Source organism: Streptomyces sp. NPDC004838 (assembly GCF_053600955.1).
On sequence record NZ_JBSGAW010000029.1, the window covers coordinates 1 to 57,108 of the forward strand.

Below are 57,108 nucleotides of genomic sequence, written 5' to 3' on the forward strand. Positions count from 1 at the left end.
CTCTTCAACACCCCCGTCGCCCAGAAGCTCTACCTCAAGCCCGGCATGTTCCACGACATCACCATCACCGCCACACCCGGCACACCCGACACCGCAATCCTCGCCGCCGTCAAACCCCTGCTGCCCGAAGACGCCACCGCGCAGACCGGCAAGGAATCGGCGGGTGAACAGGCCGAGCAGATCGAATCCGGCATGGAGGGCCTGAACACGGTGCTGCTCGCCTTCGCGGCCATCGCACTGTTCGTGGGCGTCTTCCTGATCGCCAACACCTTCACCATGCTGGTCGCCCAGCGCACCAAGGAACTGGCCCTGCTGCGCGCGGTCGGCGCGTCCCGCCGCCAGGTCAAGCGCTCGGTGATCCTGGAAGCCATGGTGGTCGGCGCGATCGCCTCCGTCATCGGCTTCACGGTCGGCCTCGGACTCGCCGCTGTGCTGCGCTCCGCGATGGACACCTTCGGCGTCAGGATCCCTGCCGGTCCACTGGTCGTCTCGCCGACCACGGTGCTCACCGCGGTCGCTGTCGGGGGCGCGGTCACCGTGCTCGCCGCGTGGCTGCCCGCCCGCCGTGCCTCGAAGATCCCGCCGGTCGCGGCGATGAGTAGCGTCCACACGCCGGCGACCTCGCAGTCCTTGCTGGTCCGCAACGCCGTCGGCACCGTCCTCGCCGCGGTCGGCGCCGTGGCGGTCACCGCCGGCGCCGCATCCGAGGACGGGAGCGAAGGCCGTACGATCATCGCCGTCGGCGCCTTTCTGACGCTGATCGGCATCATCGTGCTCATCCCGCTGCTGTCCCGCCCGATGATCGCGCTGGTGCGACCGCTGCTGCACAAGGTGTTCGGGGTCTCCGGCAAGCTCGCCGCGCAGAACGCGGTCCGTAACCCCCGCCGTACCGGAGCCACCGCCTCCGCGCTGGCGATCGGCCTCACCCTGGTCACCGGACTCACCGTGATCGGCATCACTCTCGGCCAGGCCATCGAACGGGCGACCACGGACAACATCCGCGCCCACTACTCCGTGACCATGAGCAGTGGCCACCCGCTCGACGAGTCCGTGCTCACCGCGCTCCAGAAGGCCGAGGGCATCACGGCGATCTCACCGCAGCAAGCGGCGGACCTCGAGATCGAGGGTGAGCACCGCGCCGTGTCCGGCGTCGCCGCCGAGGATCTGCCCAGGGTTCTCAACGTGCCGGTCGTCTCCGGCTCCTTGGACACCCTCGCCCGCGGAGAGATCGCCCTCGCGGAGTCGACCGCCGAAGAGAACGGCTGGAAGACCGGCGACTCGCTCTCCGCCGTCTTCGAGAGCAAGGGCAGAAAGGACACCAAGGACCTGAGGGTCGGAGCGGTCGTCAAGGACAACGAATTCCTCTCCGGGTTCATCCTGCCCCGCGAGATGCTCGCAGCGCAGGAGGGGAAGCCGGACATCCGCGAGATCTGGGTCACGGTGGAAGGCGGTGAGTCCAAGGCCGGCGAACAGACCCTGATCGACGCGCTCGGCAACAACCCGGGCATGACCGTCATGGACAAGCAGGACATCCGCAACAAGCTCGGCGGCATGATCAACACGATGCTGAACATCATGTACGGCCTGCTGGCGATGGCCCTGATCATCGCCGTCCTCGGAGTCGTCAACACCCTCGCGATGTCCGTCTTCGAACGCCGGCGGGAGATCGGCATGCTGCGGGCGATCGGACTCGACCGAGTCCGGGTCAAGCGGATGATCCACCTGGAGGCCGTCGTGATCTCCCTCTTCGGCGCGGTCCTCGGGATCGCGCTGGGCGTCTTCCTCGGCTGGGCCATCGGCGAGACGTTCAGGGGCAATATCCCCGACTACCGACTGATCCTCCCGTGGGACCGGGTGGCACTCCTCCTGCTGCTCGCCGGGGCAGTGGGCATCCTGGCGGCCCTGTGGCCCGCGCGCAGTGCCGCCAGACTGAACCTGCTGTCGGCCATCAAGACCGAATAGCCGCGTCACCGGAGGCCCACACGGCCACCCGCGTGGCCTGTACGTCCTCACCTGTGAGGTCGCACGGGCCACGCACCGACGCGGCGATCACCGGGTCGTGCGGCACCGGTGGCTGCCCGTGTCGAAGGTGCCGTTCAGCGCGGTGCCATCCGGATGGCGCCGTCCAGCCGGATCGTCTCGCCGTTGAGCATGGGGTTCTCCACGATGTGTGCGGCCAGCGCGGCGTACTCGGCGGGGTCGCCCAGCCGGGACGGGTGCGGGACCTGCTGCCCCAGCGATACCTGGGCCGCTTCGGGGAGTCCCGACAGCAGCGGTGTGCTGAACAGCCCCGGCGCGATGGTGACGACGCGGATCTTCAGCGACGCCAGGTCCCGTGCCAGGGGAAGCGTCATCCCCACGACGCCGCCCTTGGAGGCGGAGTAAGCGGCCTGCCCGATCTGCCCGTCGAAGGCCGCCACGGACGCGGTGTTGATGATGACGCCCCGTTCGCCGGCCGTCTCCTCGGTGCGCGCGATGCGCTCGGCGGCCAGCCTGGCGACGTTGAAGGTGCCGATCAGATTGACGTTCACGACCCGCGTGAAGTGATCGAGCGGGAAGGCCCCGTTCTTTCCGACCGTCTTCACAGCGCTGGCGATCCCCGCGCAGTTGACCGCCACCCGCAGGGGGGCGAGGCTCTCGGCGATGTCCAGTGCCGCGGTCACGTCCTGCTCGCTGGTGACGTCCGCGGGGGCGAACACGGCCCGCCCGCCGAGGTCCGCTGCGGCCTTCTCACCGGGGGCCGTGGGCAGGTCGACGAGCACGACGTGCGCGCCGGAGGCGGCCAGCCGCCTGGCTGTGGCGAGCCCCAGCCCCGAGGCGCCACCCGTGATCACGGCGGAACTGCCGGCGATGTCCATATGCTGATTCCTCACTCTGTAGACACGAAGGAAGCGGGCGCGTCGGGGCGACCGCCGGATCGCTGACTCGGTGGGCGGTCAGAAGGTGATGACGACCTTGCCGCCGACAGCACCCTCGTCGAGCAGCCGGAACGCCTTCTCCGCCGATGTGTAGGGCAGTACCGCGCCCACCCTCGGGCGAATCCTGTGGCGTTCGAGGAAGTTCAGGAGCCGTCCGAACTCCGCGGGGGTGCCCATGCGAGAACCGATGACCCTGAGCTGACGGAAGAAGACATGGCGGAGGTCGAGCGTGGGGAGGTGACCTCCGGTGGCTCCTGCGACGACGACGACGCCGCCGGTCTTCAGCGACATGACCGAATGACGCCATGTCGGCTCACCGACCGTCTCCATGACGGCGTCGACGCGCTCGGGAAGCCGCTCGTTGGAAGCGAAGACCGCGTCGGCCCCCAGCTCCTTGGCGATGGCCCGACGTTCCTCCGTCCGTCCTGTCACCCACACCCGCAGCCCCGCCGCGGCACCGAGCGCCACAAGGGCCGTCGACACCCCGCCGGCGGCTCCCTGCACGAGCACGGTGTCCCCCGGGCGCAGACGGGTGGACGTGAACAGCATCCGGTAGGCGGTCAACCACGCGGTGGGCAGGCTCGCCGCTTCTTCGAACGTCATCGAGTCGGGTATCTCGAAGAGGTTGGACGTCGGCACCGTGACCTTTTCGGCGAGCGTTCCGTCGTGGCGCTCGGACAGCAACGGCTCCGCGACCGCGTCGATGGCGAACTCCCGATCCGCACCAACGGCCGGGATCAGGGGGTAGATGACGACCCGCCTGCCTTGGTCGTCGACTCCCGCCCCGTCGGAACCGAGGATCCGCGGCAGATCCGACGGGGTCAGGCCGACACCCTTCAGCGACCAGAGGTCGTGACCGTTGAGCGCCGCCGCACGCACCTGGACGATGGACCAGCCTGCTTGCGGGGTGGGCTCCGGTCGTTCACCGATCCTCAACGCGGCGAGCGGGTCGTCGGGGCTGAAGGTGTCGCAATAGATGGCGCGCATGTCTCGACTCCTTGGACCGTCATGCTCCGGTGAACGCGGCTCGACCTGGACCGTTCTCAAGGAACGACCGCATGCCGATGTGCTGATCGTCAGTTTCGAACAAGGCCGTGAAGAGCCTGGTTTCGTTCGCCAGCCCGCTCTCGGTGATTACGGTCCCGCCACCATCGACCGCGTTCTTGGCCGCGGCAATGGCACGTGTAGGACCTGAGGCGAGTGCGGCCGCGTAGGTTCGTCCCCGCTCGTCGAGTGCCTCGGCGTCGGGCACGAGTTCGTCCAGGACTCCGAGTCCGTGCGCCTCAGCGGCTTCGAGGATTCGGCCGGTCCAGATCAGGTCCTTCGCAGCCGACCGCCCGACGATCTCGGCGAGCCGCTGTGTTCCACCTCCGCCCGGGATCACGCCGAGCAGTATCTCCGGCAGGCCCACACGGGCGGACTCCGTGGCGATCCGCCGGTCCGCGGCGAGGGCGATCTCCAGTCCGCCTCCCAGCGCGAAGCCGTCGATGAGGGCGATGGTCGGCTTGCCGACACTCGCGAGAGCACCGAGGCAGCGGGAAATACGATCGGCGGCCTGAGCGACCTCCGAGACCGACAGCGCCACCATCTCTTCGACGTCCGCACCGGCCGCGAAGTGTTCTCCGGCGCCGCGCACCAGGACGACCCGTGTCGAGGGCGACCCGTCCAGCTCTTCACAAGCGGACAAGAACTCCTCCTGCATGGCCCGGTTCAGGACGTTCAGTCGCCCATTTCGAAGGGTGATCGTGCTGACATGTCCCATCGATGCCACATCTATGTACTCACCGGTTCTCATCACTCGCTCTTGTTCTTCCCGCTCTCAGGGATTGTCAGGTCGAGGGAGGACCGTCGGGGGCGAGCGCGCCGAGCCCGCGTCGGTCGGGGGCTCGGCGCGCTGACTTCCGACCATCTCGGTCCTCGGAAGACGTCCACGTAGTCGATGACGGCGGGACCTTGTCGCGACTGCCTCCTGCGCCGTCTCGCCAGCAGTGCTGTCACGGCAGCCGCGGGCCACGCTATATTAATAGACCGATCGGTACAACCCGTGTGCGCTTTCCGGATCGGCGGGCGATCGTGATGATGGACCGATCGGTCTATTTCTCATGAGTGTGCCGGATCTTCCTTGCGGAAGTCCGGCATGGAACCCTGAGCGAGCACGAGGCGACGCGGGCCGCGTCTCCGGCGGTATCGAGCCGACGTTGCCGGTCATCAACGTGAGCACGGGTTGTTCACGTGAGGGTTGTTCCGTGTCGGGGCGCGCTACGTCGGACCGCGGACCGGAAGACGTTCACGGCGCCGCGAATGCGCCGCAGATCGAGGACTGCACTGGGCGACGCCCGGTCGTGACGTCACCGGACGTCGCGGCCAGGCGCGTCGACGGTCGTCCTGCGTCAGCCGGCCGAATCCGGCCTCAGAGGCCGTCGTTCCAGGGCTTCCCGAGGTAGTTCGTGTCGTAGCGCCAGGGCGTCGGGAGCACATGGATCTTGGAGTAGACGTAGGTCCGCACGGTGTCGACGTAGTCGATCGCGAGCACCGTCTCGATCAGTCTGGCCAGGCTCACGTTGTCCGCGCACGCGACCTCTCCGCTCAGATGAGTGGGGGTGCCCGTCGTCATCACCAGGAGCCGGATGTCCGGGAGCTCGGTGATCGCACGGAGCTCGTCGTCGATGCGTCCGCGCAGTCCGATGCGGATGAGCGCCTGGACATCCGGGACTGTCAAGACACGGTCGATCGCCGCCGTCGCTCGGACATGTCCCTCCGCGAAGAGCTTACGGACGCGCGATCGCACGACCCAGTAGGGCTCGGAGACCATCTCCTCTAGCTCTCGGAAGGTTGCGCGGGGGTTGTCGACGAGTGCTGTGAGCAGTGTGACGTCGAGGTCGTCCAGACCGCCGCGCGACGAGGAAGGGGGACTGTCCGCGCCTGCTCCACTGTCGCTCAAGTAGCTGAACCACTTCGCGACGCCCAACTGCCGCGCCACCTCGACATGGTGGATTCCGTCGTTCTCGACCAGCAAGCTGTTGACCACGTCGCCCAACTCGCGGTCGTCGCGCGCGACGACACTGCAGAGGACGTTTATGTCGCCGATGAGCTGGGCCACGAAGACCACGTTGGGGTGGCTCTTGAGCTCGTCCAGGAACTGGTCCATCGGACCGCGGTACTGCAGCGCGACCGAACCGAGCGCGTGGTAGCCGAGGGCCTCTGGTGCGACGAGCCCCATGACGCGCAGGACGCCGTCGGAGGTCATCCGCGCCACACGGCCGCGGACGGCGTCGGTGGAGAGCCCGATACTCTTGCCGATCTTGGTGAGCGCCATCCGCCCGTCTTGGCGGAGGAGGTCGACGATCTTGCGGTCGAACTCGTCCATCTGGTACCGCTGCATCGCACTCCTGTCTTGACACCCACGAACCTCCGCCGGGCTCGACGCATGCTAGCCGACGAGCGCCCGAGCAAGCGGGGTTGCGGTGGTCCTGACCCGCGCGAACGCCGGGTGATCGATGAACGCCACCCCCAGGCAGCCGTGACGTGCTCGGCCGCCATGACGAGGTCGCCATCGCCCCCGCGGTCCTGGTCGTGGGTGACGAGGACGGGGCGCCCCCGGCGGAGTTCCTCGATCCCGCGATCGACCGACCCGGAGCCGGTCGGGGGGCGGGAGTCGATTGAGGTCCGGAGTGTCGGATGGGCACACCCCCGTTCAGGAAGTCGGGCTGTCAACGCTCCGAGTGTCAATCAATCTGGCCGGATCCACAATAGTTATGAATTTTGCTGGACATTTTCAGCCACCTGAGTAATCTCTGTGGCACGCAAGTCGCATCAGCGTGAGTTGCACCACAGTGGAGGTTGCAGTGGAGACCACTGTCCTGGTCGGGAACCCGAAACCGCGGTCGCGCACCCTTGAAGCCGCGGTCAACCTGGCAACCCTGATCTCAGGCGCTCCGCCGACGGCCGTCATCGATGTGATCGAGCTGGGCCCGGACCTGCTGGAGTGGGGAAAGCCGTCGGTCCAAGCCGCCGTGGAAACGGTGAGCACCGCTTCACTTCTCGTCGTGGCGAGCCCGACCTTCAAAGCCACCTACACAGGGGTCCTGAAGCTCTTCCTCGACCAGATTCCCTCCAACGGGCTGGACGGAGTTGTCGCGGTCCCGCTCATGCTCGGCGCCGGTCCCGCCCACGCCATGGCTCCTGACCTCCTTCTCAAACCAGTGCTCGTCGAGCTCGGTGCCACCTGTCCGACGGCCGGGATCTACCTGCCGGACCGGGACTTCACCAACCCCGACCTCATTGCTCCCTGGCTGGTGCGGGCCACGCGCCAGCTCGGACTGACCGGAAAGCAGGAAGCATGAATTCCATCAACGTCCATGAGTCCTTCGATGCGCAAGAGCTGCGCCGGGTTTTCGCGAGCTTTCCCAGCGGGGTCGCCGCGGTCGCCGCCGTCATAGACGGCCGGCCTGTCGGTATGGCGGCCAGTTCGTTCGTGTCGGTGTCGCTGGAGCCCCCGCTCGTCTCGGTCTCCTTCTCACTCACCTCACGGACCTGGACGACCCTTCGCCGCGCTCGCCGCATCGGTATCAGCGTCCTCGCGGCCGAGCAGGAGGCGACCTGTCGGCAGATGGCAGGGCCCGAAGACCGCCGCTTCCAGGGGGTGCACCACAGTGCCTCACCGCACGGAGCCGTCCGGCTCGACGGCGCATCGGCCTGGTTCGACTGCAGCGTCCACACCGAGTTCAAGGCGGGCGACCACACCGTCGTGATCTTCAGGATCCACGCGAAGGACGCCGCCCCCGGCGTGGACCCGCTGGTCTTCCACGCGAGCGACTACAAGCGGCTGGTAGCGAAATGACGCCTCACGGCGCGCCTCTCATGAGAGGTAGGTGAGGACGTGAGCGTCGACACCGAAACGATTCCGTCTCCGAACACCACGGACCCTCAAGGACGTGGGTCGGTACCGGGACAACGCCGCCGTCGTTGGCCCCTCCCCCGGCTGAATCTCGCCTCGGGCATCGGCCTGCCCGGCATGCTGTTCCTGCTGCTGGCCTTCGGCTCGACGCTGGTCGCACTCGTCCGGATCAGTCTGACCGACCCGTCGCCGGACAACTTCATGACCGCGTTCGAGAGCGGGATGTTCCGTCAGGCGCTCTTCAACACCGTCGAGATGTCAGTGGTCGTGACCGGGCTCTGTCTGCTGGTCAGCTATCCCTACGCGTACTGCCTGGTCCACTCGGGGCGCCTGGTGAAGATCCTCCTGTTCACCGCTCTGATGCTGTCGTTCTGGACCAGTCTGCTCGTGCGCACCTACTCCTGGCAGATCATCCTCAACGACACCGGCCTGATCAACGAGACACTCACCTCGATGGGCCTCATCGACGAGCCACTACGCCTCGCACGGACGAAGTTCGCGGTGTACCTCGGCATGATCCACATCCTCGCTCCGTTGAGCGTGCTCGCGATCTACGCGAACATGCGCGGACTCGGCAGCGGGCTCGTACTGGCGGCGCGCGGCATGGGTGCGCGACCGTGGGTCGCCTTCCTCAGAGTGACGCTGCCCCTCACACTGCCGGGCGCGGTAGCGGGGGCGACCCTCGTGCTCATCCTCGCGCTCGGCTTCTACATCACACCCCAGATGCTCGGCGGCGCCAGCGATGCGTTCGTCGGCAACGCGATCGTCATCCAGCTCAACGAGCTCTACCGACCGGGGGTCGCTGCCGCGATGGCGGTCATCCTGCTGCTGGGGGTCCTGGTGATCCTCGGTGCGGTCGGGCGGTACGTCGGTATCACGCGCATCCTCGGCATCAGGGACGAGGGCAAGTCATGATCAAGGCCGGACGCGTCACCCAGTTCCTGGCGCTTTTCCTCGCGCTCATCTTCATCATTCCCACCATCGTCGTCGTCGGATCGTCGTTCACCTCGGGCGAGCTGCTGCGGTTCCCGCCGGATGGCTTCTCCTGGCGCTGGTACGACGAGGTCTTCGGAGACCCCGTCCTTGCTGAATCGTTTCGGAACAGCTTTGTCGTGGGCATCCTCGCGGCCTTGATCGCCATGGCCGCGGGCATCAGCCTCGCCTTCGCCGCCGCCCGCGGGAAGGGCATCCCCCGGGGTTTCGTCACCGCGCTCGCGATGACGCCGCTGGTCGTGCCGCTCGTCGTGGCAGCGATCGGGTTCTACTTCGTGTACGTCCGGATCGGCCTCACCGGGAACGTCGCCGGCATGGCGATCGCGCACGCCGTCCTCGGTGTGCCCTATGTGTTCATCAACGTGCTCGCCGCCTTGACGGGGCTGAGTCCAAACGTGGAGGAGGCGTCCCGGATCGCCGGGGCGAGCCAGCTCCAGACTCTCCTGCGGGTGACCCTGCCGCTCGTCGCCCCGTCGGCGGCGATCGGCGGAGTCCTGGCGTTCATCAGCTCGTGGGAGGAACTCATCGTGTCGCTGTTCCTCGTCACACCCGAGTTCAAGACCGTTCCGGTCGTCCTGTGGGGACAGATCAAGGAGGGAATCTCCCCCTCCACCTCCGCCGTCGCCACCATCGTGACGCTGCTCTCGATCCTCGCGAGCATCCTGATCGCCCTTGTTCCCTGGCTCAAGGGCAAGATTCGCGCCGCCATCACCAAGAACGGAGTCCACGATGACGGGTACAGCCGTGAAGGTGTCTGAGCCCGTGACGACCGAGGCACGGAATCTCGTGACCTCCGGAGCGGGCATCAGGCTCAAGAACATCTTCAAGCACTACGGCGACGTCTGCGCCGTCGACGATGTCTCGCTGTCGGTCGAGCCGGGTGAGTTCGTGACGCTGCTCGGTGCCTCCGGGTCCGGTAAGACGACGCTGCTGCGTATCCTCGCGGGCTTCGTCGCGGCAACGCAGGGCGACACCTTCCTCGACGACCGGGAGATCTCCTCCGTTCCGGTGCATCGCCGCCAGTTCGGCATGGTGTTCCAGGACTACGCGTTGTTCCCGCATCTCTCGGTCGAGAAGAACATCGCCTTTCCGCTGCAGATGCAGAAGGTCCGCCGCGCCGAACGCGCCGAGCGAGTCCGCGAGGCGCTGGCGATGGTCCGGCTGGAGGGCTTCGACCGGCGTCTGCCGAAGGAGCTCTCCGGTGGCCAGCAGCAGCGAGTCGCACTCGCCCGCGCCATCGTGGCCCGGCCGCGCCTGCTGCTCATGGACGAGCCGCTCGGCGCCCTCGATCGGCGGCTGCGCGAGACCATGCAGGTCGAGATCCGCCGGATCAGCCGCGACCTCGGGCTCACCGTCATCAATGTGACGCACGACCAGGAGGAAGCGCTCAGCATGAGCGACCGGATCGCTCTGCTCGCGAACGGCCGCCTGGTCCAGTACGGCGCCCCGGAGGACCTGTACCGCCGCCCGGTCGACGACACGGCCGCCGCGTTTCTGGGCGAGTCCAACCTCTTCCGGGGGCTGGTCCGGACGGACCGGGACCAGCACGTGCTCGACGTCCCACACGGTCGCATCGTCCTGCCCGAGGGGCCGCTGGTGGCCGGGGCCGAAGGTGACGTCGTCGTCATGGTGCGCCCGCAGTCGGCACGGCTGATGGCGCGGGTCGGCGACGAACTGCCCCCTGCCGATCGCTCGTTCGTCTCGGGCACCGTCGCCGCCAACATCTACGCCGGCGACTCGTGGCGACTGCTCGTGCGTGGCGACGACGGGAACGAACTCATCGTCCGCGCGGGTCCCGACGTGCCTCACGACTTCGAGATCGGCGACGAGGTCCACCTCACCTGGGACCCCCGGTACAGCGTCGTCATGCGGCCGGCGGCCGCGTGACCGTCCCACACGCGCCATCGCAGCGAGCGCGCCCCACCACCCACGCATGGTTCGAAACAGAAGGAGTCCTCTGTCATGACCGCTAACACCTTCCACCTGGGTTGGTTCCTTGATGGATCCGCCGCCCAGGCGTGGGGCCAGGAGTACACGGGCCACACCGGTCGCGACTGGATGAAGCCGGACCTCGTCGTCGACATGGCGCGATCGCTCGAGCGCGCGGGCTTCGACTACCTCCTCATCGAGGACGCGTGCTGGGTCCCGGACACCTACGGCTCGTCGATGGACGTCTACCTGAAGAACGCCATCGCCACCCCGCGCCAGGACCCGGCGATGGTCGCGGCGCTGCTGTCCCAGGCGACATCGCGCCTCGGGATCGTCCCGACCCTGGGCACCTTCGCCTACCCGCCCTACCACCTCGCCCGCCTGGTCGGCACCCTCGACCAGGTGAGCGGGGGCCGCATCGGCTGGAACGTCGTGACGGGCAGCTCGGACGGAGCCGCGCAGAACTTCAGCATGGACGCGATGCCGGAGCACGACAACCGCTACGAACGCGCCCACGAGTACATGGAGGTCGTGCAAGGTCTCTGGGGCTCCTGGGAACCCGACGCGATCGTCGCCGACCGCTCCACGGGCGTCTTCGCCGACTCCTCGAAGGTGCGCCCGATCGACCACCAGGGCAAGTACTACCGGGTCCGCGGACCGCTGAACTCGGGACCAACGCCCCAAGGCCGTCCCGTCATCGCGCAGGCCGGCGGCTCGCCGGCCGGCAAGGCGTTCGCGGCGCGGTACGCCGACACCATCGTCTCGATCGCGAAGGGCGTCGAGGAGATGAAGACGTACCGCGACGAGATCCGAGCCCTGATGGTCGAGAACGGCCGGAACCCCGATGACTGCAAGATTCTCTTCCTGACCTCGCCCGTCGTCGGCATGACCGAGGCCGATGCCGCCGAGCGCCGCGCCCACCGCCACAACGAGGGCATGGAGCAGGCCGGGACGCGGATGTTCACGCAGCTGGCGAAGATCACGAACATCGACTTCTCGGTCTACGACCTCGACCAGCCACTCGACACCATCGAGTTCACGACCAACGGTCACCGTCACATGCTCGAGAACTTCGTCAAGCGTGCCGGGAACAAGCCCGACTCGACCCTGCGTGAGATCGCGGCTTCGATGTACGGCGAAGCCAGCATCGACTTCACCGGCACTCCCGACTCCGTCGCCAGCCAGATGAGCGAGGTCATGGAGGAGGTCGGGGGAGACGGATTCCTGCTGTTCAGCTACCGCGTGAGCCGTCGCCACATCGCCGAGATCACCGAAGGTCTCGTGCCCGAGCTCCAGCGCCGCGGTCTGGTGCGCAAGGAGTACGGCCACGCCATGTTCCGCGACAACCTTCTGGAGTTCTGATTTTTATGAGCGCACAGCGATTTCACCTCGCCTGGTTCCTGCACGGCTCCTCGGCGGCCTCCTGGGGCCGGCCGTTCACCGGCAATATCGGCCGGGAATGGATGAAGCCCGACTTCATCGTCGACATGGCCCGGGCGATGGAGCGAGCCTGCTTCGACTACCTGCTCATCGAGGACTCGTCGTACGTCGCCGACGCCTACGGCGGGTCGATGGACCTCTACCTGCGCCACGCCTCCGCCACACCGCGTCAGGACCCGGCCGTCGTCTCGGCGATCCTCAGCCAGCACACGTCGCGGCTGGGCATCGTGCCGACCGTCGGCACCTTCGGCGTCGAGCCGTACCTGCTGGCCCGGATGATCGGAACCCTCGACCAGCTCTCCAATGGCCGGATCGGCTGGAACGTCGTGACCGGAAGCTCCGATCGCGCCGCCGAGAACTACGGCATGGACGGGATGCCGGAGCACGACAGCCGCTACGAGATGGCGGACGAGTTCATGGCCGTTGCGAACGCGCTCTTCACCTCATGGGAACCGGACTCGATCGTCAACGACCTCGAGGGCCAGATCTTCGCCGACCCGAAGAAGGTCCGCCACATCAATCACGTGGGCCCGAGGTACTCCGTCCGCGGGCCGCTCAACTCCGGCCCGCTCCCGCAGGGGAGGCCGGTGATCGCCCAGGCCGGCGGATCAGGGCGCGGTCGTCGTTTCGGTGCCGAGCACGCCGACACGATCCTGGCGCCCGCGAGCGGGGTCGAGGCGATGAAGGCGTTCCGCAACGATGTGCGGGAGAAGGCGGCCGCGGCCGGCCGGAATCCGGACGACGTCAAGGTGCTCTTCATCGCCACCCCGGTGCTCGGCCTGACCGATCAGGAAGCCCAGGAGAGGCTCGCGCAGCGGCGTCAAGGGGCGATGGACAGGGCCGAACTGACCCTCGCGCAGCAATCGAAGATCACGAACATCGACTTCTCCCAGTTCGACCTGGACGCGCCCCTCGACCCGAAGGGCCTGACGACCAACGGTCACCAGCTGGAGCTGGACCGGTTCTTGTCGGTGGCCGCGGAGTGCTCGACCCTCCGCGAGGCCGCGACGAAGTTCTACGGCGGGCAGAGCCTGGAGCTCGTCGGCACCCCGGACGCGGTCGCCGCCCAGATGGGCGAACTCATGGCCGAGGTCGGTGGTGACGGCTTCCTGTTCAGCACGGGTGACCTCAATCGCCGGGCGGTCGCCGAGATCACCGACGGGCTCGTCCCCGCCCTCCAGGAGCGGGGACTGGTACGGACCGAGTACACCCACACCCAGTTCCGCGACAACCTCCTCGAGTTCTAGTGCGGCGGTGGCCCCGTCCGCACCGGGGGCGAGCACCCCCGAGTGGCCGCTGCGGCACGGTGTGAAGGCTTGAGGACGTCGTCATGACATGACTGGGCCCGACAGGGCGCCAGCGGCCCGCGGGCCGAGGAGTAGCAGCAAGTCCCTAGCACACGCCCGTCAGGGCGTCGAACGAAGTGAGCTCGTCATGAAGCTGAAGAGAATGATGGCGGCCTCCGCCAGCCTTGCGCTGGTGGCCGTGCTGGCCGCATGCGGCGGCGATGGAGGCTCCAGCAGCAGCAGCGGCGGCGGCAAGGGGTCCGTCACCTTCGTCGGTTGGGGCGGCACGGGCCAGAAGGCGCTCACGGAGGCGTGGCTCGAGCCGTTCACCAAGGAGACCGGCATCGAGGTGGTGCAGGACACGCCGTCCTTGAACTCGAAGCTGGAGCAGATGGTGAAGTCCAAGAACGTCATCTGGGACGTCATGGACTACGGCGCCGAGATCGGTCTGGTCAACAACCCGAACCTGGAGAAGATCGACTGTTCGATCGTCCCGTGTGACGACTTCAAGAACGCGCCGTTCAAGGCACTCCCGCAGGGCGTGCCCATGTACATCATCTCGTTCGTCCTCACCTACAACACCAACAAGGTCAAGGAGGCGCCGCGGACACGGGCGGAGGCCATGTTCGACACGAAGAAGTACCCGGGGAAGCGTGCGATCAACGGCATCTCCGGCACCTACATGACGCTCCTCGAGCCCGCACTGCTCGCCGACGGCGTCGCGCAGGAAGACCTCTACCCGCTGGACATCGAGCGGGCCCTGAAGAAGATCGAGACGATCAAGGACGACATCATCGTCTACAAGGAGTCGTCCGAGTGCGTGAACCTGGTCTCCAGCGGTGAGGCGATCTTCGGCGACTGCTACAACGGCCGCGCCAAGAAGGCCAAGGACGAGGGTCTGCCGGTCGACTTCATCTGGTCGCAGCAGACACTTGCCGCCGACTGGGCGATGATCCCGAAGGGCGCGCCCAACAAGGAGAACGCGATGAAGCTCATCGCCTACATGACCGACAAGAAGAACAGCGGGCGGATCAGCGAGCGGTTCGCCTACGCGGGAGCCAACCCACTGACGAAGGCCCCCGCCGGCTTCGAGTCGAACAGCCCTCTCGCGAACATGGGCAAGGGGGAGCACCGCCCGATCTTCGGGGGCCTGGACTGGTGGCCCGACAATCGCAGCAAGGTGATCGAGCGTATGGCCGAGTGGTTCAACAAGTAGGCAATCCCGATCCGGAGGCCGCGGGGTGCATGGACCGCACCCCGCGGTCTTCTTCAGCGTAACCACCATGTACGTCAACGCGCCCGCTGGATTGAGGAACGTGTGCGTTGGCACCAACGAAGAGAGAGAAACCGTGTCCCGTTACCCGACCGGCGGGGAGGCGCTCGCCGAAGCCCTGGCCGAGGCCGGTGTCCGTCACGTCTTCACCATCGCCAGCGTGCACAACCTCCCGATCCTCGACGCGATCCGGCGACGCACGGAGATCGACGTCATCACCATGCGCCACGAGCAGGGAGTCGTGCATGCCGCCGACGGCTACGCGCGGTCCTCGGGAGGTGTCGGGGTGGCGATCGTGTCAACTGGTCCCGGGACGGCCAACGCCATGGGCGGGCTCTTCGAGGCGGTCTCCGCGTGTTCGTCCGTGCTGGTCATCACCGGCCAGAACGAACGCCGGCATGCGACCCGTGGCGCCGGGAGCCTGCACGACGCCCCCCGGCAGACCGAGATGCTGGAGAGCATCACCCGGGGTACCTGGACGCTCGGCCCGTCCGACGACGCCGGTGCCGTCGTGCGGGCCGCGGTCGCGCGGACCCGGACACCGGTGCCGGGACCAGCCGTGATCGAGGTGCCCATCGACGTCCAGTACGGGCCGGTCGCGGCCCCGGCGAAGGACCGGCCCTCGGACCTCTCATCCACGCCGATCAACGGCGACGCGATCGCGCGTGCCGCTGCCGCGCTGCGCGGTGCCTCCACACCACTCGTCATCGCGGGCGGCGGTGTGGTCAGGTCCGGGGCGTCCGGTCGGATCACCGATCTGGCGGAACGGCTGTCGATACCGGTGCTGACCTCGGTCGAGGGCCGGGGGTCGATCCGCGAGGATCACCCGCTCTCACTGGGCAGCACCGCCACGAGCCCGTCGATGCGGGCGCTGCTCGAGGCCGCCGACGTGGTGCTCGCGGTCGGCACGCACTTTCGCGAGCTCTGGACCGGCTCATGGACCATCCCGGTTCCGGGGCGCCTGGTCCATGTGGACATCGATCCCGGCGTGCTCGGTCTGACCTATCCCACCGAGGTGGCCATCGCGGGCGACGCGAGCGATGTGCTCGACGCGCTGATCACCGAACTCCGTCCCGAGGACCCGCCCAGCCGCGCGCCCTGGCTGGAGCAGGCCGCGCGTGCCGCGGAGGAGACCCGCGCGATGCTGCTGGCACGCGTCGGTTCCGACCACGAGGCCATCATGCGGACGATCAGGTCCGTGCTCCCCGACGACGCGCCACTCGTCCGTGACTCGACCGTGCCCGCCTATGCCTGGGGCGACTCCCTCCTGCCCGTCCTGGCTCCGGGGACCTCGATCCGGCCCGTATCGGCCGCGATCGGGCCGGGGCTCCCTCTCGCGATCGGCGCGGCGATCGCCTCGGGCACCCGCGCGGTGGCGATCTGCGGCGATGGTGGCGTCCTCCTCTCCATCGGTGAGCTGGCGGTACTGGCGCAGCGCCAGGTCCCGGTCACCGTCTGCGTCTTCAACGACAGCTGCTTCGGCGTTCTCAAGGGAATCCAGCAGGCGACCTTCGACGGTCCGCCCGCGAACGTCGAACTCAACGCCCCCGATTTCGTCGCCCTCGCCCGGAGCTTCGGCGTGCCGGCGAGCCTGAGCACCTCCGCACGCGAGTTCGAAGAGCAGTTCACGGCTGCCGCGCGGTCGGCCGGTCCGCATCTCATCGAGATAGACATGCACGCGCTGGCACCGATTCGCCTCCCCTACGGGTCGGGGGCACCGGACCAGGTGTGAGGACCCCGGCCGTCAGGCGTCCGTACGGAATGTTGCGTCCCGCGGCAACGCGGGGCGTCCGACCACCAGCAGGGAGAGGCTTTCCTTTGACCACCCCCGCCAACGGGCCCTCGCGGCCCTACCGCAGCGTCGACCCGGCGACCGGCACGGTGACACGTACATTCGAGACCGCGAGCGAGGAGCAGGTGACCCGACTGCTCGCGGACGCCGACGAGGGCTTCCGAGTGTGGCGGGCCACCCCGCTCGCGCACCGTGCCGCCGCGGCCCTTCGGGCGGGCCGCCTCTTCGTGGAGCGGGCGGCGGAACTCGCCGCCCTGGCGACCGCCGAGATGGGCAAGACAACGGCGGAGGGGCGAGCGGAGGCCGAGTTCAGCGGCTCGATCTTCACGTACTACGCGCAGGAGGGTCCCGGACTTCTCGCGGACCACCCGCTGCCCGGCGGCGGGAGCGGACGCACCGTGCTTCAGCGGCGACCCCTGGGAACGATCCTGGGCGTCATGCCGTGGAACTTCCCCTACTACCAGGTGGCGCGGTTCGCCGCGCCCAACCTGGTGCTCGGAAACGCGGTCGTCGTCAAGCACGCGGAGTCGGTGCCCGCGTGCGCGGAGGCGATCGCGGACCTCCTGGCCGATGCCGGCATTCCGCCCGGCGTCTACACGAACGTGTTCGCCTCGCATGCTCAGGTCGAGCGGATGATCGGCGACCACCGGGTCCAGGGCGTCTCGCTGACGGGCTCGGAGCGCGCCGGCGCCGCGGTGGCCGCGATGGCGGGAGCGAACCTGAAGAAGTGTGTGCTGGAGCTGGGTGGCTCCGACCCGTACATCGTGCTGGACAGCGCGGATGTGCCGGCCTCCGTCGATCACGCCTGGCGCACCCGGATGTACAACAACGGCCAGGCGTGCAACTCCAACAAGCGCATCGTCGTCATGGACGGGATCTACGACGAGTTCGTCGAGCGTCTCGTGCGGCGCGTGAACTCCATGACGGCGGGCGGCCCTTCGCCGGACGGCGCCGTCGGGTACCCGCCGATGGCCTCGCGCGAGGCGGCCGAGGCGCTCGCCGCCCAGGTCGCCGACGCCGTTGCCCATGGGGCGACGCTGCATGTCGGCGGCGAACTCGCGCCGGCCCCGACCGCCTGGTTCTCACCGGCCGTACTCACCGACGTCAAGCCCGGTACGCGCGCCTACGAGCAGGAGTTGTTCGGGCCGGTGCTGGTCGTGTACCGGGTGCACAGCGAGGAGGAGGCCGTCGCGCTCGCGAACGACTCCGTGTACGGGCTCGGCGCGACCGTCTTCAGCACCGAGCCGGACCGGGCCGCCCGGGTCGCCGACCGCCTCGAGGTCGGTATGACCAGTGTGAACGGGGCCGACCCGGGCGGCGCGGCTGTGCCGTTCGGAGGCGTCAAGCGCTCCGGCTTCGGGCGCGAGCTGGGCGTCCTCGGGCTGGACGAGTTCGCCAACAAACGGATCGTCACGAGCATCGGCTGACGCCCGGCCTCAGACGCCGGGTGTCAGCCTCGGCCGGACGCGCCGGGCGCGCCGGGCGGGACCGTCAGGCCCGGTCAGGCCCACCTGTCACGATCGCGTCGACATCGATCTCGACGAGCATCTGAGGGTCCACGAGACTGGCGGCGACACCGGTGGCAACCGGGAAGATCCCGCCGAACACCTCGCCGTGTGCCCGTGCGTACTCGCCGAGCATGGCGGCGTCCGCGACGTATGCGCGGGTGCGCACCACGTCCGTGAGCTCGGCGCCGAGTTCACGGAGGGTGGCCTCGATCTTCTCGAACGCGAGGATCGATTGCGCGTAGACGTCGCCAGGGGCGTGGATGTCGCCGTTCGGCAGTACCGCCGCGGTCCCCGCGACGTAGACGTGGTCGCCGACCCGGCGTCCTCGGGCGTAGCCGCCGGCGGTCTCGTAGGCGCTGTCGGTCCGGTACGTCTGGTTGATCATCGGTTCCTCCATCGATTCACGGACCCACTGGTCCGATTTCGCGATATCACGCGTCGCATGACATCTAGTACTCAAAATTTCTCGCACTTACGACGCTGACGCACAGAATGATGCCGCTCTGTCGACATTGTCAATCAAATCAGCGATCTCCGTTGAAGCGTCATCCACTCGGGTGCCTCCGTCAAGATGACGAGGCTTTTCGCGAGTCTTGGCAAATATTCCGCCCCGTGGTACACAATTATCAGAATCCATCGAACCGATTCATGCTTCAAGTGCAAATCTGTCAGAATTGGGTGATTCGTATGGCTATCCAGACCTCCGAGGCACGAGCGGATCTCCGCCCCGACGTCGTGGGCTTCCTCGACCGCGTCGGCCCGATGCTCATCGACGGCGAGTGGGTGAAGAGCGTCGACGGCGGGACCATCGACTCGATCGATCCCCGGTCCGGCCAGGTGATCGCGACCTTGAGCGCCGGCGGCGCCCAGGACGTCGACCGCGCCGTCGCGGCCGCGCGCCGTGCCCTCACGAGCCCGGCATGGGCGCGGACGACCGGCGAGCAGCGCGGCCGGCTGCTGTGGAAACTCGCCGACGCGATCGAAGCGCACGCCGATGAGTTCGCCCAACTCGAGGCGATCGACCAGGGCAAGCCCCAGCTCGCCGCACTCGCCGTGGACGTGCCGCTGGCCGCCGGCCAGCTGCGCTTCATGGCCGGCCTCGCCGACAAGATCGAGGGCAAGACGGTCGAGGCGAACGTCCCGTACGCGCCCGACGCCCGCTACCACACGTACACGCGTCGCGAGCCCGTCGGCGTCGCCGGCCTCATCATCCCCTGGAACTTCCCGCTCAACATGGCGGCCTGGAAGCTCGCTCCCTCGCTCGCCGCCGGATGCACGGTCGTGCTCAAGCCCGCCGAGCAGACTCCTCTCTCGGCGCTGCGCCTCGCCGAGCTGATCGTCGAGGTCGGCTTCCCGCCGGGCGTCGTGAACGTCGTGCCGGGTCTCGGTGAGACCGCGGGCGCGGCGCTCGCCGCCCACCCGGACGTCGACAAGATCGCCTTCACCGGGTCCACCGAGGTGGGCCGCAAGCTCACCGAGGTCGTCGGCGGCAACCTCAAGAAGCTCTCGCTGGAGCTGGGCGGCAAGTCGCCGAACATCATCTTCGCCGACGCGGACATCGACGCGGCGGTCGCGGGTGCCGCGAACGGCATCTTCTTCAACAAGGGCGAGGTGTGCAGCGCGGGATCCCGCGTCTACGTCGAGCGGTCGGTGCACGCCGAGGTCGTCCGGCGCTTGAGCGAGATCGCCACCTCGATGCCGGTCGGCGACCCGCTCGACGAGGCCACGGCGATCGGTCCGCTCGTCTCGAAGGAGCAGCTCGACCGGGTGACGACGATGGTCGACGCCGGTGTCCGCGAGGGCGCGAGCGCCGCCAGTTCCCCGCTCGACGGAGTCGGCGATGGCTACTACTACCCGCCGACGGTGCTCTCCGACGTGCGCCAGGACATGGCGGTCGTGCAGGAGGAGATCTTCGGCCCCGTCGTGGTCGTCCTGCCCTTCGACGACGAGTCCGAACTCGTCGGGCTCGCCAACGACTCCGCCTACGGGCTCGCGGCGGGCATCTGGACGAAGGACATCACGCGGGCGCACCGCGTGGCGGGCCTGATCGAGGCCGGGACCGTGTGGATCAACTGCTACAACACCTTCAGCGCCGGAATGCCGTTCGGCGGCTACAAGCAGTCGGGTTGGGGTCGCGAGCAGGGCGCCGAGGCGATGGACCTCTACCTGGAGACCAAGACCGTCTGCGTTCAACTGTGAGCCTCGAAAGCGACGCGGCCCGGGCGACCTGGGAGGCGATCGAGGGCGCGCTTTCGGTCGATCCCTCGGTGGGCTTCAACACGGCGGTCGAGGCGTGCGGCCGCCACGCCGACGATCCCGGGCGCGTCGCTTTCGTGGTGGCGCACCCCGATCGCGAGGACGAGGTCTGGACCTACGCCCGCCTCGAAGACGCGGCCTCCCGTGCGGCCCGCGTCTTCGAGGGGATGGGGCTGCGCCGCGGCGACCGGGTCGCCGGCCTGCTGTCGCGGCAGGCGGAATCGTGGGTCACCGCGCTCGCGGCGTGGCGGTCCGGCCTCGTGTACGTGCCGCTCTTCGGCGGGTTCGCGCCCGACGGGATCGGGTGGCGCATCGAGCAGTCGCGGGCGGGGGCCGTCGTGGTCGACCACGCGTACCTCGACGCCTTCCGCGCCGCGGCGCGGACGCTGAACTCCGGCCTCCATGTCCTGGTCGTGACTCCTCCGGGAGCACGTCCGGGCATGGCGGAGCAGTCCTTCTGGGACGCCGTCGACAGCGCGACCCCGGACGGGCCGCAGGCGCACACGACCCTGGGCGACCCGGCGACCCTGCTCTTCACGAGCGGGACGTCGGGGACCCCGAAGGCGTGCCTGATGCCCCATGCCGCGCTGCTGAGCATCATGCCGTACGCCAAGCACGTGCTCGGTCTGCGCGCCGGCGAGCTGCTCTTCTCGACGTCGGACCCGGCGTGGGCCTACGGGCTGTACACCACCGGGCTCGCGCCGATGGCACTCGGCGTCCGGCGGCTCGTCTACTCCGGTCCGTTCTCGCCGGAGGCGTGGTGGGACCTCATGCACCGGCACCGCGTGGACGCGCTCAGCACGGCGCCCGCCGCCATCCGGCGGCTGAGCTCGGTCATGGACTCGGCGGGCGTGCCCGCGACGCTGCGGACGGTCGCGACGTCCGGGGAACAGCTCGCCGCGTCCGTGGCCATCGAGTGGAAGGACGGCGGTGGCCCGCCGATCCTCGACGCCTACGGGCTTTCCGAGGTCGGCATGGTGCTCGGCGACCTGACGGACCCCGCGGCCACCTCGCCCGCGGGCCGGCTCGCCGGACCCATGCCCGGCTTCGACGCGATGATCGTCGACCGCGACGGGCGGGAGTTGCCGCCCGGCGTGGAGGGACTGGTCGGCGTGCGGCGGCCGCGGCACCAGATGTCGAGCACGTACGAGAACGTCCCGGAGGCATGGGCCGCCCGGTGGCGGGGCGACGTGTTCGTGACCGAGGATCGCGCCGTCATCGACGGCAACGGCCACTGGCGGATCCTGGGGCGTGACGACGACATGATCATCGCGTCCGGACACAACATCAGTCCGGGTGAGGTCGAGAGTGCCGTGCTGCGGCATCCCGCCGTCGCCGAGGCGGCCGTCGTCGCGGCCGAGCTCCCTGGTCGCGGCATCGTGGTGCGCGCGGTGGTCGTGCTCGTGCCACAGGCATCCGTCCCCGACGGCTTCGACGGCGAGCTGCGGCGCCTGGTCACCGAGCACGTGGGCCGGTACGCGACACCGAAGGTGGTCGACATCGTCGACGCGCTGCCGCGCACCGCCGTCGGCAAGCTGCGCCGAGGCGCCCTGCGCTGAGGTCTAGGTCTAGGCTGGGTACGGACGCGCCGTCACCACGCGCGTCCGTACCCGGCAGCGAGAGGACTCCCCTGATGACGACCGTCGACGACAGCCCTCGCAGCCCGGGCCGTCCGCGGTCGATCGAGGGTGACCCGTCCGAGTCCACCCGTGAGCGCGTGCTACGGGTGGCGACCGAACTCTTCGCTCGACAGGGCTACCACGAGACGGGCGTCGCCGAGCTCGGGGAGGCCGCGAATCTGCGGCGCGGTGCGCTCTACTACCACATCGGGTCCAAGGAGGCCCTGCTCTTCGAGCTCTCCAAGCGGCACGTCGAGGAGGCACTGACGCGTGGCCGTCTCGTCCTCGAATCGCCGCAGGACTCGGCCGCGAAGCTTCGCTCGTTCGTCCATGAGCACGTCGCCGTCGTCACGGCCCGCCGGGCCGAGGTCGTGGTCGTCCTGCGCGAGATGCGTCACCTCACCGGAACGCGGGCCGATGACCTGTCGGCGCTGCGGCGCAGCTACGAGCACCTCCTGGAGCAGATCCTCCAGGAGGGTGCCGCGGACGGGCGGTTCGCCGTCGTCGCCCCGTTCCAGGTCAAGGCGATCCTCGGCATGCTCAACTCGGTGCATCTGTGGTTCTCCTCCGACTCCGAAGCCGAGCGAGAACGCGTTTCCGACGGCCTCGCCGACCTCATCCTGACCGGGGTCGCTCCCCAGGGTTGAGCAGGTCGCGCGCGCGTTGCCTGAGCGCCTCGCCGTGCTCGTCCGAGCGGGGCGGCCGGCGCGGAGTCGCGAGCGGCGTACCGCTGAAACGCGGGGCGGGGCGGGGCTGGACGACGCCGTCGACGGTGAGGAACGTTCCGCGCGCCCGGTTGTGCGGGTGCTGCGCCGCCTCACCGGGTGTCAGCACCGGGTGGACGCAGGCGTCGGAGTCGCGGAACACCTCCTCCCACTCCGCCAGCGAGCGGGTGCGGACGATCGCCGCGACCTGCTCGGCCTTCGCGACCCACTGGGTGGGGTCGCGGTGCGCCGCGACCCAGTCCGCGTCGGCGGGGACGCCGAGACCTTCGAGGAAGGCCCGGTAGAACTGCGGTTCGATGGCGCCCACATTCAGGTGTCTGCCGTCGGCCGTCTCGTAGACCCGGTAGAAGTGCGCGCCTCCGTCGAGCAGGTTCGACTCCCGCTCCTCGTGCCACTGCCCGTCGGCGCGCAGTGCGTGCAGCTGCGTGGCGAGCGAGGCCGTGCCGTCGATGATCGCGGCGTCGACGACCTGTCCCTGACCCGTATTGCGCGCGTGCAGCAGGGCCGAGACGATGCCGAGCGCGAGGAGCATCCCGCCCCCGCCGAAGTCGCCGACGACGTTGAGGGGTACGACGGGAGCCGCGGCCGGCCCGATCGGGTGCAGCAGGCCGGCGAGGCCGACGTAGTTGATGTCGTGTCCGGGCAGGTGTGCGAACGGCCCGTCCTGTCCCCAGCCCGTCATCCGGCCGTAGACGAGCGCGGGGTTGGCGGCGAGGCATACGTCGGGCCCCAGGCCGAGCCGCTCGGCGACGCCGGGTCGGAATCCCTCGATCAGCGCGTCGGCGTCGCGGATGAGCGCCAGGGCGTCGGCGACGTCGGTGGGGTCCTTGAGGTCGAGTTCGATGGATGCCTTGCCACGGTTGAGCAGGTCCTTCTCGGGGGCGAGCGGGTTGCCCGCCTGCCCGCCGGGCCGGTCGACGCGGATGACCTCCGCGCCCAGGTCGGCGAGGAGCATGGCTCCGTAGGGCGCGGGGCCGAGGCCGGCGAGCTCGATCACGGTGACGCCGGCGAGGGGGCCGCTGCCGTTCGGCGCGGGAACCTCGGGCTCGGTCTTGTGGTTCATGCGCTCACCCGCTCGATGATCGTGGCGTTCGCCATGCCGCCCGCTTCGCACATCGTCTGCAGCCCGAAGGTCAGGTCCTGGTCCTCAAGAGTGTGCAGCAAGGTCGTCATCAGCCGGGCACCGGAGGCGCCGAGCGGATGGCCGAGCGCGATCGCGCCACCGCGGGGATTGACGCGGTCGGGGTCGATCCCGAGCGACCGCCGCCAGAGCAGCGGCACGACCGCGAACGCCTCGTTCACCTCGAAGGAATCGATGTCGGAAGGTGCCAGCGCGGCGCGCCGCAGGGCGGCATGGGTGGCCGGGACGACGGCGTCGAGCATCGTCACGGGGTTGTCGCCGACGACCGCGAACGAGCGGAAAGCGGCGCGCGGCCGGCAGCCGAGCCGCTCCGCAGCCGCCCGCGACATCAGCAGCACCGCCGCCGCGCCGTCGCTGAGCGGTGAGGAGTTGCCCGCGGTCACCGACCAGTCCAGACCACCGAAGCGCCGGTCGGCCTCGTCCTCGACGAAGACGGGGGCGAGTTGCGCCATGCCGTCCGGGTTCGACTTGTCGCGGACGGTCTCGTCGCGAGCGGGTCCCGAGCCGACGACGACCTCGCGGTCGAACCCGCCGGAGGCCCAGGTCGCGGCGGCTCGGCGATGCGACTCGACGGCGAGCCCGTCGAGTTCCGCTCGGGTGAAGCCGTGGTCGCGGATGAGAAGCTCGGCGGCGATGCCCTGCGGGACGAGTCCGGGAGCGAACCGCTTCTGTACGCGCGGGCCGTAGGGGTCGAGTCCGCGGTACTGGCTGAACATCGGGACGCGGCTCATCATCTCGACGCCGCACGCGATCGCGACGTCGTAGCTGCCCGCGGCGATTCCCTGGGCCGCGAAGTGGATCGCCTGCTGGCTGCTGCCGCACTGGCGGTCGACGGTCGTGCCCGGCACATGCTGCGGGAAGTCCGCCGCCAGCACCGCGCTGCGCGCGACGTTGCCCGCCTGTTCGGTGCCCTGGGTCACGCAGCCGGCGATCACGTCGTCCACGACTCCGGGATCGATGCCGGCGCGGTCCACCACCTCGGTCAGCACGGTGGCGAGGAGGTCGACGGGGTGCTCGTGCGACCAGGCACCGCCCGGCTTGCCGCGCCCCGACGTCGTACGGACCGCCTCGACGATCACTGGTTCGGAGTCGTTCATGAACCCACCCCTTGAAATGTACCGACTGGTCTGTACATAATGAATTACTTCGGTCGCAGCGTCAAGGCGGCCGTTGCCTCGGACCAGCGCGATGAGAGGGAAGGCCATGGACGGTTCCGATGCTGGTCGCGTGGTGCTGGTGACGGGTGGCTCGCGCGGCATCGGTGCCGCGATCGTGGACCTCCTGGCCACCCGTGGCGTGCGGGTCGGCTGCAGCTACCGCTCCTCGCGTCACGAGGCCGAGCGCCTCGCGGCTCGCCACCCCGGCCGCGTCCTGCCCGTTCACTACGAACTGGGCGACGCCGACTCCGCGGCCGGGGCCGTTTCGGCTCTCGTCGGCGAGTTCGGCCGGCTCGACGGCCTGGTGGCGAACGCCGGCGTCTGGAACGGCGGACGGCTGGACGCGATGGACGAGGCGGAGTGGGCCCGCGTCGCGAGCGTGAACGTGCTCGGCGTCGCCCAGGTCTGTCGCGCGGCTCTGCCGCATCTCGTCGTTCGGCGCGGGTCGAGCATCACCGTCGTGACCTCGGTGGTCGGGCTGATCGGCGGCGCGGGCGACACCGCCTACGCGTCCGGCAAGGCCGGGCTCATCGGCTTCTGCCGCTCCCTCGCCAAGGAGTCGGCGCGGGCCGGCGTCCGCGTGAACGCGCTCGCACCGGGGTTCGTCGAGACCGACATGACGGCTCAGGTCTCCGGCAGCGCCCGCGACGCCATCGGCAAGCAGATTCTCCTCAGGCGCTTCGGGACTCCCGAGGAGATCGCCCGGGCCGCGGTCTTCCTCAGCGAGGACGCGACGTACTGCACAGGAACAACTCTCACGGTGGATGGTGGATGGTCGACATGACAGTCAACAAAGGCATGGATCAGGCGGAGTACCTGGCCGCGCGGGAGCGGATCTTCGCCGCGATCTGGGACGAACTCGACCCGCTCGAAAAGGAGATCGAGGACACCGAGCACCTGCCGCTCGACCGCATCATGCCGATCCTGCGCTCGGTCGGGGCGTTCGGACTCATCGTGCCCCGTGAGTACGGTGGGCTCGGCATGTCGATGACGCAGTATCTGCCGGTCATCGCCGAGTTCGCGAAGATCCACGGCGGCATCCGGTGTCTCGTGCACGTGCACAACTCCTTTGCCCACGCGTTGTCGGAGATCGGCGACGACGATCAGCGCAACACCGTGTTGCCGGGCGCCAGCACCGGTGAACGCTCGATCGCGTTCGCACTCACCGAGCCCGGCTTCGGCACCGGCGCGGACCTCGGTTCGAAAGCGGAGCGCGCCACGGGCGGCTACGTCGTCAACGGTCGCAAACACCTCATCACCAACTCCCAGATCGCGACGGAGTTCATCCTGTTCGCGAAGACCGGGCCCCGGGAGGTCACCGCGTTCCTGGTTCCCAAGGACTCCGCCGGCCTATCCGTCACGCCGATGCCGGAGACGATGGGGTGCAAGGGCGGCGAGCACGGCGTCGTCGACCTCGTGGACGTGCACGTGCCGGAGAGCGCCGTGATCGGCGAGGTCGGCGGGGGCGTCGAGGCGCTCGAGGCAGCGCTGGAGATCAGCCGGGTGTTCATCGCGGCGTCGTCGCTCGGCACCTCCCAGCGGGCGCTCGAACTCTCGCTCGCGCACGCGAAGTCCCGCGTGACGTTCGGCAAGCGGCTCGAGGAGCGGCAGGCGGTCCAGCGCTACCTCGCCGAAATGGCCATCGATGTCCAGGCGCTCGGCTTGATGCTGGCCGACGCGGCGCGCAAGGCCGACCGGGGAGAGCGGATCCCGGCCGAGGCGAGCATGGTGAAGATGTTCGGCCTCGACGCGGTCGGCCGTGTGACGGACCGGGCGCTGCTCGTCCACGGCGGCATCGGCTACACCCGCTCGCTACCCATCGAGCGGCTCTACCGCGACGCCCGTCTCAACTGGCTCGAGGAGGGTACGCCGACGATCCAGTACATGGTCACGGCGAAGGAGCTCATCAACGGCTACCGCTCGACGGATCCCTTCGTCTCGTAAGTGAGGTCATCGGCCGGTTGCCGCGCAATCGGCCGATGTGCCGTCCCTGTGCCGCGTCGCGGCCGGTCCACGCGCCGTCAGGCGGCCTTCCCGGCGGCGGACTGCGCGATGTCCATCAGCATCGCGATCGCCCGGTCGGAGAAGTGACGGGAGTTCAGCGCGCGCAGGACCTGCGCGTACCGTTGGCGGGCCAGGCGCTCGACGGCTTGCCGCGCACCGGTGTCCGTGAGGGCGGCGAGTATCTCCGCCGCTCCCGCCTCGTCGAGCCGAGGGTCGCCCGCGAGCCTGCGCAGTTGTTCCCGCCGGGCCGGGTCACACGCGCGCAGCGCGTGCGCGACCAGGGACTTTCCCTTCCCCGCGCGCAGGGCTTCGAGTCTCGTCCTCCCGGTCGTCCGGGGGTTGCCGTAGACCCCGAGGAGGTCGTCGCAGAGCCGGAAGGCGTCCCCCAGGGGGAGCGCGACATCACTGCAGGCCGACAGTACGGCGGGGCCCGCGCCGGCCAGGGAGGCGCCGATCTGGAGCGGGCGCTCGATACCGTACTTCCCCGTTCGGTACCGGCTCGTCCTCAGAACGGCGTCGATGTCGTCCACCGGGTTTCCGGCGGAACGGAAGTCCAGATACTGGCCGACCACGGCCTCGGAGCGCATCCGGCTGATCAGCGGCTGTGTCGCGGCGCGCTGGGTGGGAGTGAGCGGTGCCGTCTCCAGGAGTTCACCGGACCAGAGGGAGGCCAGATCTCCGAGGAGGACGGCCGTACCGAGACCCTCGCGCTTCCCGGCGCGCCCGTCCCGTCCTTCCGTGGGCATCCGGTGGACCGCCGGACGGCCGCGTCTGGTGTCGTTGCCGTCCATGACGTCCTGGTGGATCAGCGTGGACGTGTGGAACAGTTCCAGCGAAGCCGCGACGCGCACCACGGAGTCGGTGAACTCCCCTCCCCCGCCCATCACCCAGCCGGCCAGAACGAGCCTGGGGCGTACCCGCTTTCCGCCGCGCATGAAGGAGCGCAGTGAGTCCACGAGGTGTACCGGTCCGGCCTCCGGGATCTCCTCGCTCTTCTCCGCCAGGAAGTCGTCCGTCAGCGATTCCATGGACGCGAGGGCGTTCGCGATGTCAGCGGCTGCGGCGGTCGCCTCGGATGGGCTCATAGGTCTCCTCGGTCTCCTCCGCCTCGGCGGACAGGGCGTCCCCGAGGTGACGGTCAAAGGCTCGCTGCGGCACGGATCGCGCGGCGGCCACTCCCCGGAGCACAGCCGCCCGATCCGCACCGCACCGGGTCCCGCCGCCGGTGGCCGGGCGGGCACCGGCGTCCTCCGACCTCGCGGATCACCCCCGTGGCGTGATCCGGTCCGCGGCCGACGGCACCGGCGGTGCGACGCGCCGACCGCGCGGAACCCCCCTCACCGTAGGGCGGGTCGACGGCCGCGTCCTTACCACCGCACGCCCTCCGCCCTTGTGAATCCGCGACAGCCACCGCGTCCGAGCACCGGGCGGAACCGGAGTGCGTCGGTCCGGGGCAGAGGGCGCCCTCCCTGCCGACGACGACGTGAAACGCGGGATGGGCCGACGAGTCGGAGCAGCGAGACCGCAAAGGGACACGACCACCGCTGTGTACGGCCGGGGCTGACACTCCCACGCGCCGACGACCGCGCCGGACCGCGTCCGAACTGGGTTTACGGATGCGGGGAACTCACCGGTCCCGCGGGTACCGGGCGGTACCCGCCCCCATCCGCAAGGTGCGCAGAATGCTCTGGCGTGGCGAGGCGGGCGACAGTACCTTGAGCCGCGTCAGACGCCCGCGGCCTCCGGCGTCCGCGGGGCACGGACGCCGACGGGCGCGGACCACCGAACGGGGCCGCGGCACAGGAGGTGAACAGCGATCAGGACAGTCTTCGAGGGGGCGAGAATGCCGACCCGGGACCGGTTCGAGTGCTGGCGGGCGGCGGTATGCGCCAGTCACGCCCCCCTGGACATCTGGACCGACGACGCGGGTGACTACCGGGCCACGCACCGTCTGCTGGACCTCGGCCCGGTGACCATATCGGAGTTCGACAGCCCGCCGATCAAGTCGCGCCGCACACCCCGGCACATCCGCCAGTGCGACCCCGAGCTGTACTTCCTCGCCGTCGTCCTGACCGGAGCCGCCGCGCTCGACATGGGCAGACACCAGGGCAGCGGGGAGGCGGGGGACCTTCTGCTGTACAGCATGTCCCACGCCCACCGGGGGCAGTTGGGGCCGGGGACGCAGACCACCATGGTGGAGGTCATGTTCCCCAGGGCGGCCATCTGGCAGGCGAGCGAGGTGGACGGACTCCTCGCCACCCCCCTGCCCGCGCGCACCGGACTCGGGGCCCTGCTGGCCGATCTGTTGGTCCGGCTGACCAAGGATCCCGCACTCCACTCCCCGTCGGCTGCCCCCTACCTGGGGCGGGCGGTCCTCGACCTGACGACGGCCTTCCTCACTCATCTCAGCAGGCCCAACACACCGCCCGAAGCCCATCCGGAGGCACTGGCCCTGGCGGTGAGGGCGTTCATCCGCCGCCGTCTCGGCGATCCCAACCTCACACCCACGGTGATCGCCGCGGCTCATCATGTGTCCTTACGGACGCTGCAGCGCTGCTTCGAGCCGTACGGCACCACCGTGAGCGCCGTCATCCGGGAAGCCCGTCTCGACAAGGCCCGGCACGATCTGGCCGATCCCGGGCTGGCCGCGACGCCGATCCACGCCATCGCCACCGCCTGGGGGTTCAAACGGGCCTCGGAGTTCTCACGGGTGTTCCGGAGCCGCTACGGGCAGCCGCCGAGCGAGTACCGGTCGTCGGCGCTCTCCGGACGATGAGCCCTCGTGCGCACAACGGCCCGCCGGGACCAGGAGGTCACGGCGGGCCACCGCGGTGCCGGGGGCACCGCCCGCCCAGCGGGGGCGGCTTCCGGGCCGGACCGGTGTCAACACCGGACGTTGGAACCCCAATTGTTCAGATGGCCGTCGTACACCCAGCCGGTGATGTCCGTGCCGGTGATCCGGACATGGGTCCAGCCGTTGCCCGACTCGTTCATGACGGAGCAGTGGTACTGGAGCACTTGGAAGACGTTGAGAGTCTCCTTCACGAGGCAGTAGCCGTGTGGCCCTATGTGGAGGGGAGATGACGATGTCACATGCCCCGCACTGGAATCACGGTTCGACCACTGGTGGTTGAGACACCCCCGCGCGCCCGAGGTGCCCGCCTGCGCGGGGGTCGCGGCCGTCATCAGGCCCGCGGTGGCGACCAGTGGCAGTACCGCGGCCAGCGCACGCGTCCGAGTCCGAGTCCTTCGCATAGTTCTCCCTTTTCCGATTTTCCGAAGATCGAGTTCCGAGAGTCGGTTCCGTGCTCTCCGGGCAAGGGCGGCACCAGCCGGCGATATCCCCGGTCGCCGCCCTGCGCGGCGGTTCATACGTTAGGAACTCCCCCACGCTGGAGGTTCAAGAGGATGCCCCGAGATGTGACGCAGACCACTCCGCGGGAGGGGTGGAGCATCGGCGCACTGGCGGCACGTGCGGGGCTTCCGGTGAAGACGGTTCGGTACTACTCCGGGATCGGCCTGCTGCCGGTGGCCGGACGCAGTCCGGGGGGCCACCGGCGCTACGCGCCGGACGCCCTCGCACGGCTCCGGACGATCCAGTGGCTACGCGCTCTCGACCTGCGGATCGCGGTCGTCTCCACGGTGCTCAGCGGCGAGGTCACCCTTGATGAAGTCGCGGTACGGGAACAGGGCCGGATCCGGGAGGCGGTGTGCGAACTGGCGTGGCGCGACGCGGTCTGGCAGGCCCTGCGCGAGTCCACCGGAGGCGAGCGCCGACGCCGGATGGCACTGCTGGCCCGGGTGCGACGGCCGCACGAGGCCCATGACGAACTGGCCCGTTCCCTGCGCCAGCGGCTGTGCCCGTCCTTGCCGGGCCGGTTGGCCGACCTCATCGTCTCGCGCGCCGCGCCGCCGCCGCCCGCCAGGCCGTCCGCCCGCGCGGTCCTGGCCTACGGTGAACTCCACGCCCTCGCCGTACGGTTACCGCGGTGGATCCCGCCCACTGCGGCGGAGGCACCGGATCCGGAGCGCCCCGACAGGGCCCCGGGGGCGGGCGGTACGCCGTCCGCCTCCGCCGCTCCCCGTACTGAGGGCTCGGTGTGCGGTTACCCCGTCGAGGAGGCTGTCACGCCACTTCCCATGGACATCCCGCTTGTGCTCTCCCGCTGCTACTGGGAGCGGGTCGCCACCGTCACGGGCTGCGACGCGACGTCTCCATCGGTGAACCCGCCCCGCTGACACACGCCTGCGTCGACGTGGGCGGCTCTCGGGTGAACGCTTGCCGGTCGGCTGACGGACGGGTGCGCCGGAGTGTGCGGCGGCGGTGGGACAACGGGCGCGATGTGTCGCCGCGTACGTCGGTCCTGCGTCTCCGACCGGCCGTCGACTTCCGCCTCGGAGACGTAGTCCGCATCCATGACTCGCCGCACCAGGGCAGCAGCCTCCGCCCTGCTCATCCGCCTCCGACTCATCCCGCCTACAGGGCCCACCAGCAGTACAGGCGTCGAGATCCGGAGCCGGCACGGCCTGCCAGTCCGGACAGCAGGACCAACACCTCACGAGCGGTGTCGGCGGTGAACCCGTACGCCTGCATCTCATCCGTCTCGGCCCACGCGCCGGCCGCCCCGGCGAGATCGTCGTGCGCGGCGGACGCCAGGGCCTCCTGCAGGGTGTCGGACACGCTGAGGACGAACGCGCTCTCGTGATCGGGAGACGAGAGGAGCCGGCCGGCACGAGGACGCCCGGATGCCTCGACATAGGTGCAGCCGGTGAGGATCGCTTCGAGGGAGGCCATCGTGACGACCGGATCAACCCCCTTGAGGGAAACCACGTCGAACCCTGAAGTGTCCGGTCCGCCAAGCTGGTCGAGAACGCGGACGGCTGCATCGTCATCGGATGCCGAGAAGTATTCACACAGTGGCATGCCAACCATCCTTGCACTCTGCACTGACAGCCATCGCGCTGCCGGTGCCACTGGCCGCCGGCGAGGTCGAGTTCCGAGTACGCGGCCCCGCCCGGGGTCTCGGTGACGTGGGTGCGGCCCTCGCCCTCGACGGCGGCCCTCGCCCTCGACGACGGACCACGGAACGATGTCGTCGCGCGGCGTCTTCGGGCCATCCGGCGTCACCTCGATGACTCCCCTCGTCTACGCCGTGCGGTCAGCTTGTCGGCGCCGTGCGGTCGGCCGGGATGTGCCTACCCCTGCCGGGCGGTCGCACGGCGTATGCCGTAGGCGACGGCGCCGACGAGGAGTACGGCGGCTCCGGTGATCACGGAGGGCAGCGGGAGGGCGAAGGCCAGGACGAGGCAGCCTGCCAGGCCGATGGCGGGGATGATCCGGGCCGGGCGGCCCTCGGCGGGGCTCAGGGTCCATGCGGCGGCGTTCGCGATGGCGTAGTAGGCGAGGACGCCGAACGAGGAGAAGCCGATCGCCCCGCGCACGTCCGAGGTAGCGGCCACTGTGGCGACGACGGCGCCGACGAGGAGTTCGGCCCGGTGGGGGACCTTGGACTTCGGGTGTACGGCAGCGAGGGCGTGGGGCAGATGGTGGTCGCGGGCCATGGCCAGGGTGGTACGGGAGACGCCGAGGATGAGCGCGAGCAGGGAGCCGAGGGCCGCGACCGCGGCACCGATGCGTACGACGGGGACGAGCCAGTCCGCGTCGGCCGCACCCGCGGCCTCTGTCAGGGGCGCCTGGGCAGTGGCGAGACCGCTCGGGCCGAGGACCAGAAGGACCGAGACGGCGACGGCGGCGTAGACGACGAGGGTGATGCCTAGCGCGATCGGGATGGCCCGGGGGATGGTACGGGCCGGGTCTCGCACCTCTTCGCCGAGGGTGGCGATCCGGGCGTAGCCGGCGAACGCGAAGAACAGCAGGCCCGCCGCCTGCAGGACACCGCCCGCGGTCGCGTCCGCGCCGATGTCCAAGCGGGTCGTGTCCACGGCGCCGGAGGTGAGGGAGGCGACCACGACGGCGGCCAGCACCGTGAGGACGAGGGCCACGATGACGCGGGTCAGCAGGGCGGACTTCCGCACGCCCGCGTAGTTGACCGCGGTCAGGGCCACCACGGCGGCGACGGCGAACGTGTGGGCCTGGTCGGGCCGGATGTAGGAGCCGACGGTCAGGGCCATGGCGGCGCAGGAGGCGGTCTTGCCCACGACGAACGCCCAGCCGGCGAGGTAGCCCCAGAACTCGCCCAGCCGCTCCCGTCCGTAGACGTAGGTGCCGCCGGAAGCCGGGTAGAGGGCGGCGAGGCGGGCGGAGGAGGTGGCGTTGCAGTAGGCGACGACGGCGGCGAGGGCGAGACCGAGCAGGAGACCGGAGCCGGCCGCGCGTGCGGCCGGTGCCAGGGAGGCGAAGATCCCGGCGCCGATCATCGATCCCAGCCCGATCAGCACCGCGTCCGGCACCCCCAGGCGCCGCTGAAGTTCGTCCGGCACCCCGGGTGAGGGCGAGGGTGTGCTGCTCAAGTCCGTCTCTCCTTGCGGGCCGCGCTCAGGCACATGTCGCGTGGTCCGCGCGCCAGTACGGTCGGCACGATAAGGGATCGAACTGAACTCCCGGCGAACCGTGCCGGGCAGTGCGGCCGTTTGTCCGTGGCCGGGAGCGGGAGGGTACGCGGGGTGGCGGACCGTGCCCCGGCAGCGCCCGCCAGGGGTGGCACCCGTGCGCCCAGGCCGGCGCGGCGCTCCTGCCCGCACCCGGTCGGATCGTTCGGTGCCGCCGCCCGCTACAGCGGATTGTCCCCGTTCCGGTTGAACAGGTCCCCCGGCTTGAACATCTGCCGGGCCACCACATGTCCGTTCCCCGCCGCCATGCGGAACCACGGTTCCGACGGGGGGAGGCCGTCGCGCTCCTCCACCAGGCGCCCCATCTCCCACATCGACTCGACGTCGCCCGCGTCGGCGGCCCGGCGCAGCAGCCGCTCCGCCTCATCCGGTTCGCCGCGGATCTTGGCCATCATGCCCAGGACCCGTAGGGCGTTGAGGTCGCCCGCCTCCGCGGCGGCGGCCAGGGCCTCCGGGCTCATACGCCGCCTGGCCAGAACGATTCCCCGGACGGCCAGAACGACGCCGAGGGCCCACAGGACCCAGCTCAGCCGTGTGACGAGGCCGTTGTCCATCGTCACCCCGACGACGGTCAGCACGCCGGCGAGGAGCAGTACGAGTACTGTCACCCATCCCCCAGGGGTACGCGATACCGGTACAGGCGTCAGCAGGATAGAGGCCGCCCCCGCCCCGCGTAAGGGGACGCCATCCCGAAGGCCCTCGGCATCGGCCGCGACGCCGGGGTCTGCCGGGCCGGCGTTCCGGGCGGGCCGGCCGTCAGGGCGGACGGCATGCCTCGCAGCCGTGGCCGTCGATCGCTTCCGCCAGGTCGCGAGCCGCCGCCCGTACCGCGGGATTCCCGTCCCCGATCAGTACGCCCTCTTCGGGGCCCTGTACGGCTCCGGAAGAGGAAGCGGGTCACGAGTCCTGGGCGGATCGCCGTGCGAGGTCCAGCGCGATGTCCGTGATCATGTCTTCCTGACCGCCGACCATCTTGCGTCGTCCGACCTCCACGAGGATCGAGCGAGTGTCGAGTCCGTACCGCTCGGCGGCGAGTTCGGCGTGTCGCAGGAAGCTGGAGTACACGCCCGCGTATCCGAGGGTGAGTGTCTCGCGGTCGACGCGCACTTCGCGGTCCTGTAGGGGACGTACCAGGTCGTCGGCGGCGTCCATCAGCGGGAACAGGTCGCAGCCGTGCTTCCATCCGTGGATGTCCGCCACGGCGATGAACGCCTCCAGCGGGCAGTTCCCGGCGCCCGCGCCCTGCCCGGCGAGGGACGCGTCGACGCGGATCGCGCCGCTTTCCACGGCCACCACGCTGTTCGCGACGCCGAGGGCGAGGTTGTGATGGGCATGGATGCCCATCTGTGTCTCGGGGGCGAGGACGTCTCGGTAGGCCCGAAAGCGTGCGCGGACGTCGTCCATGGTCAGGCGCCCGCCCGAGTCCGTGACGTACACGCAGGTGGCGCCGTACGACTCCATCAGCTTGGCCTGGCGGGCGAGGTCGGCCGGTTCCGCCATGTGGGACATCATCAGGAAGCCGGCGACGTCCATGCCGAGTTCGCGGGCGGCCGCGATGTGCTGGGCGGAGATGTCGGCCTCGGTGCAGTGGGTCGCGATCCGCACCGAGCGGATGCCGAGCCGGTGTGCCTGCTCGAGGTCGCGCACCGTCCCGATGCCGGGCAGGAGCAGTGTGGTGGGGATCGCCTGCCGCGCGGCGTCGGTGACGGCCTCGATCCATTCCCAGTCGGTGTGGGCGCCGACGCCGTAGGTGAGGGACGAGCCGGAGAGGCCGTCGCCGTGTGCGATCTCGATCGCGGCGACGCCCGCCGCGTCCAGTGCGGAGGCGATGGAGCGGGCCTGTTCGACGGAGTAGCGGTGCCGGACCGCGTGCATGCCGTCCCGCAGGGTCACGTCCTGGATGTAGAGATCGCTGGTCACTTGGACGGCACCTCCTGCTTGTGGTGGGCGGCGATGCGCTCGGCGGTGCGCAGCGCGGCGGAGGTCATGATGTCGAGGTTGCCGGCGTAGGCGGGCAGGTAGTGGGCGGCGCCCTCCACTTCCAGGAAGGCGGAGACCTTCCAGGCCGTGCCGTCGCGCTCGCTCGCCGGGAGGAGGCCGCGCTGGGGGTCGTCGGCCGGCACCCGGTCGAACTGGACCTCCTGCTTGAGCCGGTAGCCCGGTACGTACTGCTGGACGGTGCGCTCCATGGCGAGGACGGCCTCGCGCACCCGGTCGGTGTCGCAGTCGGAGACGAGGCAGTACACGGTGTCACGCATGATCAGCGGCGGTTCGGCGGGGTTGAGGACGATGATGGCCTTGCCGCGTGCCGCGCCGCCGACCTTCTCGATGGCGGAGGAGGTGGTCTCGGTGAACTCGTCGATGTTGGCGCGGGTGCCGGGGCCCGCGGAGCGGGAGGAGATCGACGCGACGATCTCCCCGTAGTGGACGGCGGTGACGGAGCTGACGGCGGCCACGATCGGAATGGTGGCCTGGCCTCCGCAGGTGACCATGTTCACGTTGTGCGAGGAGAGGTGTTCGTCGCCGTTGACCGGGGGGACCACGTAGGGGCCGATGGCCGCCGGTGTGAGGTCGATCAGTGTGCGGCCCAGCGGGCGGATGACCTCCTCGTGGCGCTGGTGGGCGCCGGCCGAGGTCGCGTCGAAGACGATCTCGACGTCCGCGAACTCGGGCATGCGTACGAGCCCGTCGATCCCCTCGTGCGTGGTGGGGACCTTGAGACGCCGGGCGCGTGCCATGCCGTCGGACTCGGGGTCGATACCGGCCATCGCGACGATCCGCAGGGTTTCCGACAGCCGTAGCACCTTGATCATGAGGTCGGTGCCGATGTTGCCGGAGCCGATGACGGCGACTTTGGTGGTCACTGGGCAGCTCCTTCGGGGGCGAAACGGACGCGGACGGAGCCGAGTCCCGAGATTCGGGCCTCGAACCGGTCCCCGGGAGCGGCCGGGACCATCGGCCCCAGAGCCCCGGTGAGGATCACATCGCCTGCCTTCAGCGAGTCGCCCATCTCGGCCAGAGCGCCGGCCAGCCACACCGCGGCGTTGAGGGGGCCGTCCAGGCAGTCGGCGCCGGTGCCCGAGGAGACCTTCTCGTCACCGCGCAGCAGCGTCATGGTCACCTGTCGCAGGTCGATGCCGGTGAGCGGGACGGGGGTGCCGCCGAGTACGAAGAGTCCGCTGGAGGCGTTGTCGGCGACGGTGTCGGTGAAGGTGATGTCCCAGTCGGCGATCCGGCTGTCGACGATCTCCAGGGCGGGCAGGGCGAAGTCGGTGGCGCGGATGATGTCGGCGACATGAGGCTCCGCCATGTCGAGGTCGGCGCCGAGCACCAGCGCCACTTCCGCCTCCACCTTCGGCTGCAGCAGCCGGCCGACGGGGATGCTGCCGCCGTCCGGTACGGCCATGTCCGACAGCAGGGCGCCGAAGTCGGGCCGGTCCACGCCCAGCTGAGCCTGTACGGCGGGTGACGTCAGCCCGATCTTGCGCCCGACGACCCGGCGTCCGTCGGCCAGTTTCCGTTCCACATTGAGTCGCTGCACCGCGTACGCCGCGCTGACGTCATGGGCGGGGAGCCGGTCGCGCACCGGCGGCACCGGTTTGCCGGTCTGTTCGGCCCGTGCCAGCAGGTCGGCGGCCTCGCGGACCGCGGGGGAGTTCATGGCGGACGACCTCCGGGATGGGTCGGGACAGGAGTGGGTGGTTCGATGAGGCAGGTATAGACGGTGGGCCACCGGGAACCAAGGAACGTTCCGCCACACGGAACATATGGGCCTGGACCAGCCCTTCCGTGGCAGGCTGGAGTCGTGACAGGCAACGACTCGGTGCAGGGCAGCATGCTCGACAGGGCGGTGTGGCTGCTGGACTGCTTCCGCCCCGAGGGCGGCAGGCGACGTCTGTCCGAGCTGGCCGCCGGCACCGGACTGGCCAAGAGCACCGTGCACCGGCTCGCCGCCGACCTGGTGCGCCTCGGGCTGCTGGAGCGTGTCGGGCAGGAGTACCAGCTCGGCGGTCTGCTCTTCGATCTCGGCGGTCTGGTGCCGCGCCGCCAGGAGCTGCGTGAGACGGCGCTGCCGTTCCTTCAAGACTTGTTCGAGGCAACGCGGGAGACGGTCCACCTCGGCATCCGGGAGGACCGGTCGGTGGTCTATCTGGAGCGCATCCACGGCCATGAGAAGCTGCCCCTGCCTTCCAGGGTGGGTGGCGCCCTGCCCCTCAGCTGCACCGGTGTGGGGAAGGCGCTGCTCGCGTTCTCCCCTCGTCAGGCGAGCGAGGAGGTGCTTGCCGGCCCGCTGCCCCGTCTCACCCCTCACTCGGTGACCGATCCGGTCCGTCTGCGCGTGTTGCTGGACCAGGCCCGGCTGGCGGGCCTGGCCTACGAGGAGCAGGAGGCGGTGGTCGGGGTGAACTGCGTGGCGTCCCCCGTCTTCGCCGCGGACGGCACGGTGGTCGCCGCCGTCTCGGTGGCCGTTCCCGTGGCTCGCTGGTATCCGGCCCAGCTCGGCACCGCGGTGCGCACAGCGGCGCTGGGCCTGACCCGGGCGCTTCGCTGACGGCGTCGCGGCACCGCCCGCCTCGCGGGGTCCTCGGCGGGACTGCACCGGAGGAGATCGGCGTCCGCGCGTCACCGCGCTGCGACCGGATCCAGGTCGGCGCCTCCCGCGACGCCGGAGGCCGGTTCCGCTCGACGGTGCCGCCCCTGCGCGTCAGCTCGGGATCAGGTCCCGCGGAATCCGAGGGGCCACGACCGCCGAGTCCGGGTGCGGCCCCTCCGGGCGCTCCATGCCCACGGAAGTGACCCGGCCCCTGCGGGACCGTCCCGATCACCTGCCGTCCGTGTCTCCGTCCGTGTCTTCGGCACCCGCGCCGGCCTCCCGTGCCGCCTGGTCAGCCTGTTCTGCCTTCATCGCCGCCCGCACCTCCGCCTCCGGTACGACGGACATGCCCAGGCCGGCGGCCGTGCTCCGGGCCTCACTGCGAACGTACACCGACTCGTCGGCGCGCTCGTTCATGCCGGCCAGGACCGCCGCCCGCACCTCTGGAGTGTCCCGCCCGGCGAGTCCCCGGAGCGCGACCTCCCGGATGTTCGGGTTGTCGTCCCACGTGGCGGCCAGCAGCGCTTCGGTCGCCTTCTCCTCCGGATAGCCGCCCAGCACGGAGAGGGCACCCCGTCTGATCCGGTACCCCATCCAGTCGTGGTGGCCGAGCACCGCCGGACCCTCCCGGGCCGCCGCGAGCATCGGCGCCAGCGCCGCCGGATCGCGCCGTGCCTTCAGGGCATCGACGGCCGACTCGTGCGGTATCCCCCACTCCGCCGTATAGACGGGCCAGCCGACGTGCCGGAAAACGGCCAGCAGGTGGTTCAGCGACGCCCGGCCCGGCCGGTGGGTGAGCGCCGACACCGCCTCCCCCGACTGGAAGGCGCCGTCACCGCCCTCCGCCACCGCGCCGAGGAAGCGTGTCACCGAGGGCTGCGGGTGGTGCGCCAGCGCCTGGGCATGACCGGCGAAGCGGTCCGCGTCGGCCGACAGCGGTTCCATCAGCGCGTCCACCAGCCAGTCGGGCAGCATCCGGCCGGCGGCCACCGCCCGTACGGCCTGCTCGGGCTCGGCCCGCAGCACCGCCCCGAAACGCGCCAGGAGCCGTTCCCGCAGCGGCCCGGACGGCTCCCCCTCCCCGCCGAGGTCGCCCAGCATGCGTACCGCGTGCAGCACCCCCGCGAAGTCGTCCGCCGCGTCCGGATCACCGGTCGCCCGCGGGTGCGGTGCGAGCAGATGGTCCAGCAGCCGCTCGAACCGGGCCTGCCCCTCGAAGACCAGGGTCAGGCGTCCCAGCATCGCGAGGGTGTCCTCCCAGCGGGCCGCGTCCGCGCCGCCGCCCGTGTGCCGGTCCACCTCCGCGAGGGCCTCCTGCTCCGGCAGATCAGTCAGATGACGGGCCGTCAGATACTCCGCGAACGACCGGTGCGCGAAGAGATACGGCTGCTCCCGCCCCCCGCTCGGGTCGCCGAGCGGCTGGAGCACCCCCGCCTCCACCGACAGGGTGCGCAGCACCCCCGCCGCGTCCTGCCGGAGTTCCGTGAAGGACGGCCCGGCGGACCGGACGGCCCTCAGCACCGCGCCTCGGGGCATCACGTCCGCCCAGCCCTCCGGGCGGGTGGCGAAGTGGTGGGCGACCGGGGCCAGGATGCCGAGCAGCCGGTCGGCTTCGGTGTCGTCGGCGGCGGGGGGCCGCTGCTCGTGGACGAGGAAACGCCGCAGCATCCGTTCGTACAACTCGCCCTTGGACGAGGGCAGCTCCGGCGCCCCGCCGCCCGTCGGCACCTCCTCGGCGAGAGCGCAGAGCAGGGCCAGCAGCAGCGGCACGTTCCCCAGCCCGGCCAGTCCGGGGGAGGCGGCCCGGGACCGCACGGAGTCGCGTGCCTCGGGCGTGAGCGGCCAGACGGCGACGACGGCGCGCGTCTCCTCGGGCCCGAAGGGGTCGAGGAGCAGCTCCTTCCAGGCCGGCCCGCCACCGGTGGGCGGCGGGCCGGTGTAGCCGGCCCGCCGGGCGGCCACGACGGCCCGCAGCAGAGGCGAGGCGGTGGCCATCACCTGGTGGAAGGCGGTCCTGGCGGCAGAGCCGGGCAGCTCGTCGTACGCGTCCAGCAGCAGCACCAGCCGCCCGGCCTTCAACTCCGCGACCAGCTCGGCCCGGTCGCCCTCCTCGATCGCTCCGACGCCTGCGAGATGGCCCGCCACCGCCTCCGCCAGGGCCGGTTCGCCACGGGCCGCCAGTTCCCCGCAGCGCAGCAGCACCGGCAGCGGCTCGGGGTCCGCCGGACTGCCGTCCCCGGCGCTCTGCCCGTACGGTCCCCGCCGGCCGTCCCCGCCCGCCGGACCGTCCGCGCGCTTGTGACGGGCGATCAGCTCCCGTGCGGCACGGTGGACCTGCATACGCAGCAGCCAGGACTTCCCGAGGCCGGCGTCCGCCAGCAGCATCACACGCGGGTGTTCGGCCACCGCCTTCGCCCAGGAGACCGGGTACTCGGAATCGCGCGCGCGGGCGCTGGGGACGGGCCGGACCGTGCGCGGCTGGTCGAGCGCGGCCGGGTCGAGCCCGAGCGGCAGATAGTGCGGCACACCGGCCCGCTCCAGCACCCCGGCGAAGTGCTCGGCGAGGGTGAGCGCGAGGGGAGGTCGAGGGACGACGGGCGGTGGGACGGCGGCCTGTGGGCGGCCGTCTGCGGTACCGGACTCCGGAGCCGCCCGGCCCTGCCCCTGTGTGCGGGCTGCCCGGTGCCGGGCGCGCCAGATGTCCAGGTCGCCGGCCTCCGGAGGCAGTGCGATCCGGGGCCGCCGGGTACGGGCGTGGGCGACACAGCCCACGACGAACGACTCGACGGTGTCCTGCCGCGGCCGGCTCTTGCCGCGCAGCAGATTGTGCAGCGCGGTCCGGGAGACCGCCCGGCCCTCCCGGGCGGCGGCCAGGACCAGCCCGTCCAGCGACGGCTCACCCACCGCCTCGTACAGCTCCGACAGCGCCGGACGCAACGGTGTCCCGGCGGACGCGAGGTCCGGCGCCCGGCCGGTCCCCGCGTCCTCGGCGGCGCGCGCGACCGCGCCGGCATCGGCGAGTGCCCCGCCCGACTCCTCCGGCACCAGGCCCCCTTCAGCTCACCGGTCCCCACGCGCACCGCGTCAGAGCGGCCGCCGACCGGTGTCCCTTCCCGTCCCTCTTCGTCCACTTTCCCTATGTGAACGGGGGTGAACGCCCGCGACCCGACTGTGGTTTCCACAAGGCCCCGCACCGAGGGGCCGCCGGGCCGAGGAGGCCATCATGTTCGAACTGCAGACTATTGCACAGCAGTTGTGGGAGTCGCTCCCGGTCCTCGTCACCGCGTTGAGGACCGCCGCCGCTGCCCTCTCCCTGGGGAGGACGGCGGTCACCGCGCTCCGGCGCCGACCGCCGGCGGAGGAGGGTCGCCGGGATCGCTGACCGGCCGACCGCGCGACCGTACCGGCCCCGCCCGCCCCTCCCTTCCGATGGGGGGGCCGGCGGGGCCGTTCGCCGCAGCGCCGGGGGGGCGTTCGGCGCCCATGCGTCCGGAGCCTCATTCCGGCGGATCTCAAAGCATGGAATTTCCAATGATTTGATTTTCCATGTAACGTCGTGGTCATGGACGACCGGCAGCTGAACGAAGAGCTCCACGACTACCTGTTCGCGATGCGCACCCAAGTGCATGCCGAACTCAGGGAACTGGCCCGGGAAGCGGGGCTGACCGATACCCAGACCGATGCGCTGTGGAGGCTCAGTCGCGGGCCGGAGATGACCGCGCGCCGACTGGCCGACCGCTTGCAGTGCGACGCCTCGACCGCCACGTCGATGATCGACCGGCTGGAGAAGCGCGGTCTGGTCCGCCGTGTGCCCCACCCCACCGACCGCCGCGTGAAAGTCATCCAGCTCACCCCCGAGGGGTGCGCGCTGCGTGATCGTGTCATCCAGCACACCACCAAGCACTCGCCCTTCGCCCGCCTCGACCGCGAGAGCAGGCTGCGGCTGCACGCCCTGCTCCGCGAAGCGATCGACGGCACGCACTCGACAGGCGAGGCCGGCGATGTCATGGGCACTCCGAAAAAGGAGCAGCAATGAGCGGCAAGACCACCGTCATCACGGGAGGATCCTCCGGCCTGGGCCTGGCGACGGCACGCCACCTGGCCAGGGCCGGGCACAGCGTCGTCCTCGTCGGCCGGGACCCGCTACGCACCCGGGCCGCCGCCGAGAGCCTGCGCGGCCTGGCCCCTTCGGACGCCGAAGCGGCCCCGCCGAGGACGTACACCGCGGACCTGGAGCAGTGGTCGCAGGTGCGCGACCTCGCGTCCAAGCTCGCGGCCGACGCCGTCCCCGTGGACGTCCTCATCAACAACGCGGGGGCGGCCTTCCCCCGGTACGAGCGGACGGGGGACGGAGCGGAACGCACCTACGCGCTCAATCACCACGCCCCGTTCCTGCTCACGCACGCCTTGCTGGCCCAAGGAGCGCTCACGTCCCGGGCGCGGATCATCAACATGTCCACGTACGTGGAGAAGCGAGGCAGGCTCGACGCCGCGGATCCGGATGTGGCGGGAACATCGTGGGGCAGCCGTTTCTACCACCAGATCAACGTCTACGCGACGAGCAAGCTCGTCAGCCTCCTGGCGGCACGAGAACTGGCACACCGTCTGCCCGACGGCATGAGCGTCTACAACGCCAATCCCGGCATGGTCAAGGGCACCGCGATCAACAGCAACGCCGGCGGCCTGATGCGGTTGAGCGCCCCGCTGTTCCGCCCGTTCGCCATCACCCTGGACGAAGGTGTGCGGACACCTGTCTGGCTGGCCACCGCCTCGCCCGCACCGCACCCCAGCGGCGGCTTCTTCAGCGAGTCTCGGCCCGACACCCCTTCGCGCACGGCTCTGGACGACGCCCTCGCCCGCACCGTGTACGCCAGGACCGCGGACCTCCTCAAGGTGGCGCCCCTCACGAGGTAGGGCCGCCGCACGGCACCGACGTCCGGGGCGCGCGTCCTCGCGACCACCTGTCGGGCGCCGACGCGCTGGAGCGACAGAGCCCGGCCCACACGGTCTGCGGCCGGGCGAACGACGCACCCTGGCTTGCGCGGGTTCGAGGTCAGGGCAGGGTGAGGACGCGGGGGCCGTCTCCGGTGATGGCGATGGTGTGTTCGAAATGGGCGGCCCGACTGCCGTCGATCGTGCGCAGGGTCCATCCGTCGGTGTCGGTGTAGTAGTCGTTGCGTCCTCCGGCCATGAACATGGGTTCGATGGCGAGGGTGAGGCCGTGGCGCAGAGGGAAGCCGCGGCCGGGTCGTCCATGGTTGGGGACGTGGGGGTCTTCGTGCATCTGGCGGCCGATGCCGTGGCCGCCGAAGTCGGCCGGCATGCCGCAGTCGGCCTTGCGGGCGACCGTGCTGATGGCATGGGAGATGTCTCCGATGCGGTGGCCGACGGTGGCGGCGGCGATGCCGGCGTCCAGGGCCTGCTGGGTGGCGGCGATGAGTTCGAGGTCGGCAGGGCGCGGGGTGCCGACGGTGAAGCTGATCGCGGCGTCGCCGGTCCAGCCGTCGAGTTCGGCTCCGCAGTCGATGCTGACCAGGTCGCCGTCGCACAGGCGATAGTCGTCGGGGATGCCGTGCGAGACGGCGTCGTTGACGGAAGTGCAGAGCACGGCGGGGAAGGGGACGGGGGCGAAGGAGGGCTGGTAGCCCAGGAACGGAGAACGTGCTCCGGCCTTGGCGAGAACGGCGCCGGCGGCTTCGTCGAGGTCCCGCAGGCGCACTCCCACAGCCGCCGCCGCGCGGGCGGCCTCGAGTGCGTGGGCCACGACGCGTCCGGCTTCCCGCATGGCCTCCAGTGCCGTGTCGGTCTTGATTTCCACCATGTGTGACTCCCTGCGATGCAACACTACCCAATACTTATACCGGTATTAGTATCACGGACATGGTGCGAGTTCCCTTGAGTCCGCAGGAGCGGCAACGCGGAGAGCGCTTCGGGATCCTGCTTCGCCGGGCCCGCGGTGACCGCAGCATGGCCGAGGTGGCGGCAGCCGCCGGGGTGTCCGCCGAAACACTCCGCAAGATCGAGACCGGCCGGGCCCCGACCCCGGCCTTCTTCACCGTGGCGGCCTTGGCCCACGCCCTGCGTCTGTCACTCGACGACCTGGCCGCCGCCTGCGCGGAAGACGCCGAAGGCGGCGAGCGGGCCATGTCGGCGTGAGGGCGGGCGCGCCCCGTCTCGCTGGTCCCGTGGAGCAGGTGGAGGGCGCTGGCACTCTTGCCCTATGGCAATCGCGGGATCTCGCACGAAGACGACGAACACATGGCTGATGCCGGCCGATGAGGTGCTTCTGGGGCAGCGGATCGCCGAGGCGGTTCCCTCGTCCGGATGGCATTGCAGTCACCCGGGGCCGCCTGGATTGCACCAGGTGCACTTGCATGCCTCGATCGAGTCCGCGCTGGGCTGCGGAGGGACGCAGGCGTTCCTCGGCCTCCCGGCGGGCGCTTCCCTGCCACCGGCGATCATTCCGGCCGCGGGGGTCAGTACGCCGCTCGGGCCGCCGGCCTCGGCAGTCGTCCAGCTGCTCCGTTCACGTCTCAGGAGGGACGAGCAAGGCGAGTTCCTCGAGAGCGGGCGACTCGCAGTGCGGTGGTCCGAGCCCGAAGTCGGACCGGAAACGCATCGGACGCTCACCGAACACACACGGCTGATCTGGACGGCATTGCGTGCCTCGACCCGGCCGGCCGTGACCGAGACGGCCGACGGTCGCCGCACTTCGGGAATGAGAATCGGGCCCGCCGCCCGTGACGAGGTGATCCGTCACGGGGTGTTGCTGACGCACCCCGGCGCTCAGCGGTTTCGGCTGGTGAACTGATGGCTGCGGCCGGTCACACGAGTCCTGGTCGACAGCGGACGGCCGGGCGACCCGCACCCGACTGAGCCGATCCTGAACCGGTCCTGAACCGGTCCGTCAGGTCCCGTCCGGACCGCCGTGAGACGGCCGGTCGGGGGCGTCCGTGCGCCCATCCGCATGCCTTCCCAACGATCCGACATATTTCGGACTCACCTGTTCCAGTCATGAAGCGAGCGTCCGCCACCGGTCCGACCGCGCCGTCACCGGCCCTCCATCGACCGCGAACAGCACGGGAGCCCTGCCATGACCGCCACGCCCGACCCTCCCCGGGAGCCCGCCGAGGCCCTGTACGACTGCGCCGCCGAGCCGATCGCCGGGATCGTGGCCGAGTTCGTGGGCAAGCGCATGGGCGACCGGATCGTCCAGGGGCAGGATCCGGTCCTGCGTCCGGTCTTCGTGAAGTACCACGGCACCGCACGCGGCGTGCTGACCGTGGCGCCCGATCTCCCACCGGAGCTGCGGGTCGGCTTCCTGGAGGCCGCCCGGCGGCAACCCGCCGGCCTCACGGCCTGGGTCCGCTTCTCCAGCGACACCCTGCCGAACCTGACCGACTTCCGCCGGACCCTCGGCATGGGCGTCAAGCTGTTCGGCGTGCCCGGCCCGAAGCTGCTGGAGGACGAGAGCGCGGCCGACACCCAGGATCTCGTACTCCAGAACCACGACGTCTTCTTCGTCGACACCGCCCGGGACATGTGCGAGTTCCAGCAGGACCGGGAGGCGTACCAGCAGACGCACCCCGTCACCCGCGACATCCTGGCGGCGATGCGCAAGCCGGAGGAGAGCACGCTGACGGCGACGTACTGGGGTGTGCTCCCCTACGCCTTCGGGCCCGAGCGCCATGTGAAGTACAAGCTCGTGCCGGTGAGCCGCGCGCCCGGCGACCCGTCGGCGACGCCGCCGGACGAGGACCCCTCCTTCTTCCGGAGCGATCTCCGGCACCGGCTGATCGGCGGCGAGGCGTCCTTCGACCTGATGGTGCAGTTCCGCGCCGATCCGGACGCGATGCCGCTGGACCGGGCGACCGTACGCTGGGAGGAGGCGCAGAGCGCCCCCGTGCGGGTGGCCCGGCTGACGCTCCATCAGCAGGACGTCAGGGCGCGCGGCCAGGACGCCTACGGCGAGAACCTCGCCTTCAACCCCTGGCACAGCCTGCCGGAGCACCGGCCGGCCGGCAGCGTGGCCGACGCCCGCCTGGTCGTCTACCGGGCGGCGGCTCAGCGTCGCCGGGACGCCAACGGCGTTCCGGCGACGGAGCCCGGCCCCGCCCGGCCGCGGTCCACCGAACCGCACGGGCGCGACACCCGGATCGTGCGCGCGGCCATCCACCCCGCGATCGGGGTGGCACGGGTCGGCGACAGCGCCGACGAGTTCTTCTTCGGCCCGGAGACCGACGACCCTCCGCCGCTGCCCACCGGCACGTACAAGGACGCCACCGGCGCGCTGAAGCGCCAGGCCGCCCGCTTCCGCGTCTACGGCTACAACGCGGCCGGGGAGGCGGTCGCCGAGCTGACGGCGGACAACGCGGACGTCCACTGGACCGTGCACGTGGCCAACAAGAAGGCCGCCTGGTACCGGTTCGAGCTGGCGCTGGACATCCCCGAAGCGGACCAGGCGGCCCCCACCACCCCGCGCAACGCCCTGGTGCCGGCCTGCGAACGAGGCCGGCTCGTCATCGACCCCGGCCCCCGGTCGGTCCGGGGACGCGACCGTGCCGGCCTCCCCGAGTACCGGTTCGACACCGGGACCTTCCTCGGCGGCACCGTGTACCTGGGCGAGTTGCGCACCGACGGCGCCGGCCGTCTGGTCTTCCTCGGCGGGCGCGGCGTCTCCGCCTCCAAGGACAACACGCCGGCCGGGCACTTCGCCAACAACGACGGCTGGCACGACGACGTCTCGGACGGACCGGTGACCGCGCGGGTCCGCGTCGACGGGCGGACCGTGCCCGTCGACCCGGCCTGGGTGGTGGTCGCTCCCCCGAACTTCGCCCCGACCCTCAAGTCGGTCCGCACCATGTACGACCTGCTGTACGACGTCTTCGTGACCGCCGGGACCCTGCCGCCCCCGCCGCGTGCCTCGTTCACCCGTGACGTGCTGCCGGTGCTGCGCCGCCTGTGCGACCTCCAGTGGGTCAACCGGGGCATCGCCGCACAGTTCGGGCACGGCGGGCGCGAGCATCTGCTCGCCCCGGACCGTCTCGCCCGGCTGGCCGACCCGGGCCCGCGCCACCGTGAGCTGCGCCAGCAGATCTGGGCCACCATGCGCGACCCCGACCGCGACGGGCTCTCCCCCGTGCCCTGGCCGCCGCTGTACGGCGACTCGATGAGCGTGCGGCCCGTCTCCGTACGGCAGCATCTGACGCTGTCCTCGCTCCAGTACCGGCTGCTGGCCCTCTGGGCCGCCGGGGACTTCGACGCCGACTACGACCCGTCCGCGGAACCACCGCGGACGCTGGACGACGTGCCGCCGGCACAACGGCCCGAGACGCTCGACCGGGCCGCTCTCTCCTTCTGCGTCGCCGACGCCTTCCATCCCGGCTGTGAGCTGACCTGGCCGATGCGCCACCCCACCATGTACTCCGCGCCCTTCCGGCTGCGGCACCGCGACCCGGCCGCACCCGAGCCGTCCTGGGGCAGCGTGCTCACCCCGCAGACGGCGCTCTCGGTCGACGGTCCGCTGTACGCGCAGGAGCCGGGCGGTCTGACCCGGTGGATGGCCGTGCCCTGGCAGACCGACACCGCGCGCTGCCGCTCCGGCTACTACCTGGGTTTCGGCCCCCGGTACGACCCCTATCTCCCCACCTTCTGGCCGGCCCGGGTCCCCAACCAGATCCTCACGGAGGAGGACTACGAGACGGCCATCGCCCAGGACAGCACGCCCGAGGAGCGGCAGGTCGCCTTCGAACGCCGGGCGGTCTGGGACCGGTGGCTGCCCGCCGACCGCATCGCGCAGATGAACGCGATGGTCAAGGACTTCGGCAAGCTCGGCCTCGTGGAGCGGCGGCCCGGATCCGCCTCCGACACGGACCTGCCCGCGACGATGCTGGTCGAGACCGGGGTGGGGTTCCAGCCTGAGGAGCCGCCTCCCGCGCTGCGGAATCTGCGCGCCCTGCATGTGCCGGAGGCGGCCGACCCCCGGGTGCGGGATGCCGCGGTCGCCGACGCCATCGTGCTGGCCGACGCACCCGACGAGGAGGTGTTGGCGGGCTACTTCGAGAAGGTGGTGCGCTTCCCCGGCCCGGAGTCCACGGGTTCGCCCTCCCCCGGCCGTGACCCGGCCCGTTCCCCTGGCCCGGCGTGAGCACCTCGGCACCGGCCGCACCGCCCGTGCGCGGCACCCGATCCGGCGGCCGTTTCGAGGCGGTGGTGGCCGGGGGCGGCCCGGCGGGCTCCGTGGCGGCCCTGGTGCTGGCGCGGGCCGGCCGCCGTGTGCTGCTCGTGGACCGGGCGGGTCCGGAGCACCGCGCGTTCAAGGTCGGGGAGACGCTGCCGCCCGCCGCCCGGCCGCTGCTGACCGATCTCGGCCTCTGGGCCTCCTTCTCCGCCGGCGGGCATCTGCGCTGCACGGGGACCTATGCGTCGTGGGGGTCCGGGGAACTCCACGGCCGCAGCCACCTCTACGACCCGCACGGGCACGGCTGGCACCTGGACCGGGACCTGTTCGACGCGTTCCTGCGGAACGCGGCGGTCGCGGCGGGCGCGCGGCTGCACCGCGGGGAGGTCGTCCGGCACCTGGCGGACGAGCGGGGCGTACTGATCCGGAACGGGGGCGTGCTGGAGCGGGTCGGCTGCCGGTGGGTGGTGGACGCGACCGGCCGCCGCGCGGTGATCGGACGGCGGCGGGCCCGGCGCATCGGACGGGACCGGCTCGTCGCGGCGTACGCCCTGCTCGGCCACCGGCTTCCCGGACCGCCGGACCGTCCCGACTCGTACGCCGGCCCCGCCCCGGACACCTCGGTCGCCCCGGACACCTCGTCTCCCGCGGAGACGGCGAGCGCCTCGACCGGCAGGCGGGCGTGGCGGGCCGGGAACGCGGGACACGCCTCGGACACAGAGTCGGACACCGAACTGCGCACCCTGGTCGAGGCCGTCCCCGGGGGCTGGTGGTACACCGTCCGGGTCCCCGCCGGGCGGCTGGTCGCCCATCTCACCGACGCCGACCTCTGCGGCGCGGCCCTGCGCACACCCGGTGGCTTTCTCGGCGAGATCGCGCGGACCCGGCACATCGGGCGACGCGTCGGGGGTTACGACCCGGCCCGCGTCCCGGTGCCGCGCTGGAGCCCGGCCCATGGCCTGCGGCTCTCCCCGCCGTGGGGTCGGGGGTGGGTGGCGGCCGGTGACGCGGCGGTCGCCTTCGATCCGCTCTCCTCGCAGGGCATTCTCACGGCCCTCCACACGGGCGCGCGCGCCGGGCACGCGATCGACGTCACCCTGGCGGGCGGGACGGGAGCCCTCCCGGAGTACGCCGCCTTCGTGGCACGCGTCGCCGAGGCGTACGACCACCACCGCGCCGAAGCGTACGCCCGGGAACAGCGCTGGCCCCAGGCCCCGTTCTGGCGCCGACGGCACGAGGCGGGCTGATCCCCGTACATCCTTCCGGACGCCCCGGCCGCGCACGCCGGGGAGCGCGGGGCGCACGCCTGGGCCCTCGCCCGCGCTGAAGGCCGGTCGCGCCCACGACGACGCCGGACGGGGGGCCGTACCGGGGCGGCCTCGAAAGGTCCGGTCTCGGGCGCGGACGGCGACCGGGTCCGGGTCGGCCTCGCCTTCCGAAGGCCGGTCAGTGACGCAGGACGGCGGCGATCCGTTCGTGCTGGGAGAGCGTGCCGTCGGGGACGAAGGTGGCCTTGGCGCCGGTGCCGAGGGAACGCTCGATGACCTCGTCGACGATGTCCTCACGGGCCCCCGGCTGGCCCGCCTCGGCGGGGACGAGGTGCTCGCCGTCGTCACGGACGGTGGTGCGGAGATTCTCCTCGACCACCAGGTGGGCGACGCGGCCTTCGCCCGCGGCCTGCCAGACCTCGTCCAGTCCGGCGGCGAACCCCTGGCGGCTGCGGGCCCTGTCGAGCTGGGAGAGGGCGTCGTCGACCTCGTCGTCGGCATGGGCGCGGACGGCGGGCGCGATCGCCTGGTGGACGGTGCGGGCGTCGGCCTGGGCGAGACCGCCGTGCGGAATCTGCTGGGTGGCCGCCTTCGCGATCGAGCCCACCGCGTCCAGCAGGGCGAGCGCGGCGGCCTCGCCGACCACGTACAGCGGGCGGGGGTCGGCGGCGAGCACCCTGCCGATTTCGGTGTCGGCCTGCCGCAGGAAGGTCCTGGTCTCCTCGTCGCGGAACGTGCTGGGCGAGTCGCCGATACGTTCCTGGCGTTGGGGATCGGGCGCGGCGGACGCGCGTACCAGCGGGAAGCCGTGTCCGGTCTCTTCGGTGACGCGCTCTCGGCCGCCGTCCCAGAGCACCACTCGGTCGGCGGCGACGGCGAGCACCCAGTAGGGGCGCTCGGCGGCCTGCGCGGCGACGAGGTTGCGGGTGAGGAAGGTGTCGGAGAGGACCACCCGGGCGGGTGCGGTACGCCTGAACGACCAGACCTGGTGTTCGCCGGGCGCGGCGAGGATCGCCAGGCCGTCCTCGGCGTGCACCAGGTCGACCTCGGTGAGGGCCCGGTCGAGCTGCGCCAGCACATCGCTCCGGTCGGCGCGGGAGACCGCCGGGTCGGCCTCGACCTTCTCCTTCGCCTCGGCCAGCAGATTGCGCAGCCGGACCGGGTCCTGCGCGTTGTCCGGCTCCCGGCGGTGCGTGGGCATCACGATGGACACCGCCGGATAGGACCGGGGCCGGCGCAGTTCGGCGAGGACGGCGGGGTTGAGGGCGGGGCGCATGGAGACCCTTTCGAAGGCGGTTCGCGGGGTGGTCGCAGGGAGATTGCACCGGGAAGCTGCCCGTGCTCGCGCTTCGACATCCGCGGGCCGGTGGAAGATCACCCAATCCGGCGCGGCATCGCATGGGCACCCGCTGCCGGGCATCCGGGCGATGGCGGCGCGCCGGACGGCTCGGCAGACGTACTCCCCTGGGACGGCTCCGAGGTGCCGCCGCCGCGGAGCCGTGGCCAGGGGCCGTAACCCTCGGCAGGAAAGCGCGGGCGGAACCTGCCGTCATCGCCCGGCGGGGTCGAGGATGACCGGCAGCTCCGTCAGACCGCGGAAGGCCGGGAACGGTACTTCCAGCCAGGCCGCCTCCCGCGTGGGGTCGGCCAGGGCCACGCCGGGGAACCGGTCGAACAGCCCGGTGAGGGCGAGCTGTGTCTCCAGGCGGGCCAGTGAGGCGCCCAGGCAGTAGTGCACCCCGTTTCCGAACGCGAGGTGCGCACTCGGCGGTCGCTTCACATCCAGCGCGTCCGGCTCGTCGAACCTCAGCGGGTCGCGGTTGGCGGAGTTCAGCGCGATCTGGACCAGAGCGCCCTTCGGGATCCGTGTCCCGGCGATCTCCAGGTCCTCGTTCGCGTAGCGGAAGGTCGCGGTCTCCACCGAGCCGTCGTAGCGCAGCAGTTCCTCCACCGCCTGCCCGATCAGCTCCGGGTTCTCCTTCACCGCTCGCAGTTGTCCGGGGTGGCTGAGGAGTTGGTGGACGGAGTTGCCGATCAGATACGCGGCCGTCTTGTGACCGGCGAACATCAGCAGGAACGCCGTGGACACCAACTGCTGTTCGGTGAGCGGGCCCTCCTCGTCCCGGGCCTCGGTGAGGGCGCTGAGCAGATCGTCGCCGGGCCGGACCCGCTTGCGGGCGAGGAGTTCCGTGAAGTACGCGTGCAGGCTCTCCTCCGCCCGCTGCTGCGCCTGTTTGGCCTCCTTGCCGAAGTCGGTGTTGGCCACCGTCGTGGACCAGGTCTGCACATCCGCCCGGTCCTCCAGCGGTACGCCGAGCAGTTCGCAGATGACGACGATCGGCAGAGGGAACGCGAAGGCCGGCAGCAGGTCGACGGGCTCCCGCGTCGGGCAGTCGTCGAGCAGTGACCTCACGACCTCCTCGATGTGCGTCCGCAGCGACTCCACCCGGCGGGGGGTGAACGTCGAGCCGACCAGCTTGCGCAGCCGGGTGTGCTTGGGCGGGTCGGCGTTGAGCATATGGTCGTCCAGGGCCACCGACGAGTCACCGAAGATCCTCCGGTAGGCGTCCAGGGCCCCGTACATGTCCTTGCTCAGCCGGGGGTCGGTGAGCGCGGTCCGGGCGTCCTCGTACCGCGTGATGAGATAGGTGTCGATGCCGTGCGGCGGGCTCATCGGGCAGACGGGCGCGGTTTCCCGGAGGTGCTTGTACACCGGGTAGGGGTTCCGGCGGAACTCGGGGGTGCAGCGCGACGCCTCGGCGACGGGGTCGTTCACGGTGGTCACGGACGGCTCCTCAGATCGAAGACGGCCTCGGCGTTGCCTCCGAGGATGAGCTCCTGGGCCGCCTTGTCGACGGGCAGCTTCTCGATCATGCGCATGAGTTCCCCCAGCGGCACGGTCAGCGGCGGTGAGTCGGTGCCGAACAGCATCCGTTCGGGCCCCAGGACCTCCGCGTTCAGGCCCAGGTGCGCCGGGCTGAAGGTGCTGGTGTCGACGTACATCCGGCGCAGTGCCGCCGCGGGGTCGGCGGACGGCGGCATCGCCTCGCCCGCGGCCGGAGGCTTCGCCGCCCCGGCGGGCGGGCGGTGTGCGGCACCGGGCGGCGGGCCGCCGGTCCCCTGTGCGCCGGGCGGCCGGGCCGTCGGGGGGCCCGACGCGCCGCCTGCGCCCCAGTGCCGGGGGCGCGCCGCGGACTGCAGACGCTCCGGGAGCAGTGCCAGCGCGCCCCCGCCCGTCGAGCCGATCAGCCGCAGGGCGGGGTATTTCTCCAGCCAGCCGGCGAACGCGATCATGGCCATGCTCAGGGAGATGTCGTTGAACCGGCCGATCTGTTCGACGAAGCCGAGGTGGTCGACCCGGTCGGTGCCGGTCGGCTCGGCCGGGGCGTGGACCAGGACCGGCACCGCCGCCTCGGCGGCCAGGGCGAAGAACGAGTCGGCCCGCGGTGAGCCGAGGAGTTCGCCGTGGACGCTGGAGGTGGTGATCAGCCCGACGAAGGCGGGGTCCGCCAGGGTCTCCCGGACACCTTCCAGATGGTCGTCGTCGCCGAACGGGTTGGCGTACACGTATCCGCGCAGCTGGTCCGGGAAGGTGGCGATCAGACCGGACATCCAGGCGTGGAACTTCCGCAGCCGGTCTCGGGGCTGTGCGTAGTTGTCGACGCCCGGGATCCGTGCCATCGCGCCGGCGCCGACCGGGCTGCCGATGATGGTGAGGTCGATCCCCGCCCGGGCGCGGGCCGCGAGCATGCCGTCGACATCGGTCAGGCTGGGCGGCATGGGGAAGTTCCTGGCCGCCTCCGGTGGGGACAGATGTCCGTGGATGTCAATGATCACGACTGGTTCCCGCATTCGGTGTGAGTGCGTGGCCGACCGCTACACAGTCCTCGTCGCCGTGGCCCATGCGGGTGGCTCGGACATGGGTCTCGGCGGCGGCGGTGGCGAGCGGCAGCCGCAGTCCGGCCGCCTCGGCCTGGTCGGCGGCGAGCAGCAGGTCCTTGGCCATCAGCCGCAGCCGGAAGTCGGGCTTGTCGAAGCGTCCGGCGGCCAGGCGTCTGGACTTGAAGGCCATGACGGGTGAGGCGAAGCCGCTGCCCGCGATGGTGGTGAGGGCCAGTTCGCGGTCGAGGCCGGTGGCGGCGGCCAGTTCCACGGCCTCGGCCAGCGCCTGCACCTCTATGCCCATCAGCAGATTGAGCAGCAGTTTCATCCGCATGCCGGAGCCGAGCGCGCCCAGGTGGACGACCTGTTTGCCCAGCAGTTCGAGCAGCGGGCGGCCGGCGGTGAAGACCCGTTCCTCTCCCCCGACGAACAACCGCAGTTCGCCGGTGCGGGCGTGTTCCCGGTTGCCCAGCATCCCGACGTCCAGGACTGAGTGGGTGTCGGCGGCCAGCCGGACGACCTCCTCGGGGGCGACCGTGCCCGCGCAGACCAGCGAGCCGGGGTACGGCCCGTGCGCGAGGATCCCGTCGGGTCCGCGCAGGACGGCGGCGAGCGCGTCCCCGTCGGCGACGGTGCAGATGGCGGCGCTCGTCCCCTCGACGGCGTCGGCGGGGTGGGCGGCGGTGAAGGCGCCGGCCCGGCCGAGCGGCTCCGCGCGCTCCGCGGTGCGGTTCCAGACCCGTACCGGAACGCCCTGGTCGAGCAGGCGGGTGGCCAGTCCGGTGCCCATGCTGCCGAGTCCGAGGATGGCCACGGGGCGGTGGTCGCGGCTCATGACTTCACCCTCGCGGTCTCCTGCACGACCCGGTACCGCAGCGACTGCGTCTGGTCGACCCAGGCGCGCAGCGGCGCGAGCAGTGCGCGGTGGTCGTCGCCGCGCAGCCAGGCGAAGAAGTGCTCGGGCGTCTCCCACTCGCTGGTGATCACCCACTGCCGGGAGTCGTCGATCGGCTCGCCGAGCCGGTCGACGATGTGTCCGGGGACACCCGCGACGGACTTCCTTATTCGGTCGTACACCTCGCGGAACCCCTCTTCGCCGCCCTCGACGACATGGACCGCGTAGACCACGGAAAGCCTGTCGCTCGCAGGGCTGTTCGTCTCAGTGCGCATCTCTCCTCCTGACAGTGAGATCTGACATGGCACGATTCCCACGGACTCATGGCGGATGAGGCGACGCAACTGCGGGTCGGGGACGGCCCAACGGGGACACAGGCCACCCGTGTTTCCGCTGAGCCGGTCAGGTGAGCGGCCCGCGCGGGGCGTGGAGTTGAGCGCGACCGGGCCTTCGGGGAGTCTGAGGGTCCGGGCGGTACGGGACCGGACCCTCGCATGTGTCCGCCCGGACTCTGGGGCCCTCCGGGCGCGCACCGACCACGGCACCGTGACGCCGTCGGGCGCGAGAGAGGGCTGCCGGAAGCGGGCCCCTCCGCCGGGCGACTTCCTCGGCGGGTACGAGGAGATCGCCCGCCCGTCCGGGTGCACCGGGCCGCACCCGGTTGGGGCAGCCGTGACAGGACCCGCGGCAGGGGCGGCTCGCCGCGGGCGTTCGGGCCCGCGCTGTGGGCTACGGGGTGGCAGCCGCCGCGTGGCGGTGCTGTTCGACGTCGCGGTCGATGTCCTCGGCCAGCAGGTCGGTGTTGAGGGCGAAGGCGGCGGTGGACCCCATGCCTGCCGCGGCCACGACCTGGGCTCGCGGGTCGACGACGTTGCCGACGGCCCAGACGCCCGCGACGCTCGTACGGCCGGTGCGGTCGGTGACGACCCAGCCGGCGTCGTCCTTGTCGCATCCCAGCCCGGTCAGCAGTTCGTCGTGCGGGACGGGGCGGGGGAAGAGGAAGGCGGTGGCGCGGGGGACGACGCGGCCGTCCGCGAGTTCGATTCCGCGGAGCCGGTCATCGTCGACGACGAGCCGCTTGATCTCCCCCTCGACCAGATGCAGACCGCGGGCCTCCAGCTGTTCCCGGTCCTTCGCCGTCAGGTCCATGGTGTGCGGGAGGAAGACGACGTCGTCGCTCCACTGGCGCAGGAGCAGCGCCTGGTGGACCGCTCCCGGATGCGTGCCGAGGACGGCGAGGGGCTGGTCGCGGACTTCGTAGGCGTGGCAGTACGGGCAGTGCAGCAGATCCCTCCCCCACCGTTCGCGGACGCCGGGGATGTCGGGCAGTCGGTCGCGGAGCCCGGTCGCGATCAGGACGCGGCGTGCGTTGAGCACCGCTCCGCCCGCCATGCGGACGTGGTAGCCGGGGTCGATCTGTTCCACCCGGCCCCGGAGGAGCTGGACACCGTAGCGGGCGACCTCGGCCCGCCCGAGGTCGAGCAGGGCCGCGGGCGGCAGGCCGTCGCGGGACAGGAAGCCGTGCATGTGCGCGGCGGGCGCGTTGCGCGGCTCACCGGCGTCGATCACCACCACGTTGCGGCGGGCGCGGCCGAGGAGCAGGGCGGCGTTGAGGCCGGCCGCTCCGGCGCCGACCACCGCCACGTCGTGGACCTCGTCGGCGTCGCCGTGCGGTGCCCTGCTGGTCTTGTCGTTCGTCGTTTTGATCACGGGATCAACCTCCTGCCGCCATCGTGCGCACCCGGCACTGGAGCGGCAACTCCTGTTGCCATTTCCGGGACGCGGGAGGTGGAATGGGGGCATGGACGAGCAATCACCGATCGCCGCCACGCTGGCCCAGGTCGGCTCCCGCCTCAGGCGCATGCGCACCCAGCGCGGTGTGTCCCTGTCGGCGCTGGCGGAGGCCACCGGCATCTCCAAGAGCACACTGTCGAGGCTGGAGTCGGGGCAGCGCCGCCCGAGCCTGGAGCTGTTGCTGCCCATCGCCCAGGTCCACCAGGTGCCCCTGGACGAACTCGTCGGGGCACCGGAGGTCGGCGATCCGCGGATCCGCTGCAAGCCCCGCGTCCACCGCGGTCGTACGGTGATTCCGCTGTCGACGCAGCCGGGGGGACTGCAAGCCTGGAAGTCGATCATCCCTCCGGAACAGAACCGGCCCGAACCGGTCACCCACGAGGGGCACGAGTGGCTCTACGTCCTGTCCGGACGGGTACGGCTCATCCTGGCCGACCACGACCTGGTCATGGGGCCGGGTGAGGCGGCCGAGTTCGACACCCGGCTGCCGCACTGGATCGGCCCCGCGGACGAGTCCCCCGTGGAGGTGCTCAACCTGTTCGGCCCCCAGGGGGAACGCGTGCACGTCCGGGCCAGGCCCCGGTCCGCGGCGGAGCCGTCGGCCTGACCGCTACAGGTGGAGAAGCTGACGCGTGACGGTCATCGTGGTGTCGAATGGTGCGGTGTCGCGGTGGATCTTGGCCATGACGCTGGCTCCGAACCACATGTCGTACAGAACTTGCGCCGTCGCTCGCGCGTCGCCGGTGACGGTGAGTGAGCCGTCCTGAGCGCCACTGACGATCGCCGACTCGATCCGGTCGATGATCCCGGTGGTGCCTTCCTTGAGCGCGAGCCGCATGGACTCCGACAGGTCGGCGACCTCGGCGCCGAGCTTCACGGCGAGACACTTGCCCTGGCAATCGTCGAGACTCTGTGTATCGTGCCAGAGCTGCCAGTAGTTCATCAGCCGCTCGGCCGAGGTCAGGCCCGGGGCGTTGAGGGTCCGGT

At 70.7% G+C, this 57,108-nt stretch carries 51 protein-coding genes and 1 pseudogene (1 of these 52 only partly in view); 27 read left to right on the forward strand and 25 right to left on the reverse strand.

Annotated features, from left to right (window positions below):
- The coding region (locus tag ACWEFL_RS28085) for an ABC transporter permease (protein ID WP_451717557.1) at nt 1-1,962 on the forward strand (1,962 nt) is incomplete at its 5' end.
- 134 nt (nt 1,963-2,096) lie between these two features.
- On the opposite strand, the gene ACWEFL_RS28090 is transcribed toward ACWEFL_RS28085, so the two are convergent.
- The 5 genes and pseudogenes from ACWEFL_RS28090 to ACWEFL_RS28110 all read right to left on the reverse strand — a co-directional run.
- On the reverse strand, nt 2,097-2,858 hold the full coding sequence (locus ACWEFL_RS28090) for a 3-hydroxyacyl-CoA dehydrogenase (RefSeq protein WP_451717559.1): 762 nt from the start codon (nt 2,856-2,858) through the stop codon (nt 2,097-2,099).
- A gap of 78 nt (nt 2,859-2,936) precedes the next feature.
- Nucleotides 2,937-3,905 (reverse strand): zinc-binding dehydrogenase, encoded by a 969-nt coding sequence (locus ACWEFL_RS28095; protein WP_451717561.1) that lies wholly within the window; start codon nt 3,903-3,905, stop codon nt 2,937-2,939.
- A gap of 19 nt (nt 3,906-3,924) precedes the next feature.
- A complete protein-coding gene (locus ACWEFL_RS28100) occupies nt 3,925-4,713 on the reverse strand; it encodes an enoyl-CoA hydratase/isomerase family protein (protein ID WP_451717562.1) in 789 nt (262 codons plus the stop codon).
- A gap of 615 nt (nt 4,714-5,328) precedes the next feature.
- Complete coding sequence (locus tag ACWEFL_RS28105) at nt 5,329-6,300, reverse strand: Lrp/AsnC family transcriptional regulator (protein WP_451717563.1); 972 nt, start codon at nt 6,298-6,300, stop codon at nt 5,329-5,331.
- A 179-nt stretch (nt 6,301-6,479) separates the two neighbouring features.
- Nucleotides 6,480-6,647 (reverse strand): annotated as a pseudogene (locus ACWEFL_RS28110) (hypothetical protein); the annotation flags it as partial.
- A gap of 116 nt (nt 6,648-6,763) precedes the next feature.
- Here ACWEFL_RS28110 and ACWEFL_RS28115 point away from each other — a divergent pair.
- The 10 genes from ACWEFL_RS28115 (at nt 6,764) to ACWEFL_RS28160 (ending at nt 17,955) form a co-directional block, all read left to right on the forward strand.
- Complete coding sequence (locus tag ACWEFL_RS28115) at nt 6,764-7,261, forward strand: NADPH-dependent FMN reductase (protein ID WP_451717565.1); 498 nt, start codon at nt 6,764-6,766, stop codon at nt 7,259-7,261.
- Nucleotides 7,258-7,758, forward strand: coding sequence for a flavin reductase family protein (locus ACWEFL_RS28120; protein ID WP_451717566.1), 501 nt, complete (start codon nt 7,258-7,260; stop codon nt 7,756-7,758). Before ACWEFL_RS28115 ends, ACWEFL_RS28120 begins: the two co-directional genes overlap by 4 nt.
- A 39-nt stretch (nt 7,759-7,797) precedes the next feature.
- A complete protein-coding gene (locus ACWEFL_RS28125; protein ID WP_451717567.1) occupies nt 7,798-8,730 on the forward strand; it encodes an ABC transporter permease in 933 nt (310 codons plus the stop codon).
- Nucleotides 8,727-9,566 (forward strand): ABC transporter permease, encoded by an 840-nt coding sequence (locus ACWEFL_RS28130; protein ID WP_451717568.1) that lies wholly within the window; start codon nt 8,727-8,729, stop codon nt 9,564-9,566. The genes ACWEFL_RS28125 and ACWEFL_RS28130 overlap by 4 nt, the downstream gene beginning before the upstream one ends.
- A 4-nt stretch (nt 9,567-9,570) precedes the next feature.
- Nucleotides 9,571-10,695, forward strand: a complete 1,125-nt coding sequence (locus tag ACWEFL_RS28135; protein ID WP_451717570.1) for an ABC transporter ATP-binding protein — start codon at nt 9,571-9,573, stop codon at nt 10,693-10,695.
- A gap of 75 nt (nt 10,696-10,770) precedes the next feature.
- Nucleotides 10,771-12,099, forward strand: coding sequence for an NtaA/DmoA family FMN-dependent monooxygenase (locus ACWEFL_RS28140; protein WP_451717572.1), 1,329 nt, complete (start codon nt 10,771-10,773; stop codon nt 12,097-12,099).
- 5 nt (nt 12,100-12,104) lie between these two features.
- A complete protein-coding gene (locus tag ACWEFL_RS28145; protein WP_451717574.1) occupies nt 12,105-13,424 on the forward strand; it encodes an NtaA/DmoA family FMN-dependent monooxygenase in 1,320 nt (439 codons plus the stop codon).
- 187 nt (nt 13,425-13,611) lie between these two features.
- A complete protein-coding gene (locus ACWEFL_RS28150; RefSeq protein WP_451717576.1) occupies nt 13,612-14,679 on the forward strand; it encodes an ABC transporter substrate-binding protein in 1,068 nt (355 codons plus the stop codon).
- A 133-nt stretch (nt 14,680-14,812) separates the two neighbouring features.
- A complete protein-coding gene (locus tag ACWEFL_RS28155; protein WP_451717577.1) occupies nt 14,813-16,468 on the forward strand; it encodes a thiamine pyrophosphate-binding protein in 1,656 nt (551 codons plus the stop codon).
- An 86-nt stretch (nt 16,469-16,554) separates the two neighbouring features.
- Entirely contained in the window at nt 16,555-17,955 is a 1,401-nt protein-coding gene (locus tag ACWEFL_RS28160) for an aldehyde dehydrogenase family protein (RefSeq protein ID WP_451717579.1), read from the forward strand.
- A gap of 64 nt (nt 17,956-18,019) precedes the next feature.
- Here the strand turns inward: ACWEFL_RS28160 and ACWEFL_RS28165 are convergent, their stop codons facing one another.
- The gene (locus tag ACWEFL_RS28165; RefSeq protein ID WP_451717581.1) at nt 18,020-18,421 is read right to left on the reverse strand and encodes a Rid family hydrolase; all 402 of its coding nucleotides are present in this window, start codon (nt 18,419-18,421) and stop codon (nt 18,020-18,022) included.
- A 302-nt stretch (nt 18,422-18,723) separates the two neighbouring features.
- Here ACWEFL_RS28165 and ACWEFL_RS28170 point away from each other — a divergent pair, with 302 nt between their 5' ends.
- The 3 genes from ACWEFL_RS28170 to ACWEFL_RS28180 all read left to right on the forward strand — a co-directional run bounded on the left by ACWEFL_RS28170 (nt 18,724) and on the right by ACWEFL_RS28180 (nt 22,558).
- The gene (locus ACWEFL_RS28170; protein ID WP_451717582.1) at nt 18,724-20,235 is read left to right on the forward strand and encodes an aldehyde dehydrogenase family protein; all 1,512 of its coding nucleotides are present in this window, start codon (nt 18,724-18,726) and stop codon (nt 20,233-20,235) included.
- Nucleotides 20,232-21,851, forward strand: coding sequence for an AMP-binding protein (locus tag ACWEFL_RS28175; RefSeq protein ID WP_451717584.1), 1,620 nt, complete (start codon nt 20,232-20,234; stop codon nt 21,849-21,851). The genes ACWEFL_RS28170 and ACWEFL_RS28175 overlap by 4 nt, the downstream gene beginning before the upstream one ends.
- A 74-nt stretch (nt 21,852-21,925) precedes the next feature.
- The gene (locus tag ACWEFL_RS28180; protein ID WP_451717586.1) at nt 21,926-22,558 is read left to right on the forward strand and encodes a TetR/AcrR family transcriptional regulator; all 633 of its coding nucleotides are present in this window, start codon (nt 21,926-21,928) and stop codon (nt 22,556-22,558) included.
- Here the strand turns inward: ACWEFL_RS28180 and ACWEFL_RS28185 are convergent.
- Together ACWEFL_RS28185 and ACWEFL_RS28190 are read right to left on the reverse strand one after the other, a co-directional pair.
- Nucleotides 22,527-23,699: a CaiB/BaiF CoA transferase family protein gene (locus ACWEFL_RS28185; RefSeq protein ID WP_451717587.1), complete on the reverse strand. Its 1,173-nt coding sequence runs from the start codon at nt 23,697-23,699 to the stop codon at nt 22,527-22,529. The genes ACWEFL_RS28180 and ACWEFL_RS28185 overlap by 32 nt on opposite strands.
- Entirely contained in the window at nt 23,696-24,874 is a 1,179-nt protein-coding gene (locus ACWEFL_RS28190) for a thiolase family protein (protein WP_451717589.1), read from the reverse strand. Before ACWEFL_RS28190 ends, ACWEFL_RS28185 begins: the two co-directional genes overlap by 4 nt.
- A 106-nt stretch (nt 24,875-24,980) precedes the next feature.
- On the opposite strand from ACWEFL_RS28190, the gene ACWEFL_RS28195 reads away from it, so the two are divergent.
- Entirely contained in the window at nt 24,981-25,718 is a 738-nt protein-coding gene (locus ACWEFL_RS28195; protein ID WP_451717591.1) for an SDR family NAD(P)-dependent oxidoreductase, read from the forward strand.
- Nucleotides 25,715-26,878, forward strand: coding sequence for an acyl-CoA dehydrogenase family protein (locus ACWEFL_RS28200; protein WP_451717593.1), 1,164 nt, complete (start codon nt 25,715-25,717; stop codon nt 26,876-26,878). Before ACWEFL_RS28195 ends, ACWEFL_RS28200 begins: the two co-directional genes overlap by 4 nt.
- Before the next feature lie 77 nt (nt 26,879-26,955).
- On the opposite strand, the gene ACWEFL_RS28205 is transcribed toward ACWEFL_RS28200, so the two are convergent.
- Nucleotides 26,956-28,023 (reverse strand): polyprenyl synthetase family protein, encoded by a 1,068-nt coding sequence (locus tag ACWEFL_RS28205; RefSeq protein ID WP_451717594.1) that lies wholly within the window; start codon nt 28,021-28,023, stop codon nt 26,956-26,958.
- Between the two features lie 758 nt (nt 28,024-28,781).
- Between ACWEFL_RS28205 and ACWEFL_RS28210 the strand changes: the two genes are divergently transcribed.
- Nucleotides 28,782-29,714: an AraC family transcriptional regulator gene (locus ACWEFL_RS28210; protein WP_451717596.1), complete on the forward strand. Its 933-nt coding sequence runs from the start codon at nt 28,782-28,784 to the stop codon at nt 29,712-29,714.
- A 107-nt stretch (nt 29,715-29,821) separates the two neighbouring features.
- Here the strand turns inward: ACWEFL_RS28210 and ACWEFL_RS28215 are convergent, their stop codons facing one another.
- Nucleotides 29,822-30,193: an SH3 domain-containing protein gene (locus ACWEFL_RS28215; protein WP_451717598.1), complete on the reverse strand. Its 372-nt coding sequence runs from the start codon at nt 30,191-30,193 to the stop codon at nt 29,822-29,824.
- A 165-nt stretch (nt 30,194-30,358) separates the two neighbouring features.
- Here ACWEFL_RS28215 and ACWEFL_RS28220 point away from each other — a divergent pair, with 165 nt between their 5' ends.
- Nucleotides 30,359-31,177, forward strand: a complete 819-nt coding sequence (locus tag ACWEFL_RS28220; protein WP_451717600.1) for a MerR family transcriptional regulator — start codon at nt 30,359-30,361, stop codon at nt 31,175-31,177.
- Between the two features lie 238 nt (nt 31,178-31,415).
- Here the strand turns inward: ACWEFL_RS28220 and ACWEFL_RS28225 are convergent, their stop codons facing one another.
- From ACWEFL_RS28225 to mhpD, 6 genes are all read right to left on the reverse strand, one after another.
- Nucleotides 31,416-31,862 (reverse strand): hypothetical protein, encoded by a 447-nt coding sequence (locus ACWEFL_RS28225; protein ID WP_451717601.1) that lies wholly within the window; start codon nt 31,860-31,862, stop codon nt 31,416-31,418.
- Between the two features lie 272 nt (nt 31,863-32,134).
- Nucleotides 32,135-33,409 carry an APC family permease gene (locus tag ACWEFL_RS28230; protein ID WP_451717603.1) on the reverse strand — a complete coding sequence of 425 codons (1,275 nt, stop codon included), beginning with the start codon at nt 33,407-33,409 and terminating at the stop codon, nt 32,135-32,137.
- Between the two features lie 260 nt (nt 33,410-33,669).
- Nucleotides 33,670-34,116 carry a sel1 repeat family protein gene (locus tag ACWEFL_RS28235; RefSeq protein WP_451717605.1) on the reverse strand — a complete coding sequence of 149 codons (447 nt, stop codon included), beginning with the start codon at nt 34,114-34,116 and terminating at the stop codon, nt 33,670-33,672.
- A gap of 289 nt (nt 34,117-34,405) precedes the next feature.
- The gene (gene dmpG / locus ACWEFL_RS28240; protein ID WP_451717725.1) at nt 34,406-35,383 is read right to left on the reverse strand and encodes a 4-hydroxy-2-oxovalerate aldolase; all 978 of its coding nucleotides are present in this window, start codon (nt 35,381-35,383) and stop codon (nt 34,406-34,408) included.
- Nucleotides 35,384-35,424: 41 nt separating this feature from the next.
- On the reverse strand, nt 35,425-36,372 hold the full coding sequence (locus ACWEFL_RS28245) for an acetaldehyde dehydrogenase (acetylating) (protein WP_451717606.1): 948 nt from the start codon (nt 36,370-36,372) through the stop codon (nt 35,425-35,427).
- Nucleotides 36,369-37,169, reverse strand: a complete 801-nt coding sequence (gene mhpD / locus ACWEFL_RS28250) for a 2-keto-4-pentenoate hydratase (protein WP_451717607.1) — start codon at nt 37,167-37,169, stop codon at nt 36,369-36,371. The genes ACWEFL_RS28245 and mhpD overlap by 4 nt, the downstream gene beginning before the upstream one ends.
- Nucleotides 37,170-37,343: 174 nt before the next feature.
- On the opposite strand from mhpD, the gene ACWEFL_RS28255 reads away from it, so the two are divergent.
- A complete protein-coding gene (locus ACWEFL_RS28255; RefSeq protein WP_451717728.1) occupies nt 37,344-38,060 on the forward strand; it encodes an IclR family transcriptional regulator in 717 nt (238 codons plus the stop codon).
- A gap of 270 nt (nt 38,061-38,330) precedes the next feature.
- Here ACWEFL_RS28255 and ACWEFL_RS28260 read toward each other — a convergent pair whose 3' ends face one another.
- Nucleotides 38,331-41,147, reverse strand: coding sequence for an NACHT domain-containing protein (locus tag ACWEFL_RS28260; protein WP_451717609.1), 2,817 nt, complete (start codon nt 41,145-41,147; stop codon nt 38,331-38,333).
- Nucleotides 41,148-41,325: 178 nt separating this feature from the next.
- On the opposite strand from ACWEFL_RS28260, the gene ACWEFL_RS28265 reads away from it, so the two are divergent.
- From ACWEFL_RS28265 to ACWEFL_RS28275, 3 genes are all read left to right on the forward strand, one after another.
- Entirely contained in the window at nt 41,326-41,484 is a 159-nt protein-coding gene (locus tag ACWEFL_RS28265) for a hypothetical protein (protein WP_451717611.1), read from the forward strand.
- Nucleotides 41,485-41,664: 180 nt separating this feature from the next.
- Nucleotides 41,665-42,138: a MarR family winged helix-turn-helix transcriptional regulator gene (locus ACWEFL_RS28270; RefSeq protein ID WP_451717613.1), complete on the forward strand. Its 474-nt coding sequence runs from the start codon at nt 41,665-41,667 to the stop codon at nt 42,136-42,138.
- On the forward strand, nt 42,135-43,016 hold the full coding sequence (locus ACWEFL_RS28275) for an SDR family NAD(P)-dependent oxidoreductase (protein WP_451717615.1): 882 nt from the start codon (nt 42,135-42,137) through the stop codon (nt 43,014-43,016). The genes ACWEFL_RS28270 and ACWEFL_RS28275 overlap by 4 nt, the downstream gene beginning before the upstream one ends.
- A 139-nt stretch (nt 43,017-43,155) precedes the next feature.
- Here the strand turns inward: ACWEFL_RS28275 and map are convergent, their stop codons facing one another.
- The gene (gene map, locus ACWEFL_RS28280; protein ID WP_451717617.1) at nt 43,156-43,923 is read right to left on the reverse strand and encodes a type I methionyl aminopeptidase; all 768 of its coding nucleotides are present in this window, start codon (nt 43,921-43,923) and stop codon (nt 43,156-43,158) included.
- Nucleotides 43,924-43,982: 59 nt separating this feature from the next.
- Here map and ACWEFL_RS28285 point away from each other — a divergent pair, with 59 nt between their 5' ends.
- From ACWEFL_RS28285 to ACWEFL_RS28300, 4 genes are all read left to right on the forward strand, one after another.
- Entirely contained in the window at nt 43,983-44,258 is a 276-nt protein-coding gene (locus ACWEFL_RS28285) for a helix-turn-helix domain-containing protein (RefSeq protein WP_451717619.1), read from the forward strand.
- A 64-nt stretch (nt 44,259-44,322) separates the two neighbouring features.
- Nucleotides 44,323-44,913, forward strand: a complete 591-nt coding sequence (locus tag ACWEFL_RS28290) for a hypothetical protein (RefSeq protein ID WP_451717621.1) — start codon at nt 44,323-44,325, stop codon at nt 44,911-44,913.
- A gap of 282 nt (nt 44,914-45,195) precedes the next feature.
- Entirely contained in the window at nt 45,196-48,249 is a 3,054-nt protein-coding gene (locus ACWEFL_RS28295; RefSeq protein WP_451717623.1) for a LodA/GoxA family CTQ-dependent oxidase, read from the forward strand.
- A complete protein-coding gene (locus ACWEFL_RS28300) occupies nt 48,246-49,529 on the forward strand; it encodes a tryptophan 7-halogenase (RefSeq protein ID WP_451717624.1) in 1,284 nt (427 codons plus the stop codon). The genes ACWEFL_RS28295 and ACWEFL_RS28300 overlap by 4 nt, the downstream gene beginning before the upstream one ends.
- A gap of 199 nt (nt 49,530-49,728) precedes the next feature.
- Here ACWEFL_RS28300 and ACWEFL_RS28305 read toward each other — a convergent pair whose 3' ends face one another.
- The 6 genes from ACWEFL_RS28305 to ACWEFL_RS28330 form a co-directional block, all read right to left on the reverse strand.
- A complete protein-coding gene (locus tag ACWEFL_RS28305; RefSeq protein ID WP_451717626.1) occupies nt 49,729-50,826 on the reverse strand; it encodes a baeRF3 domain-containing protein in 1,098 nt (365 codons plus the stop codon).
- A 273-nt stretch (nt 50,827-51,099) separates the two neighbouring features.
- Nucleotides 51,100-52,335, reverse strand: a complete 1,236-nt coding sequence (locus ACWEFL_RS28310) for a cytochrome P450 family protein (protein WP_451717627.1) — start codon at nt 52,333-52,335, stop codon at nt 51,100-51,102.
- Nucleotides 52,332-53,387: an amidohydrolase family protein gene (locus tag ACWEFL_RS28315; RefSeq protein ID WP_451717629.1), complete on the reverse strand. Its 1,056-nt coding sequence runs from the start codon at nt 53,385-53,387 to the stop codon at nt 52,332-52,334. The genes ACWEFL_RS28310 and ACWEFL_RS28315 overlap by 4 nt, the downstream gene beginning before the upstream one ends.
- Nucleotides 53,377-54,267, reverse strand: coding sequence for an NAD(P)-dependent oxidoreductase (locus tag ACWEFL_RS28320; protein ID WP_451717630.1), 891 nt, complete (start codon nt 54,265-54,267; stop codon nt 53,377-53,379). Before ACWEFL_RS28320 ends, ACWEFL_RS28315 begins: the two co-directional genes overlap by 11 nt.
- On the reverse strand, nt 54,264-54,602 hold the full coding sequence (locus ACWEFL_RS28325; RefSeq protein ID WP_451717632.1) for an antibiotic biosynthesis monooxygenase family protein: 339 nt from the start codon (nt 54,600-54,602) through the stop codon (nt 54,264-54,266). Before ACWEFL_RS28325 ends, ACWEFL_RS28320 begins: the two co-directional genes overlap by 4 nt.
- A gap of 454 nt (nt 54,603-55,056) precedes the next feature.
- A complete protein-coding gene (locus ACWEFL_RS28330) occupies nt 55,057-56,034 on the reverse strand; it encodes an NAD(P)/FAD-dependent oxidoreductase (protein WP_451717731.1) in 978 nt (325 codons plus the stop codon).
- Between the two features lie 94 nt (nt 56,035-56,128).
- On the opposite strand from ACWEFL_RS28330, the gene ACWEFL_RS28335 reads away from it, so the two are divergent.
- Complete coding sequence (locus ACWEFL_RS28335; RefSeq protein ID WP_451717633.1) at nt 56,129-56,728, forward strand: helix-turn-helix domain-containing protein; 600 nt, start codon at nt 56,129-56,131, stop codon at nt 56,726-56,728.
- Nucleotides 56,729-56,731: 3 nt separating this feature from the next.
- Here ACWEFL_RS28335 and ACWEFL_RS28340 read toward each other — a convergent pair whose 3' ends face one another.
- Nucleotides 56,732-57,108: the 3' portion of a TetR/AcrR family transcriptional regulator gene (locus tag ACWEFL_RS28340; protein ID WP_451717635.1), read on the reverse strand. It continues 211 nt past the right edge of the window; 377 of the gene's 588 nt are visible here — the last part of the coding sequence; its start codon lies beyond the right edge, outside the window; the stop codon is at nt 56,732-56,734.

Coding starts and splice junctions, on each gene's coding strand:
- ACWEFL_RS28170 (WP_451717582.1), top strand. CDS start 18,724: ATGGCTATCCAGACCTCCGAGGCACGAGCGGATCTCCGCCCCGACGTC.
- ACWEFL_RS28100 (WP_451717562.1), bottom strand. CDS start 4,713: ATGAGAACCGGTGAGTACATAGATGTGGCATCGATGGGACATGTCAGC.
- ACWEFL_RS28120 (WP_451717566.1), top strand. CDS start 7,258: ATGAATTCCATCAACGTCCATGAGTCCTTCGATGCGCAAGAGCTGCGC.
- ACWEFL_RS28140 (WP_451717572.1), top strand. CDS start 10,771: ATGACCGCTAACACCTTCCACCTGGGTTGGTTCCTTGATGGATCCGCC.
- ACWEFL_RS28295 (WP_451717623.1), top strand. CDS start 45,196: ATGACCGCCACGCCCGACCCTCCCCGGGAGCCCGCCGAGGCCCTGTAC.
- ACWEFL_RS28215 (WP_451717598.1), bottom strand. CDS start 30,193: ATGCGAAGGACTCGGACTCGGACGCGTGCGCTGGCCGCGGTACTGCCA.
- ACWEFL_RS28105 (WP_451717563.1), bottom strand. CDS start 6,300: ATGCAGCGGTACCAGATGGACGAGTTCGACCGCAAGATCGTCGACCTC.
- ACWEFL_RS28180 (WP_451717586.1), top strand. CDS start 21,926: ATGACGACCGTCGACGACAGCCCTCGCAGCCCGGGCCGTCCGCGGTCG.
- ACWEFL_RS28325 (WP_451717632.1), bottom strand. CDS start 54,602: ATGCGCACTGAGACGAACAGCCCTGCGAGCGACAGGCTTTCCGTGGTC.
- map (WP_451717617.1), bottom strand. CDS start 43,923: ATGGTGGAAATCAAGACCGACACGGCACTGGAGGCCATGCGGGAAGCC.
- ACWEFL_RS28185 (WP_451717587.1), bottom strand. CDS start 23,699: ATGAACCACAAGACCGAGCCCGAGGTTCCCGCGCCGAACGGCAGCGGC.
- ACWEFL_RS28265 (WP_451717611.1), top strand. CDS start 41,326: ATGTTCGAACTGCAGACTATTGCACAGCAGTTGTGGGAGTCGCTCCCG.
- ACWEFL_RS28095 (WP_451717561.1), bottom strand. CDS start 3,905: ATGCGCGCCATCTATTGCGACACCTTCAGCCCCGACGACCCGCTCGCC.
- mhpD (WP_451717607.1), bottom strand. CDS start 37,169: ATGAACTCCCCCGCGGTCCGCGAGGCCGCCGACCTGCTGGCACGGGCC.
- ACWEFL_RS28275 (WP_451717615.1), top strand. CDS start 42,135: ATGAGCGGCAAGACCACCGTCATCACGGGAGGATCCTCCGGCCTGGGC.
- ACWEFL_RS28145 (WP_451717574.1), top strand. CDS start 12,105: ATGAGCGCACAGCGATTTCACCTCGCCTGGTTCCTGCACGGCTCCTCG.
- ACWEFL_RS28290 (WP_451717621.1), top strand. CDS start 44,323: ATGGCAATCGCGGGATCTCGCACGAAGACGACGAACACATGGCTGATG.
- ACWEFL_RS28305 (WP_451717626.1), bottom strand. CDS start 50,826: ATGCGCCCCGCCCTCAACCCCGCCGTCCTCGCCGAACTGCGCCGGCCC.
- ACWEFL_RS28320 (WP_451717630.1), bottom strand. CDS start 54,267: ATGAGCCGCGACCACCGCCCCGTGGCCATCCTCGGACTCGGCAGCATG.
- ACWEFL_RS28210 (WP_451717596.1), top strand. CDS start 28,782: ATGCCGACCCGGGACCGGTTCGAGTGCTGGCGGGCGGCGGTATGCGCC.
- ACWEFL_RS28225 (WP_451717601.1), bottom strand. CDS start 31,862: ATGCCACTGTGTGAATACTTCTCGGCATCCGATGACGATGCAGCCGTC.
- dmpG (WP_451717725.1), bottom strand. CDS start 35,383: ATGCACGCGGTCCGGCACCGCTACTCCGTCGAACAGGCCCGCTCCATC.
- ACWEFL_RS28130 (WP_451717568.1), top strand. CDS start 8,727: ATGATCAAGGCCGGACGCGTCACCCAGTTCCTGGCGCTTTTCCTCGCG.
- ACWEFL_RS28205 (WP_451717594.1), bottom strand. CDS start 28,023: ATGAGCCCATCCGAGGCGACCGCCGCAGCCGCTGACATCGCGAACGCC.
- ACWEFL_RS28190 (WP_451717589.1), bottom strand. CDS start 24,874: ATGAACGACTCCGAACCAGTGATCGTCGAGGCGGTCCGTACGACGTCG.
- ACWEFL_RS28285 (WP_451717619.1), top strand. CDS start 43,983: ATGGTGCGAGTTCCCTTGAGTCCGCAGGAGCGGCAACGCGGAGAGCGC.
- ACWEFL_RS28270 (WP_451717613.1), top strand. CDS start 41,665: ATGGACGACCGGCAGCTGAACGAAGAGCTCCACGACTACCTGTTCGCG.
- ACWEFL_RS28195 (WP_451717591.1), top strand. CDS start 24,981: ATGGACGGTTCCGATGCTGGTCGCGTGGTGCTGGTGACGGGTGGCTCG.
- ACWEFL_RS28200 (WP_451717593.1), top strand. CDS start 25,715: ATGACAGTCAACAAAGGCATGGATCAGGCGGAGTACCTGGCCGCGCGG.
- ACWEFL_RS28150 (WP_451717576.1), top strand. CDS start 13,612: ATGAAGCTGAAGAGAATGATGGCGGCCTCCGCCAGCCTTGCGCTGGTG.
- ACWEFL_RS28165 (WP_451717581.1), bottom strand. CDS start 18,421: ATGATCAACCAGACGTACCGGACCGACAGCGCCTACGAGACCGCCGGC.
- ACWEFL_RS28255 (WP_451717728.1), top strand. CDS start 37,344: ATGCTCGACAGGGCGGTGTGGCTGCTGGACTGCTTCCGCCCCGAGGGC.
- ACWEFL_RS28090 (WP_451717559.1), bottom strand. CDS start 2,858: ATGGACATCGCCGGCAGTTCCGCCGTGATCACGGGTGGCGCCTCGGGG.
- ACWEFL_RS28335 (WP_451717633.1), top strand. CDS start 56,129: ATGGACGAGCAATCACCGATCGCCGCCACGCTGGCCCAGGTCGGCTCC.